Annotated in this window: 54 protein-coding genes and 1 other RNA gene (2 of these 55 only partly in view); 33 read left to right on the top strand and 22 right to left on the bottom strand. The window is 47.6% G+C overall.

What is annotated here, in order from left to right; genetic code table 11:
• Together gyrB and JR338_04745 are read right to left on the bottom strand one after the other, a co-directional pair.
• Positions 1–1,110: the 5' portion of a DNA topoisomerase (ATP-hydrolyzing) subunit B gene (gene gyrB, locus JR338_04750; GenBank protein QRN84057.1), read on the bottom strand. The gene continues 807 nt to the left of window position 1, outside the view; the window shows 1,110 of its 1,917 coding nt (coding positions 1–1,110); its start codon is at positions 1,108–1,110; its stop codon lies off the left edge, out of view.
• Between the two features lie 32 nt (positions 1,111–1,142).
• Positions 1,143–1,934: a hypothetical protein gene (locus JR338_04745; protein ID QRN84056.1), complete on the bottom strand. Its 792-nt coding sequence runs from the start codon at positions 1,932–1,934 to the stop codon at positions 1,143–1,145.
• 360 nt (positions 1,935–2,294) lie between these two features.
• Between JR338_04745 and JR338_04740 the strand changes: the two genes are divergently transcribed.
• Positions 2,295–3,116 (top strand): hypothetical protein, encoded by an 822-nt coding sequence (locus JR338_04740; GenBank protein ID QRN84055.1) that lies wholly within the window; start codon positions 2,295–2,297, stop codon positions 3,114–3,116.
• Here JR338_04740 and JR338_04735 read toward each other — a convergent pair.
• Positions 3,113–3,964: an MBL fold metallo-hydrolase gene (locus JR338_04735; protein QRN84054.1), complete on the bottom strand. Its 852-nt coding sequence runs from the start codon at positions 3,962–3,964 to the stop codon at positions 3,113–3,115. The genes JR338_04740 and JR338_04735 overlap by 4 nt on opposite strands.
• A gap of 85 nt (positions 3,965–4,049) precedes the next feature.
• Positions 4,050–6,656, bottom strand: coding sequence for a hypothetical protein (locus JR338_04730; GenBank protein QRN84053.1), 2,607 nt, complete (start codon positions 6,654–6,656; stop codon positions 4,050–4,052).
• Between the two features lie 96 nt (positions 6,657–6,752).
• On the opposite strand from JR338_04730, the gene JR338_04725 reads away from it, so the two are divergent.
• Positions 6,753–7,634 (top strand): hypothetical protein, encoded by an 882-nt coding sequence (locus tag JR338_04725; GenBank protein ID QRN84052.1) that lies wholly within the window; start codon positions 6,753–6,755, stop codon positions 7,632–7,634.
• A 60-nt stretch (positions 7,635–7,694) separates the two neighbouring features.
• Positions 7,695–8,153 carry a thioredoxin-dependent thiol peroxidase gene (gene bcp, locus JR338_04720; protein ID QRN84051.1) on the top strand — a complete coding sequence of 153 codons (459 nt, stop codon included), beginning with the start codon at positions 7,695–7,697 and terminating at the stop codon, positions 8,151–8,153.
• A 67-nt stretch (positions 8,154–8,220) separates the two neighbouring features.
• Here the strand turns inward: bcp and rsfS are convergent, their stop codons facing one another.
• On the bottom strand, positions 8,221–8,538 hold the full coding sequence (gene rsfS / locus JR338_04715) for a ribosome silencing factor (GenBank protein QRN84361.1): 318 nt from the start codon (positions 8,536–8,538) through the stop codon (positions 8,221–8,223).
• A gap of 65 nt (positions 8,539–8,603) precedes the next feature.
• The gene (gene thpR / locus JR338_04710) at positions 8,604–9,182 is read right to left on the bottom strand and encodes an RNA 2',3'-cyclic phosphodiesterase (protein ID QRN84050.1); all 579 of its coding nucleotides are present in this window, start codon (positions 9,180–9,182) and stop codon (positions 8,604–8,606) included.
• A gap of 138 nt (positions 9,183–9,320) precedes the next feature.
• On the opposite strand from thpR, the gene ssrS reads away from it, so the two are divergent.
• The 14 genes from ssrS (at position 9,321) to gndA (ending at position 20,110) form a co-directional block, all read left to right on the top strand.
• Positions 9,321–9,493: non-coding RNA, 6S RNA (gene ssrS / locus JR338_04705), on the top strand.
• A 303-nt stretch (positions 9,494–9,796) separates the two neighbouring features.
• Positions 9,797–10,453: a hypothetical protein gene (locus tag JR338_04700; protein ID QRN84049.1), complete on the top strand. Its 657-nt coding sequence runs from the start codon at positions 9,797–9,799 to the stop codon at positions 10,451–10,453.
• An 8-nt stretch (positions 10,454–10,461) separates the two neighbouring features.
• On the top strand, positions 10,462–11,748 hold the full coding sequence (locus JR338_04695) for a MiaB/RimO family radical SAM methylthiotransferase (GenBank protein QRN84048.1): 1,287 nt from the start codon (positions 10,462–10,464) through the stop codon (positions 11,746–11,748).
• Positions 11,749–11,927: 179 nt separating this feature from the next.
• Positions 11,928–12,098, top strand: coding sequence for a 50S ribosomal protein L34 (rpmH, locus tag JR338_04690; GenBank protein ID QRN84047.1), 171 nt, complete (start codon positions 11,928–11,930; stop codon positions 12,096–12,098).
• Positions 12,099–12,161: 63 nt separating this feature from the next.
• Positions 12,162–12,338, top strand: a complete 177-nt coding sequence (locus tag JR338_04685; GenBank protein QRN84046.1) for a ribonuclease P protein component — start codon at positions 12,162–12,164, stop codon at positions 12,336–12,338.
• Between the two features lie 11 nt (positions 12,339–12,349).
• A complete protein-coding gene (locus JR338_04680; GenBank protein ID QRN84360.1) occupies positions 12,350–12,511 on the top strand; it encodes a hypothetical protein in 162 nt (53 codons plus the stop codon).
• Between the two features lie 74 nt (positions 12,512–12,585).
• Positions 12,586–12,801 carry a membrane protein insertion efficiency factor YidD gene (gene yidD / locus JR338_04675; GenBank protein QRN84359.1) on the top strand — a complete coding sequence of 72 codons (216 nt, stop codon included), beginning with the start codon at positions 12,586–12,588 and terminating at the stop codon, positions 12,799–12,801.
• Between the two features lie 24 nt (positions 12,802–12,825).
• A complete protein-coding gene (locus tag JR338_04670; protein QRN84045.1) occupies positions 12,826–13,890 on the top strand; it encodes a PQQ-like beta-propeller repeat protein in 1,065 nt (354 codons plus the stop codon).
• A gap of 12 nt (positions 13,891–13,902) precedes the next feature.
• The gene (locus JR338_04665) at positions 13,903–14,823 is read left to right on the top strand and encodes a membrane protein insertase YidC (protein ID QRN84044.1); all 921 of its coding nucleotides are present in this window, start codon (positions 13,903–13,905) and stop codon (positions 14,821–14,823) included.
• Positions 14,824–14,862: 39 nt separating this feature from the next.
• Entirely contained in the window at positions 14,863–15,618 is a 756-nt protein-coding gene (locus tag JR338_04660; protein ID QRN84043.1) for a protein jag, read from the top strand.
• 103 nt (positions 15,619–15,721) lie between these two features.
• Positions 15,722–17,026 carry a thymidine phosphorylase gene (locus JR338_04655; GenBank protein ID QRN84042.1) on the top strand — a complete coding sequence of 435 codons (1,305 nt, stop codon included), beginning with the start codon at positions 15,722–15,724 and terminating at the stop codon, positions 17,024–17,026.
• 257 nt (positions 17,027–17,283) lie between these two features.
• Entirely contained in the window at positions 17,284–17,451 is a 168-nt protein-coding gene (locus JR338_04650; GenBank protein ID QRN84041.1) for an isoamylase early set domain-containing protein, read from the top strand.
• Between the two features lie 66 nt (positions 17,452–17,517).
• Positions 17,518–18,603 (top strand): 4Fe-4S binding protein, encoded by a 1,086-nt coding sequence (locus tag JR338_04645; protein ID QRN84040.1) that lies wholly within the window; start codon positions 17,518–17,520, stop codon positions 18,601–18,603.
• 94 nt (positions 18,604–18,697) lie between these two features.
• The gene (gene gndA, locus JR338_04640) at positions 18,698–20,110 is read left to right on the top strand and encodes an NADP-dependent phosphogluconate dehydrogenase (protein QRN84039.1); all 1,413 of its coding nucleotides are present in this window, start codon (positions 18,698–18,700) and stop codon (positions 20,108–20,110) included.
• A gap of 71 nt (positions 20,111–20,181) precedes the next feature.
• On the opposite strand, the gene JR338_04635 is transcribed toward gndA, so the two are convergent.
• Positions 20,182–21,594: an FAD-dependent oxidoreductase gene (locus JR338_04635; protein QRN84038.1), complete on the bottom strand. Its 1,413-nt coding sequence runs from the start codon at positions 21,592–21,594 to the stop codon at positions 20,182–20,184.
• A 235-nt stretch (positions 21,595–21,829) separates the two neighbouring features.
• Between JR338_04635 and JR338_04630 the strand changes: the two genes are divergently transcribed.
• The 4 genes from JR338_04630 to pstB all read left to right on the top strand — a co-directional run bounded on the left by JR338_04630 (position 21,830) and on the right by pstB (position 25,920).
• Complete coding sequence (locus JR338_04630; protein QRN84037.1) at positions 21,830–22,708, top strand: phosphate ABC transporter substrate-binding protein; 879 nt, start codon at positions 21,830–21,832, stop codon at positions 22,706–22,708.
• A 574-nt stretch (positions 22,709–23,282) separates the two neighbouring features.
• Positions 23,283–24,215, top strand: a complete 933-nt coding sequence (gene pstC, locus JR338_04625) for a phosphate ABC transporter permease subunit PstC (GenBank protein ID QRN84358.1) — start codon at positions 23,283–23,285, stop codon at positions 24,213–24,215.
• A 1-nt stretch (position 24,216) separates the two neighbouring features.
• Positions 24,217–25,137 carry a phosphate ABC transporter permease PstA gene (pstA, locus tag JR338_04620; GenBank protein ID QRN84036.1) on the top strand — a complete coding sequence of 307 codons (921 nt, stop codon included), beginning with the start codon at positions 24,217–24,219 and terminating at the stop codon, positions 25,135–25,137.
• 3 nt (positions 25,138–25,140) lie between these two features.
• Positions 25,141–25,920 carry a phosphate ABC transporter ATP-binding protein gene (gene pstB, locus JR338_04615; GenBank protein ID QRN84035.1) on the top strand — a complete coding sequence of 260 codons (780 nt, stop codon included), beginning with the start codon at positions 25,141–25,143 and terminating at the stop codon, positions 25,918–25,920.
• Between the two features lie 13 nt (positions 25,921–25,933).
• Here the strand turns inward: pstB and JR338_04610 are convergent, their stop codons facing one another.
• The 4 genes from JR338_04610 to JR338_04595 are packed head-to-tail and all read right to left on the bottom strand — an operon-like array spanning position 25,934 to position 28,973.
• Entirely contained in the window at positions 25,934–26,740 is an 807-nt protein-coding gene (locus tag JR338_04610; GenBank protein ID QRN84034.1) for an HAD-IIB family hydrolase, read from the bottom strand.
• Entirely contained in the window at positions 26,731–27,693 is a 963-nt protein-coding gene (locus JR338_04605; GenBank protein QRN84033.1) for a sugar phosphate isomerase/epimerase, read from the bottom strand. The genes JR338_04610 and JR338_04605 overlap by 10 nt, the downstream gene beginning before the upstream one ends.
• 12 nt (positions 27,694–27,705) lie before the next feature.
• Positions 27,706–28,590, bottom strand: a complete 885-nt coding sequence (locus JR338_04600) for an SMP-30/gluconolactonase/LRE family protein (protein ID QRN84032.1) — start codon at positions 28,588–28,590, stop codon at positions 27,706–27,708.
• Between the two features lie 5 nt (positions 28,591–28,595).
• Positions 28,596–28,973, bottom strand: coding sequence for a cupin domain-containing protein (locus JR338_04595; GenBank protein QRN84031.1), 378 nt, complete (start codon positions 28,971–28,973; stop codon positions 28,596–28,598).
• 137 nt (positions 28,974–29,110) lie between these two features.
• On the opposite strand from JR338_04595, the gene add reads away from it, so the two are divergent.
• On the top strand, positions 29,111–30,088 hold the full coding sequence (gene add, locus JR338_04590; GenBank protein QRN84357.1) for an adenosine deaminase: 978 nt from the start codon (positions 29,111–29,113) through the stop codon (positions 30,086–30,088).
• A 71-nt stretch (positions 30,089–30,159) separates the two neighbouring features.
• Positions 30,160–30,630 (top strand): hypothetical protein, encoded by a 471-nt coding sequence (locus tag JR338_04585; GenBank protein ID QRN84030.1) that lies wholly within the window; start codon positions 30,160–30,162, stop codon positions 30,628–30,630.
• 22 nt (positions 30,631–30,652) lie between these two features.
• Here the strand turns inward: JR338_04585 and JR338_04580 are convergent, their stop codons facing one another.
• Together JR338_04580 and JR338_04575 are read right to left on the bottom strand one after the other, a co-directional pair.
• Positions 30,653–31,630 carry a PD40 domain-containing protein gene (locus tag JR338_04580; GenBank protein ID QRN84029.1) on the bottom strand — a complete coding sequence of 326 codons (978 nt, stop codon included), beginning with the start codon at positions 31,628–31,630 and terminating at the stop codon, positions 30,653–30,655.
• A 285-nt stretch (positions 31,631–31,915) separates the two neighbouring features.
• Complete coding sequence (locus JR338_04575) at positions 31,916–32,359, bottom strand: hypothetical protein (GenBank protein QRN84028.1); 444 nt, start codon at positions 32,357–32,359, stop codon at positions 31,916–31,918.
• A 332-nt stretch (positions 32,360–32,691) separates the two neighbouring features.
• On the opposite strand from JR338_04575, the gene JR338_04570 reads away from it, so the two are divergent.
• From JR338_04570 to JR338_04525, 10 genes are all read left to right on the top strand, one after another.
• Positions 32,692–33,696, top strand: coding sequence for a LacI family DNA-binding transcriptional regulator (locus tag JR338_04570; protein QRN84027.1), 1,005 nt, complete (start codon positions 32,692–32,694; stop codon positions 33,694–33,696).
• 100 nt (positions 33,697–33,796) lie between these two features.
• Complete coding sequence (locus JR338_04565) at positions 33,797–35,164, top strand: extracellular solute-binding protein (protein ID QRN84026.1); 1,368 nt, start codon at positions 33,797–33,799, stop codon at positions 35,162–35,164.
• Between the two features lie 72 nt (positions 35,165–35,236).
• Positions 35,237–36,172 (top strand): sugar ABC transporter permease, encoded by a 936-nt coding sequence (locus tag JR338_04560; protein ID QRN84025.1) that lies wholly within the window; start codon positions 35,237–35,239, stop codon positions 36,170–36,172.
• On the top strand, positions 36,172–37,035 hold the full coding sequence (locus JR338_04555) for a carbohydrate ABC transporter permease (protein ID QRN84024.1): 864 nt from the start codon (positions 36,172–36,174) through the stop codon (positions 37,033–37,035). The genes JR338_04560 and JR338_04555 overlap by 1 nt, the downstream gene beginning before the upstream one ends.
• Before the next feature lie 148 nt (positions 37,036–37,183).
• The gene (locus tag JR338_04550; protein QRN84356.1) at positions 37,184–38,083 is read left to right on the top strand and encodes a glycoside hydrolase family 16 protein; all 900 of its coding nucleotides are present in this window, start codon (positions 37,184–37,186) and stop codon (positions 38,081–38,083) included.
• 60 nt (positions 38,084–38,143) lie between these two features.
• Positions 38,144–38,962: a glycoside hydrolase family 16 protein gene (locus JR338_04545; GenBank protein QRN84023.1), complete on the top strand. Its 819-nt coding sequence runs from the start codon at positions 38,144–38,146 to the stop codon at positions 38,960–38,962.
• 25 nt (positions 38,963–38,987) lie between these two features.
• The gene (locus JR338_04540) at positions 38,988–42,143 is read left to right on the top strand and encodes a cellobiose phosphorylase (GenBank protein ID QRN84022.1); all 3,156 of its coding nucleotides are present in this window, start codon (positions 38,988–38,990) and stop codon (positions 42,141–42,143) included.
• A 13-nt stretch (positions 42,144–42,156) separates the two neighbouring features.
• Positions 42,157–44,877: a cellobiose phosphorylase gene (locus JR338_04535; GenBank protein ID QRN84021.1), complete on the top strand. Its 2,721-nt coding sequence runs from the start codon at positions 42,157–42,159 to the stop codon at positions 44,875–44,877.
• Positions 44,877–47,315, top strand: coding sequence for a glycoside hydrolase family 3 C-terminal domain-containing protein (locus JR338_04530; GenBank protein QRN84020.1), 2,439 nt, complete (start codon positions 44,877–44,879; stop codon positions 47,313–47,315). Before JR338_04535 ends, JR338_04530 begins: the two co-directional genes overlap by 1 nt.
• Positions 47,316–47,320: 5 nt before the next feature.
• The gene (locus JR338_04525; GenBank protein QRN84019.1) at positions 47,321–47,743 is read left to right on the top strand and encodes a hypothetical protein; all 423 of its coding nucleotides are present in this window, start codon (positions 47,321–47,323) and stop codon (positions 47,741–47,743) included.
• 63 nt (positions 47,744–47,806) lie between these two features.
• On the opposite strand, the gene JR338_04520 is transcribed toward JR338_04525, so the two are convergent.
• The 9 genes in view from JR338_04520 to JR338_04480 are tightly spaced (at most 58 nt apart) and all read right to left on the bottom strand, a layout consistent with a single transcriptional unit that may run on beyond the window.
• Positions 47,807–48,643, bottom strand: a complete 837-nt coding sequence (locus JR338_04520) for an alpha/beta hydrolase (protein QRN84018.1) — start codon at positions 48,641–48,643, stop codon at positions 47,807–47,809.
• Positions 48,640–49,635 (bottom strand): uroporphyrinogen decarboxylase family protein, encoded by a 996-nt coding sequence (locus JR338_04515; GenBank protein ID QRN84017.1) that lies wholly within the window; start codon positions 49,633–49,635, stop codon positions 48,640–48,642. Before JR338_04515 ends, JR338_04520 begins: the two co-directional genes overlap by 4 nt.
• Positions 49,632–51,635: a glycoside hydrolase family 127 protein gene (locus JR338_04510; GenBank protein ID QRN84016.1), complete on the bottom strand. Its 2,004-nt coding sequence runs from the start codon at positions 51,633–51,635 to the stop codon at positions 49,632–49,634. The genes JR338_04515 and JR338_04510 overlap by 4 nt, the downstream gene beginning before the upstream one ends.
• Positions 51,632–52,609, bottom strand: coding sequence for a uroporphyrinogen decarboxylase family protein (locus tag JR338_04505; GenBank protein QRN84015.1), 978 nt, complete (start codon positions 52,607–52,609; stop codon positions 51,632–51,634). The genes JR338_04510 and JR338_04505 overlap by 4 nt, the downstream gene beginning before the upstream one ends.
• Before the next feature lie 19 nt (positions 52,610–52,628).
• The gene (locus JR338_04500; protein QRN84014.1) at positions 52,629–53,264 is read right to left on the bottom strand and encodes a corrinoid protein; all 636 of its coding nucleotides are present in this window, start codon (positions 53,262–53,264) and stop codon (positions 52,629–52,631) included.
• Positions 53,265–53,316: 52 nt separating this feature from the next.
• Positions 53,317–55,089: an alpha-amylase gene (locus JR338_04495; GenBank protein ID QRN84013.1), complete on the bottom strand. Its 1,773-nt coding sequence runs from the start codon at positions 55,087–55,089 to the stop codon at positions 53,317–53,319.
• Positions 55,090–55,092: 3 nt separating this feature from the next.
• Positions 55,093–56,166 (bottom strand): hypothetical protein, encoded by a 1,074-nt coding sequence (locus JR338_04490; protein QRN84012.1) that lies wholly within the window; start codon positions 56,164–56,166, stop codon positions 55,093–55,095.
• A 3-nt stretch (positions 56,167–56,169) separates the two neighbouring features.
• Entirely contained in the window at positions 56,170–57,249 is a 1,080-nt protein-coding gene (locus JR338_04485; protein QRN84011.1) for a hypothetical protein, read from the bottom strand.
• A 58-nt stretch (positions 57,250–57,307) separates the two neighbouring features.
• A protein-coding gene (locus JR338_04480) for a sugar ABC transporter permease (GenBank protein QRN84010.1) crosses the window boundary here: on the bottom strand, positions 57,308–57,671 show its end. It continues 530 nt past the right edge of the window; 364 of the gene's 894 nt are visible here — the last part of the coding sequence; the start codon falls outside the window, past its right edge; it ends in the stop codon at positions 57,308–57,310.

Here is a 57,671-nt window from a genome sequence, read left to right as displayed (position 1 = left end):
TGTGGCGGTGTTCTGCTCCAGGAAATTGCTGAAACCATCAGCGACGACCTGCTGCACATAGGTCTGAACCTCGGGGTTCATCAATTTGACTTTGGTCTGGCTCTCAAATTGGGGATCGGGATGTTTGATGCTGACAATCGCTGTCAGCCCCTCACGAGTATCCTCACCCGAGAAGTTCGAGTCCGCATCTTTTAGAAGGCTGTTCTTACGGGCGAAGTCATTGATTGAGCGGGTCAGGGCGATGCGCAACCCGGTCAGATGTGTGCCGCCATCAATGGTGTTGATGGTGTTGGCGAAAGCATAGACCGATTCGGAGTAGGCATCTGAGAACTGGACGGCCACTTCAATGCCGACATCTTCAACATCCTTTTCAAGGAAGACGACATTATGCAGTGGGTCGCGGTTTTGGTTGAGGTAACGGACAAAGGAGGAAATCCCGCCCTCAAAGTGGAAGGTGATATCTTTCGAAGTACGCACATCTTCAAGATGAATGGTCACGCCGCGGGTAACAAATGCCATCTCGCGGAAACGTTGGGCCAGAACATCAAATTTATAAGTGAAATCGCCCTTGAAGAGGGTGGTGTCATAACGGAAGGTCGTGATGGTGCCAGTTTCGTTTTTAGGCGCTTTGCCAATTTCTTTGACAGCAGCTTGGGGAATGCCTTTTTCATAGCGCTGGAAATATTCCTTGCCTTCGCGATGCACGCGGACCTCACACCATTCAGAAAGGGCGTTGACCGCTGAAACACCGACGCCATGCAAACCGCCGGAGACTTTATAGCTGCTGCCGCCGAATTTACCACCGGCGTGCAGGGTGGTCATAACAACCTCAAGGGCTGAGATTTTCTTCTCAGGGTGGAGATCCACGGGGATACCGCGGCCATTGTCTTTGACGGTGACGCTTTCATCTTCATTGATAATGACATCAATTCTGTCACAGGAGCCAGCCAGGGCCTCATCAATGGAGTTATCAACAACCTCATAGATCAGGTGGTGCAGCGCCTTGACATCCGTGCCGCCAACGTACATACCTGGACGGCGGCGGACTGCTTCCAAACCTTCGAGGACTTGAATATCATTTGCGTTGTATGAATTTGGTTGAGTTGCCAATTGACTTTCTCCGTTCGTTATTTTTCTTTATTTCATTGACGAGACGATTTCAAATTTTTATTCATGATGGTCTGCGTAAACTTTGTGGCATCGACAAAATAGTAGAAGGATGCTGCAATGACCGCAGAGACAATAAATGCATGCCCCAAAATGCCGATCAGCAGGAACCAACTGTCTGACGTGGGTGCTTTCCAGAGGATATTGAAGCCCCGGATCAGGATATAACTAGCCAGCAGGAACCACGAGGTCTGTCCCATTGAGACTTTCACAACGCTGATGCTGGTCATCATCGCCGATATCAGGTTCTGCTTATAGAGGTAGATGCTGTGGGGGGTGAAAACCAGGGGCATGATGATCCATAGCAGGATGATTGCAATCATGAACATGACAAAGTTACTGATGGCCGGGCTGAGCACCGTCACTAAGGAGATGACCAGCAGGATGGGAATGCTCATCACCAACAAAACGATGATCATGAAAATCGGCATCAGGATGACCTGCAGGAAAGACCAAAGGAATGACTTAAAAGTTCGCTTCTTTGGAGAAGGTAGAACCTCTTTGGATATATTCTGGAAATAAAAATTACCGAGAAAATAACCAATTGCCATAAAAATCAACCAGATAGCAACTATCTGGAAGTTGGAGGTCAACTCAAATACCGCGGGATTTCCCAAGGGATTGGTAAACGCACCCTCGCCGGACATTAGACTGGGAACACCAATCGGCAGGGTGCTGAGTGTGATCGCCAGATTGAATTGACTTAGGAGGTCTTGCCAGAAGGTCTGGAAGGCTTGGACGGTCTCCACATATTCAGGGGTATTCAACCCGGGAAGGTTCGAAAAACCCTGAATAAGGGGTTTAAAGTATTCATCGACGCGCCATCCAGGACCAAACCACAAAAATAGATCCAATAGAACCGGCAAAAGGATCAAATAGGGTTTGCTGGCAATTATATTAAAGCCGGATAATAATGCCTGAATGACTTTTGGTTTTTCTATCTTAATATCAGAACTTGTGTTCATACAACCATGAATTTTACCACATTCAGCCCCTAAAGGGTACCTAAAATGGGGTGAATTTACGCATTATCGACGTGATCGCTTCATTTAATTAAAGAAAATGAAAAATACTGATGATGGGGTTTCCTCTTATCCTATTCATAGCGCTCATGGTAAAATGGCGCTATGCAATTCAGAGAGTCTTTGCCCAATATCAATCGTTTGTCGATTGTGACTGCGGCCATCATGATGGCATTTGCCCTGACCCTGGTGGTGTCATTCCCGGCGTCTACCATATCGCTTAATTTGATGGGGATTGCGCTGGAATTTTCTCTCAATTACGGTTCATTGACCATCCTGCTGACCAGTCTGCTGGCGGCGGCAGGGATGGAATGGCTGTTACAATCCCATCCAGCCAATATTGTCCAGGAGAACCCTCTAGCAAATCTTCGCCATTGGCTTGTGCCGGTGTTGACGACATTTGTGATTGGCGTGACCTTGGAAAACTTTAGGGGGGAAGTGTTTTGGTGGGTGGCCTTCATCCTTGGCAGCTTGCTGTTATTGGCCGTATTCATTGCTGAATATAATGTGATGGATGTGCACAGCGTTCGCCATCCGATTGCGGCAATGGGGTTGACCGGCCTATCCTTTACGCTTTACTTTCTGATGATCATCGCCATTTATTCTGCTGATCTGCGGCTCTACGTCCGGTTGCCGTTGATTGCACTTGGCGCTGTAATGGTGATCAGCCGTTCAATTTATTTGCGATTAGGCAGTTGGCATATGCTCTGGTCGCTGGTGAGCAGCCTGGTTGTGACTGAGATCGCCGTTGGATTTCACTATCTGCCCCTGGCGCCATTGCAAATCAGCCTGGTGATCATTGGTGTGGCGTATGCATTAACGGGGGTTGTTTCAGGGATAAAAGAATCCCGAAGCGGTTGGGCTTTTTGGGCGGAACCGATCGGGATGTTAGGTATCCTGATTTTGGTTGGATTGATCTTACTTTAGCTGTATTCGGCTTCCAGCTTTTCTTTTTCAACCGTTTGATGATAAAGCGCTCGTAGGTTGCGTTTATGCAGCTCGCTGGCTAAACCGCCCAGCAAAACCCGGCTCTTCCCACAAGCTTCAATTCCGATACTGTCCAGAACCTCGAGGGGATTCTTGCGCCGCATTGCCGTCCGGACGGCTTTGCTAATCGCACGCAGGTAGGTGATGTTCTCTTTGGCTTTTTCTTCAATTTCACCCCTGAGGATGATGTCACCATGTCCCTGAATGATGTTTTCAAGGCCCATACCGGCTATAGTGTTGGTCGTCTCGATGTATTGGTCCAGGTCGCCCTCGACAATGAAGGGCACCGGCATGAAAGCGTCGCCAGTAAAGAGGATGCGGTCCTCTTCAATGAGCGCCGCAATTCCATCGGTGGAATGGCCTGGGGTGGGGAAGAGCTTAAGATGTTTCTTCCCGATCTTCATATTGAAGGAGCCCTCACGGAAAGTGATGGTTGGCGGGACGATCTTCATTTTTTTGTAGAGGGGAATGTCCTGGCTGGCAACTTCGAGTGCAGCCGGGGCACGATTCATCATCTTTTGCCGACAGATTTCATGACCGATGATCGTTGCATTGGGGAAAAAGTAATTTCCCCAGCTGTGGTCAGCGTGGTGGTGGGTATTGATGACGTAGCGTATGGGAAGATTGAGCTTCTTTTCGATGAAATCCCGAATTTCGGGGGTTTCCTGGGGCATTAATGTATCAATCACAACCGCCCATTGCGGGCCGGCAATGGCGCCAGCGGAGACCTGGGCGTAGGTATCACTTTGGAACCAATATACGTTTTCAGAGACGCGTTCGCGTTGCATAGACCTATCCTAATGACAGAAATTAATTCCAGCAAAGAATAGCACAAATTAAATTAAAAGTCAAAAATTCAGGGTTTTAGGGGTGTTATTTAACGCGGGTCTTAATCAGAATGAAGCTGATACATGCCACCAAAACCAAGCCGCTGATGGTTCCCAGTGCCAGGAAAGGCCACTGGATTTCATCTCCAGCCTGGGGTTGTTCGTTGCCCTGGGAGCCTCCCTGATTATCGGAATCCCGGTCGGTGTTGTTATCATCCTGGCTGCTTCCCGGTTCTTCGTCTGGAGAAGGAGTCGCTGTGCTGATGATGTAGCCGCCTTCGGATGGATATCCGGAATCGCCGGAAGGGTACTGAGTAGCTCCGGGTTCGTTCTCAGCAGGGTAGCCGGAAGAACCGCTCGCGGTTGCAGCACTGTAAGTGGGTTTGGTTGCACTGGTCCGGCTGGGGGTCGGTGTCGGACCATAGGTGCGCACCTGGGTCGGCCCGCCAAGCGGCGTGGCTGTCGCCCGTCGATAATAAGAGGTCGGCGACCGGTAATAGTAGGGCGTTGAGGTCCGGGTGGGATAGGGCGTCCGGGTCAACGTGGGGGTGCGGGTCAGAGTTGAGGTGGGTGTCGCTGTGGAGGTCAGGACGCTGACCGGGCCGTAGAATTCGATTGATTGTCCCTGTTTGTTGACCACTTCCAATTTATAGTAATACGTCCGGGTAAATTGAATCGACCCATCCGTGTAATAATAGATCCCGCCGATATGGGTATCACCGATTGATTCGATCAGGGGAGAAATCCGCGCATAGGTCCCGTTTTCAATATCGCTGCGCAGGACATGGAAGCCGGAAATGTTGCTCTCACTGGAGGTGTTCCAGCGGATTTTATTATCCGAGCCATCGAAGGTGACGGTGAACTGTGAGAGGTCAATGCCACCATCGTTCGGAAGACCGACGACGAATGGTGTGAAATTGAGATCGCTGATCAGGTTGGGCCGGTTGCCAACATTAGTGTCGATCTCCACCTGAATTTCATTTAAAGTGGTATTGCAGGTCGTGGTCTGGCCTGTTGCACTGCCTGCACCGGTGCCATCCGGGGTCTGGCCAGTGGTGTCCCAATATTCTGTGACGTTATAGGCCGGGTCATGCCACCAGAGGGGATAGTCTGCTGGATTACCAGAACCACAAAATTCTGATGATTCGATTTCAGCGGTGCAAGTCGCATTTTGGTCGTATTTAATGGTCAGGTTGAGCTTGCTGGGAGATTCTCCCTCGGCCAGGAAGATATCGTAGTAATTCGAGCAGGGTGTGATCGAATCTCCTAAAGTGCCGTAGAAGGGAACATTCTCAGCTGAGCCTTGACCGTGGTTGACAATCACCAGGTCATAGTTTGAACCACCGCTGTGACTGTAGGCGATTTCACCGTCAAAAGCATACTGTTTGACAGCGGTAACGGTGACCTGTTCAGCATTGACGCCAGGGATACCCACATTCGTCTTGATGGCCGCACCCAATTGTTTGCTGTTCGAGACTGAACAATCCAGGGCATTGGCGGAGGCTGTCTCGTCATCGCCCCAGAAGTTATGATCTGCATTTCCTGAACCGTTGCAGATCACCTGATAGCTGCTGGCATTGTCGATAATGTTATTAGTATAAATGGAGAGATCACCGCTGGCGCTTTCCTTATAAATGGCGTAACTGCTGTTATTTGCAATGTCATTAAAAGCAATGATGGGGCTGCCGCTGTTGTCACGGACGCGGATGCCGATATTGCCATTCATCAGCGTATTATGCCGGATGGCAACAGCGCCCGAGCTGTTGATCTCAATCAGGGTGCGATGGGAAGTTCCGCAGGTACCATCAAGGGTCAGGTTTTCAACTGCCGCGCCGACTGTAATGGAGAGCAGCGATTCGTTGCAACTGGTGCTTTCAGAGCTGATGGCGGCATCTTCAATGCCTGTGACCAGTACAGCTTTATCAATCAGAACAGCTTCACTTTTAATGTTGTATTCTCCCAGAATTTGGATGATGTCAGCGGCTGAAGCCGCATTCACGGCATCACGCAGGCCGGTCCCGAGGCCGCCATCCAGATCATCGCCGGAATTGACGAAACAGGGTGAATTGCTGCTGCAATCTGCGGCGCTATTGGCGACATAGACTGTGTTGGTGTGCGGTGCCACTGAGATTGTCGTTGATGTGTAGTCTGACGTTCCGATCCAATTTCCTAAATCGTTTCTTTCGAATACCAAAACTCGAATGTCACCAGATACTGTGGTGCTTGGGTCGATATTCAGGGCGAAATCCAATGAATCGTTGGTGTAGCCGGCTGTTAAGGTAGAGTAAGCTCCGGTGATCCACTCATAATTCGTCGGTGCAAGGGAGGTACATAATCCATCGGTTTCACCAGGTGAATAAGCCAGGTTTGAGTCCAGCCCTTCATCTGATAGCCACCCGGTGCTGAAATCCGCCCAGCCGCCAGTGGGTGCATAGACGCAGACCTGGGTGTTGGGGGTATAGGATTCAGGGGAGAGGGGGAAGCTGACGGAGAAGTTCAACCGCTGACCGGCCGCACAACCGCTGGTGGGGCAAGCGCTTGGGGATAGAAGGATGATGCCTTCAGCTCGATCTGTATTTGATAAGGCAGAGATGACAAACACAGCCGAGAGGAAGACTGCCAGAAGGGTGCCGATCCAGAAATGTTTTCGCATAGTATATACTTGGGTTGAAACTTGAAACCATTATACCATCCCGGCTACAATTATTGAGTTGAATTCAGTTTATTATCTGACGCTTCTGGAGAGTTTATGCCTGTAAAAGAGCTTCTCAAACCGATAAAGATCTACCGCTTGATTGGCCTATTGATGACCTATGTCATGGGCGCGGCCCTGGCAAACTACGTGGAAGGCATGCGTTCCTGGTTAGTTTTTTGGACTGGGGCTGCTTTCCTTAGTTGTGCGCTTTTTGGCTTTTACTATATGCAAGCATTGCAGCGGGTCAATGATGAGAAACTTAAACCGCAAGGTATGTCTCTAGCTGAGTTAAAACAAATCCGTCTCGGTTTGGCATTAATTGCTGCGACTATGCTGACCGTGGCCTTTACCATCATTGTCGGCTGGATGTTTGAAGGGCTACTTTGGCAGGGCCTGATCATTTTGCTGGTCGTGATATTTATGGTTGGGACTGTATTGATCCTCAAGGGAACTTCTGAAAAATTACAGCCGTTTCTCCCCCTCCTGGAATCCATACTGGTAGTCATTATCCCGCCTGCTCTTGGTTTCTTCCTGCAAACACAACAGATGTACCGCTTCCTGACAATGGTCGTGATGGGTTTTGTTCCATTCTATTTGGCTTTCATCCTGCTACGCCAATTAATTAGGTTTGGAGAAGACCAGCGAAAGGATATCCCCACTGCGGTGACGGCTATGGGATGGGAGGCTGCGATGGTACTCCATAACACCTTGATCCTGTTTGGGTATCTGCTGCTGGCCTTGGCAGCGCTTCTGGGTTTGCCCTGGAACACGGTTTGGCCGGCATTCCTGACTGCTCCCCTGGGCTTGTTGGAAATCTGGTTGATGGAGCGGGTGCGGCGGGGGCAGAAACCGCTCTGGCGGATCATGCAGGTTGCCATGGGGGCTGTTTTTCTGCTCCCGGCCTATTTATTGACTCTGGCTTTTTGGATACATTGAACAGAACATTGAAATTCGGCTTGCCACATTCTATACTAAAAATAAAAAAGGAGTTTTGACATGCCAGTTGCTGAAGGAACCAAAGCACCGGAATTTGAACTAAAAGATAATGAGGGCAAAGTCCATAAATTATCGGACTATCTCGGCAAGACCGTAGTTGTTTATTTTTATCCGAAAGATGACACCAAGGGCTGCACCACGGAAGCTTGCTCATTTAGGGATTCATACACTGAGTTTGAGAAAGCCGGTGTCCCCGTGTTTGGGATCAGTCCCGATTCGGAGACTTCGCACACCAAGTTCATTGATAAATATGAACTACCTTTTACCCTACTTTCGGACCCTGACCACAAGACCTGTGAGGCTTATGGGGTTTGGGGATTGAAGAAATTCATGGGCCGGGAATATGATGGCGTCTTCCGGACGACATTTGTGATTGGCCCGGATGGCAAAATTGTCAAAGTCTTTGAAAAGGTCAAACCCACCGATCACAGCCTGGAAGTGCTGGAAGCGATCAAATAGGATTGGATAACATAAAAGAAGCTGCTCAAATGGGCAGCTTCTTTAAATTTAAAAATGTGCCAAAATCCTACATCACCCTCAGGATGACATTGCCCTCCGACCAGAGATCCTCCAGCCGATAGAAATCGCGCTGATTGGGTGAAAACAGGTGGACGATGACATCGCCATAGTCCAACAGAACCCAGCCGGCATCCGGCTGTCCTTCGGGGATGGCTGTCTTATGGAACTTGGTCTTAACATCCCGGGCGACGGCATTTGCCAGGCTTTGCAGCATCCGGCTGCTGGTGCCATTGACCAGGACGAAATAATCCGTGAACGAAGCGATATCCTTGATATCGAGTACCAGTATATCTTCGCCTTTTTTCTCTTCAAGAAAATTTGCAATATCTCTTGCTAATGTGATTGCTTCCAGGTTTCACCTCTCACTACTCAGGTTTGATGTTCTCTAGATTATACTTCACTCAGGGGTGCGGTAAAGCGGGTGGTATAAATTGGGCCCTGGGGTGTTAACAGGCTCTCGATCAGGTGAACTTGTGAGACCTGGAAGGTGCCTAGTGAATCGACTTTGAAGGCTGCCAGGGTTTCACCGATATGATGCGCCACTTCACGGCTCGTCCGTTCACGGACCCGCCCCAGGGTGAGATGGGGGTTGAATGGCCGGTTTTCCTTCTCGATTTTGATGTCTTCCAGTGCGTTTTCAAGCATTCCGTGGAGTGAGATCATCGGTTTTGCGCCTTTTACGCCCAGCCAGATCGTGCGCGGCTGTTCGGCGTGGGGATACATACCCAGGCCTTCCACGGAAAGTTCAAAGCTCTTTTGGGCCGCGGTCACTTGCGTCAGTAACTCTTGCACCTGACTGATGGAGGCTTCGGGGATTTCACCTAAAAACTTGAGCGTCAGGTGAAGATTTTCTGTCTCCACCCATTTCAAGGCCTTTTCAGGCAACTGAGATTGGAAATATTGGGAAATTTGGGTGATCTTCTGGATGACTTCATCCGGCATCCTGATGGCAATGAAAATTCTGGGCATCTATTCTCTCCATCCTGCAATAAATACGTGCGTTAAGCGTACCATAACTGGCATGTGCGAAGAAAAAAAGGTCGGTTTGGCTCAATAAAATTTAACATTGGCGAGTCTTGCAAGGCCCCTGAATTATGGTATAAGTTAATTACCCTGCTGTGTTCGTGATGCAGCAAACCAGTTTTGAGCCAACACCCTTACTAATCGTCAGACCTCCATCAAACGACGCGATAGACCTGAGTCAAGGCGAAGTTGGTGGGTATGACAAACCTGCTTATGCAGGTTCAAAACTCAGCGGCACACGGCACGGCGGGGTTGTTTGTTGAATCCCATCATTTATCAATCTAAATTGTGACGAAGGAAATCCTTCTCAAGGGGTTTCTTAACCTAAATAAAAAAAGAGGTCGACGCCAGATCTGCTTAGAGTTGTCCGTTAACGGTTTGAAATATGGAAGGCTTGGCATCTTTGACCCTCGTTTTTCGGTCACCCCAACCCTGGGTGACCTTTCTTTTGTCCACAAGCCTCATTTGTGGTGTTTGCGTTCCTTTTAAGATGTACGTTATAATTCGGTCAACCCGCTTATGGGATTTTAGTGAATCTTTCTGGACCAAATGAGGTCGGGATGAAAAAACGTTTCTCCTGGAGTCTAATTATCCTTATTTTGATAGGTTTGTCTGCTTGCAGGCCTGCGTTTTTGGCTGCGGACCAATTGCCCTGGGTAGGAGATGAACCTATCCTGTTCCGAGATGACTTTTCTGGTCAGAATATCGGCTGGGGCACGCATGAGGACTCGCTCAGCTTTGCCGGCTTTGAACTGAGTGGCTACCGCCTGTGGTCCCGGATGCCGGATTTTCAGTTTTGGAGTGTGCCGGGGCTCAATTTCCAGGATACATTGATTCAGGTGAGGGCGACGAAACTTGATGGCCCGGACGATAATCTGTTTGGCGTCATCTGCCGTTACCAGGATGATGGCAATTTCTATGCCCTGATGATTGGGTCAGACGGTTATTATGGCATCTATAAACGGGTGGACGGTGCACAAACCCTGATCGACCAGGACCATTTGGATTTCAGTGCCGCAATCGCACAGGGCGAGTCCGCCAATACTATTCAGGCGGTCTGCCAGGCGGACCAGTTGGCTTTAATGGTGAATGATGTTCGCCTTATCCAGGTGCAGGATGATACATTTGCCAATGGTGATGTGGGTATTATTGTTGGCAATTTCACGGAACCTGGCGTGGACATTTTATTTGATGATTTTATTGTTGTTTCACCCTGAGGGTTTAGATGAAATTATTTCTGGACACGATTGGTTGCAGACTCAACCAAAGTGAGATTGAATCCATTGCGAATACATTTCGAGCCTTAGGTCATCAGGTCGTAGGTGACCCCGCTGAAGCGGACCTGGCGATAATCAATACCTGCGCGGTCACAGTGAAAGCCGCGGCTGATTCCCGCAAGCGTCTTCGTCATGCTGTCCGGGCCGGAGCGGGGAAGGTGATCGCTACGGGTTGTTGGGCGACGCTTTATCCTGATGAAGCCTTGGCGTTGGAAGGTGTCAGCGAGGTTTATCTCAATGACCAGAAGGATGAGATTGCGGGGGATATTCTTGGCCTCCGAGCTGAGGAAATTGCTGCTTTATCCCTGATCCGTGAACCGCTGCCGGGTGACCGGGCGCGTACCCGGGCGTTTATCAAGGTTCAGGAAGGTTGTGATAACCACTGCACATATTGCCTGACCCGTCTAGCGCGGGGCAAATCCCAATCGAGAACGGTGGCCGAAGTTCGGCGGGATATTACTGCAGCATCGGCAGGAGGCGCCAAGGAAGTGGTGCTGACCGGTGTGGAGCTGGGTGCCTGGGGAGGGGATTTCGAACCTTCCCTGACGCTTTATGACCTGATTGCCGGGGTGCTGGAGGATTCGGACCTCGGACGATTGAGATTATCTTCCATCGAGCCCTGGGATTTTGAACCGCGGATCCTTGAGCTCTGGCAAGATGAGCGCTTATGCCATCACCTGCATATCCCGCTGCAGGCAGGCAACGATCACCTTCTGCATGTCATGGGGCGGCCGATCACGACTGCGGGCTATGCCGACCTGATTGAGAAGATCCGTGTTGCCATCCCGGATGTTGCCCTGACCACGGATGTGATTGCTGGATTCCCCGGTGAGACTGTGGAAGAATTTGAAGCCACAAAGGCATTCATCCAGCAGATGGACTTTGCCGGTGGGCATGTCTTCACCTATTCACCCCGTCCTGGAACGGCAGCCTATAAGATGAAGGGCCGGCTGGAGCCCAGCCTGGCGAAGGAGAGAAATGCCAGCCTGCGGCAGGTATTCCATGCCCTGGGGGAAGCATACAGTGCATGTTTTAATGGGACGGAAGTTTCCGTGCTGTGGGAATCCAGTGAACAGGTGAAAGATGGCACCTGGCGGCTTTCAGGGCTGACCAGCAATTATCTTCGAGTGACTGCGAAATCTGACCTTGATCGCTGGAATAAGATCTCAGAGGTAAAAATCACCGGATTGGATCTGAAACGGAATGGATTGAAGGGTGAACTCCTCCCAGTATGACGAGAGGGGAATCCCTTATCTTGACGTTTTGAGGTGTTCTGATAAAATCAATACCGGTATGGGCTGGCCTCCATTTATTGTTTGACCGTCAAATGGGCATACGGTATAATTGTTGGCTAGTCTTAATGCGCGAGTGTTTAGACGTGAAGTAAATTAAAGAGAGAAAGGACTCATTCATAATGCCAAAGCGAACATATCAACCCAAGCGACGCCATCGCGTCCGGGTGCATGGTTTTAGAGCACGCATGAAGACAAAGGGCGGCCGTGAGGTTTTGAAACGACGCCGCACTAAAGGCCGGTATGAATTAGCGAAGACCGCTAACAACCACGTTAAGAAGACACGCTGGTAATCTTTACCAGGGCAGATGAAATCCTGCGAAATTATATTGAGGCTCTGCTGAACAGGAAGCCGGGTGAAACGAAATCAACGCTTAACCCGAAATGAAGATATCAAAAGGGTGCGGCAAGAAGGTAAATCCATTGCCCGCCCATCAATCGTATTAGGTTTTTTACCTAACCGTTTTGAAAACACCAGAATAGCTGTGATCGCCGGGCGGTCCGTGGGGGGGGGGCCGTCCAGCGTAATTTAGCTAAACGACGGATTAGATCCGCAATCCAAGGAATGCTTCAGGAGATAAAACCAGAACAGGATATTGTCCTGATTGCGAGAAAACCGATCTTAGAACAACCCTATCGTTCACTGGTTGATACCATCAGAAAGCTTCTTTATCAGGCTGGGCTGATGAAAGATGATCTCAGTTGACAGAATTAGCAACTCATCCTACTCATTCAAATCTTGATCCAAGATTGAAGGACCTGCCGGTCCGGTTGGATACGTTGCCTCGTTGGATTTTACTTGCGCTGATCCGTTTATATCAGAAAATCATCTCACCATCTTTACCCAAAGACACCTGCAGATTTTATCCCACCTGCTCCCATTATGGTTATCAGGCCATTTATAAATATGGCGTAATCAAGGGCGGGTGGATGGCTATTAAGAGGGTGGTGCGTTGTAATCCTTTCAATCCGGGCGGTTATGACCCGGTCCCTTGATCCGCTTGAGAAGAGAAAGAAAGAATGAAGAAAACCCATCTATTACTAATTACCCTATTTATCGGGCTGACTCTATTGATGAGTGCCTGTGCAACTGGGCCGCGTGTCACTGACGCGCCAGGCCTGGCTGTGGATGATACAGACGTTTTTGTTGCATATAGCACTTATATCTTCAGCCTCGATGGTGGAAATGGTTCGGTGAACTGGTCCTATCCTGAAAAAGGCAGCGCTGCAGTTATCTTCTATGCGCCACCATTGGTGACCGATGACGCAATTTTCATTGGCGACCTGGCGAATACCTTCCATAAGCTTGATAAGGCAAATGGTGAGGAAATTTGGTCCTACACCGACTCCCAGGGCTTTTATCTTGGTCAGGCTGCCATCTATGATGGCGTGGTTTATGCGCCTAACAACGACGGCGCCCTTTATGCCCTGGATGCGGATAATGGCTCCTTGCTTTGGTCCTTTGAAACCGGTCATTATCTTTGGTCCCAACCCCAAATTGCGAACGACACCATTTTCATCGGCTCGATGGATCATTTCGCCTATGCCATCTCCCTGGCTGGCGAAGAGATTTGGTCCCATGAATTGGCCGGTGCAGCGACAGGGGCTCCTTTGTTGAGTGAAGATGGTTCTCTGCTCTTTGTTGGTTCGCTGGGCAATCAGATGGTCGCATTGGATACAGCCACGGGTGACGTTGTCTGGACTTTAGAGACCGATCAGAGTGTCTGGGGAACTGCTGTTGTCTCCGAAGGAAAATTAGCTTTCACCGATACGGCTGGCAACATCTATATCGTTTCAGCTGAAAATGGCGAAAGTCTTTGGCACACCGAGATCTCCGGTGAGATCGTTGGCGGCGCATCCGCTATTGTTGATGGTTTCATCGTTGCCACCCAGGATGGCCAATTACAGGCTTTTGACTTTGAGGGGACACCATTGTGGCAAGACTCAGTGGATGGCGAAATCTATCAGGCGCCTGTAGCCAATAGTGATTTCCTGGTCACAGGAATGATCAAAGGTGATGATATGGTCATAGGTTACAACGTAATGACCGGCACCCAACTTTGGTCCACAACCCCCGAGAAATAAGAGGAAACCACCATGTGGCAAACCATAATTATTCAACCTTTTACAAACGTACTGCTCTTAATTAATTCACTGGTCCATAACTTTGGCCTTTCGATCATCCTTTTTACAGCTTTAATCCGCTTGCTGACCCATCCTTTGACGGTCCAGCAATTCAAGGCGACTCGGGCGATGCAATCCTTACAGGAAGACCCTCGCTATAAGAAGATGCAGGAAAAATACAAGGATGACAAGGAAAAATTTGCCCAGGAACAAGCAAAACTCTATAAAGAGCTGGGAATCAGTCCTTTTGGCTCCTGTCTGCCCACACTGATCCAGTTCCCGATCATCATTGGTCTATATCAGAGTGTGACCCGGGCGATGGCTGCTTCTCCGATGGAGTTGTTCAACCTTGAGCAGATTGTCTATCCCAAATTCATTGATACTGCGACTTTGCTGCCCTTGAATAACCAGTTCCTGTGGATGGATCTGGGTCAGCCGGAGCGCCTGACCATTTTTGGTCTCGCTGTTCCTGTTCTTGCAGTGTTGGTTGTGTTGACAACCTTCCTGCAATCCAAGTTGATCCAGCCGCCGACCACTTCTGCGAATGATCAATCCGCGATGATCAACCAATCCATGAGCTTGACCATGCCCCTCTTGATGGGCTACATGGCTTTTACATTAGCATCCGGACTTGCGCTCTATTTCCTAGCCAGCAACCTGATTGGTATCATCCAATATGCAATTTTGGGCCGGGCAAATTGGTCCAATATTTTCCCTTGGCTAAAAAAGGAAGAAGCCCCATCGGCCTCCAAGCCTAAAGCGACGATCATTGAGGATGTAAAGGCCTATGATCCGGAACCGAATTCGTCTAAGAGCAAACCCGCTGCGAAGAAAAAAGGTTCGAGTTCAAGCACCAACAAAAAGATACGGCCACCCCGGAAGCAGAAAAAATAAGTGTAATTATTCCTACCCAGAAATGGATGTGAGGGTTTTATGACAGAAGAAAGAACGAAGCTTGAAGTGATTGCCCCTTCTGTTGAAGAGGCAATCGAAAAAGGCCTGAACGATCTTGGCCTCACCGAAGATGACGTGGATGTTGAAGTTCTGGATGAAGGCAAAAAAGGTTTTCTGGGTCTGAGTGCCCGGCAGGCGAGGGTTGCGCTGATGATTAAAAATGGTCGTGCAGCCAAGATGAGCCCTAATCCGGTGGAAAAACCTTCTGTGAAACCGCAGAAAGCTGAAGCAAAACCAGCGGATGATGCAATTCCCGCTGATGAGGCTGAAGAAGTGGCGATTGCACGTGAGACGATCGGTATTATCCTCGAAAAGATGAAAGTGAATGCCGAGGTGACAGTTCGTCTTGGATCTGGTGATGAAAATCGAGTTCAACCGGTTTTGATCGATATTGAAGGCAATGACCTGAGCTTTCTGATCGGCCGTAAGGCTGAGACGATCAATGCTCTGCAGTACATCACCAGTCTGATTGTGGATCGCGAATGCGGACGCTGGGTACCCCTGCAAATTGACGTTCAGCATTACCGCCAGCGCCGCGAAGAAGAATTGCGTAAACTGGCCCGCCGGATCGCTGAACAGGTGGTCGGCACGGGACGTCGTCAGGTTTTGGAGCCGCTGCCACCCAATGAGCGCCGGATCATCCACCTGGAGTTACGGGATAATCCGAACGTCGAAACGGAAAGCATTGGTGAGGAACCCCGCCGAAAGGTCACCGTCCAACCCAAACAAGCATAAATAGGCATTTAGTGGAGAATTAAATCCGCAAGGAGAATTGGATGGTACCCCGTCTGGTTCCTTGCGGTTTTTCTATTCGGGTAAAATTAATGTGGAGGTGATTATGCGAGCAGTAAATATCATCATCAAGAAACGAGATGGCCTGCCATTAAGCAAGGCTGAAATTGAATACTTTGTTGATGGGTATACCAGTGGCGAGATTGCGGATTATCAGGCTTCGGCCTGGGCGATGGCCGTCTTGCTGCAGGGTATGTCCGCAGAAGAAACCACAAACCTGACCCTGGCGATGGCCGCCACCGGCGATACGCTGGACCTGTCCTCGGTTGTTGAGATTGCCGTGGATAAACATTCATCCGGCGGTGTGGGTGATAAGACTTCCATTGCTGTGGTTCCTATGGTGCGGGCTTGCGGGCTGCCAGTGGGTAAGATGTCCGGACGTGGTCTGGGTTTCAGCGGCGGTACCCTGGATAAGCTGGAATCCATCCCCGGTTTTCGGACCGATCTCACCAAGGATGAATTCCTGTCCCAGTTGAAATCCCTGGGTATGGTGCTGACCGGGCAAAGTGTGGACCTTGCCCCGGCAGATGGCAAACTTTATGCCCTGCGGGACGTGACCGGCACGGTGCAATCCATTCCCTTGATTGCATCCTCGATCATGAGCAAGAAGATTGCAGCGGGTGCTCAGGCGATTGTGCTGGATGTGAAGACCGGTAACGGCGCTTTTATGGAAACGCTGGAAGATGCCCGCCGGCTGGCTACCCTGATGGTCTCAATCGGTGAGTTGAGCGGCCGGAATGTGGCAGCACTGCTTTCGGATATGAACCAGCCTTTGGGTGTGGAAGTTGGGAACGCCCTGGAAATGAAGGAAGCGATCCTGACTTTGAAAGGTGAAGGCCCGGAAGACTTCGTGGAACATTGTCTGGAAGTTGCCAGTGAGATGCTCTTACTCGGGAAGCGAGCTGAGACCAAGCGGGAAGCTCGTGAGATGGCTGAAAAGGCTATTTCTTCGGGTGAGGGTCTGGATTACCTGCGCAAGTTGATTGAAGCACAGGGTGGCGATGTGAGCTATATCGATCATCCTGAAAAGCTGCCGGTTGCGCCGATCAAAGCGATTGTGGAGGCCCCGAGGTCAGGTAATGTTGCCGAAGTGCGCGCCCGGATAGTGGGCGAGACATCCGTTGTGCTGGGTGCTGGCCGGATGAAAAAGGGCGATCCGATTGACCTGGCGGTTGGGATTTCCGTACTGGTGAAAGTTGGGCAAGCCATTGAAGAAGGCCAGCCTATGTTCATCATCCATGCCCGTAAGGCGGAAGATGTGGAACCTGCCAGAAAAGCCCTGCTCAGCGCTGTTTCCATAGTGCACGCGACGGTTGAACCGCTGCCGTTATTTTATGGCTTGATTGATTAAGGTTGCAGCGGTTATCAAGTAACATTTAATCGGGTGGGTTCTTTAGCATTAAAATAAACACTACAACCTTACTCCGCCATTCTTAATTTGTTGGAGCCCTCGCTCAACAGATGAAAGAGAGGCTAACATGTTGAAGAAGAGCTACTAAAAAGGCGGAGATACATGTCGGGTTTGGTTCTGTTTACTTGCTGAGATTGATGCGGCGACAGCCTTTCTGGTCCGTAATTTTTTACGATTGAGACTGCAAAGCCAATCCCATGCAGAAGAAAAAGGAAGGCACCTTCTACACAGCGCTCACCCTGGATACCGGCAAGGCGAATCAATATCGTTATTGCCTTGACGGCGAACGCTGGGAAAATGACTGGGAGGCGGATTTCTATGTCCCAAATGACCTGGGAACGGAAAACTCAGTCGTCAAGGTTTGAACATCGGTTGAGAAATGATATTAGAACCCTTGTCAATGGACAGGGGTTCTATTTTATAATCAAGTCATGTATGTAATGGAGGTACCGATGGATGGCGACACTGTATATCAACAATTAGCTGCGAAACTGGATTCATTCCCCCAGGGATTCCCACCAACCCAAAGCGGCAAAGAATTGGAGCTTCTGGCTTTATTGTTCACCCCGGAGGAAGCGGCATTCGCCTGTCACTTATCGCTGGAACCGCAGCCATTGAGTGAGGTTGCCGAACAAGCCGGTGTTTCCACCAGTGACAGCCGACTATTGCTGAAGACAATGGGGAATAAGGGTCTGATTAAAATCAGACGAGGTGATAACGGGATTGAAGTTGGTTTACTGCCATTCGTCGTGGGTTTCTTTGAGAACCAGGTCTACCGAATGGATAAGCGTTTCGCAGATATCTATGAAGCCTATTACAAAGAGGCTTTTTCTTCCCTGCTCTCGGTTACACCGCAATTTCATCGGGTCATCCCTGTGAATGTTCAGATCAAGTCTGATGTGGAAATCCTCCCGGAGGATGATATCGTCAAATTGATTACCAACAAAAAGGCCTGGGCGGTTCTGGATTGCGTTTGCCGGACAGAACAGAGTATGTTGGGAAAAGCTTGTGGACATCCCATCAAGGTCTGCCTGGCGCTCAGTGATACACCCGGTGCGTTTGATAATGCGCCCAAGTTGGAGGCGTTGGATATGGAAGGTGCTTTGGCTGTCCTCGAAGAAGCGGCTGAGGCCGGACTGGTCCACACGATTTCCAACAATAAAGAAGACCTGTCTTATGTCTGCAACTGCTGCACTTGCGGTTGTTCACTGCTGCGCGGGATTTCAGAGGCCAATATCGCCAATGTCGTTGCCCGGTCAGCGTATTATGCGGTGATTGATCAGGATCTCTGCACGGGTTGCGGCATCTGTGAAGATTATTGCCAGTTCTCAGCCATCTCGGTTAATGAGTATTCTGAGGTGAATGCGGTAAAGTGTGTGGGATGTGGGGTATGTGCCCATCACTGCCCTGAAGAGGCAATTTCTCTGACCCTCCGAGAACCGAATGAACTGCCAGTGGTGCCTGAGTCAGAACAATCCTGGCTGGCGGAAAGGGCCAAGGCCAGGGGGTTATCCTGACCGGGGATGAAGAAGTTTTGTTTGTGAGAGATGCCAGGGGGTACCCCTATAGAGTACAATAAAAAACAAAAAGTCCATAATGGAGTTCGAAAAAATGGAAAAAGCTAAATTTGGCGTTGTCGGCATGGGTGTGATGGGCAGTAACCTGGCTTTGAATATTCAGCGCCGGGGGTTCCCGGTGGCTGTGTTCAATCGCACGGAAACTAAGACCATAGAATTTCTGGAAGGCCCGGCAAAGGACTCTGGGATTATTGGCACCTACACTTACGCAGAATTGATGGAGAAGCTCGAAAACCCGCGCCGGATCATGCTGATGGTCAAGGCAGGCCCGGCAGTGGATGCCGTGATTTCGGATCTTAAGCCTTATCTTGAGCCCGGCGACATTTTGATTGATGGCGGCAACTCCTACTTTGAAGATACCGCCCGCAGGACCCGCGAACTGAACGCTGAGGGACTGCTATTCCTCGGCACCGGTGTTTCTGGTGGTGAAGAAGGGGCGCTTAATGGCCCCAGCATCATGCCCGGTGGCGATCTGGCAGCCTGGGAAGTTGTTCAACCGATTTTTGAGGCGGCAGCAGCCAAAGCACCCGACGGCGCTCCCTGCGTAGCCTATCTTGGGCCTAAAGGCGCGGGGCATTACGTCAAGATGGTGCATAACGGGATTGAATATGGCGACATGCAATTGATCGCTGAAGCCTATGACCTGCTGCGGCGAGGTGCCAGCCTGAGCGCACTGGAGATTGGTGACCTGTTCACTGAATGGAATCAGGGCGCGCTGTCATCTTATCTGATTGAGATCACCAGCGAAATCCTCAAGCGGATCGACTCGGAAACCGGGCTGCCGCTGGTGGATGTGATCCTGGATGAAGCTCAGCAGAAAGGTACCGGCCGCTGGACCAGTCAGAACGCACTGGACCTTGGGGTGCCGATCCATACGATCAACGCGGCGGTGACCAGCCGGATCATCTCCGGGATGAAGGAAGAACGGGTGGAAGCCAGCGAATGGATCACCGGCCCGGAACCAACCTTCAAAGGTGACCGTGACCAACTGGTGAATGCGGTCAAGGAAGCGTTGTATGCCAGCAAGATTCTTTCATATGCTCAGGGCTTCCGATTGTTACAGCTGGCCTCTGAGGATTACCGTTATGGGCTGAATTTAAAGACCATTGCTGCGATCTGGCGGGCGGGCTGCATCATCCGGGCGGATATGCTGGATGATATCATGAGCGCCTTTGAGCGTGACCCGAACCTGACCAATTTACTGCTGGATGACCATTTCCGTGAGCTGGTGGTGGTGCGCCAGGGCGCGATGCGGCATGTAATTTCGACCGCTGTCAGCCTGGGCATCCCGGTCTACGCGATGAGCGCAGCGCTGGCCTATTTTGATGCTTTCCGCTCCGCAAGGCTGCCGGCCAACCTGACCCAGGCCCAGCGTGATTACTTTGGGGCACATACTTACCGCAGGGTGGATCGGGAAGGCGTGTTTCATACGGAGTGGCAGGAGTAGTAGGAAGCAATCAAATCTTATATAGAAAACGAGGATCTCAAGGATCCTCGTTTTTTGAATTTCTGAAATGGTTAGAGGAAGAAATCGACAGCTTTGTTCTCACTATAATCCAAAGCGGAGCGGATGATCTCAGCATAGGTGGGGTGGGCGTGGATGATCTTGCTGACCTCGGTCACGTCCGTGCCAAGCGCAATCATGTTCGCCAGTTCCTGACCGATCTCCGAGACCATGAAGCCGATAGCCTGGGCGGCAATGAGCCGGTTATCCCGCATCCAAAGCTTGATGAAGCCGTCGGTATGTTCTTCGATGTTGGCCCGCAGGTTAGCGCTGAATGGCACCTTGACGACCTGAACATCGCTCAGATCACTGGGGACTGTACCGATCATGAAGATTTCAGGCAGGCTGTAGACGATGGCGGGCACTACGCTGTAATCCATCAGCCGAGGGCTGCCGCTCTTGCGCATGAGGTTCTCGGCGCAGATGATCCCTTGCTGGATGCCGCAGTGCGCCAGAATGGACTTGCCGGTGGCATCGCCAACGGCCCAAACGCCGGGGACGGAGGTGGCGAGGGTGTCATCCACCTCAACACCTTTACGGCTATAGGCCAGACCCAGGTGATCGTAGAGGGATTCCTGCAGCACGGCTGTCCGGCCGATGGAGATCAGGTTCATCTCGGAACGGATTTCAACTGCTTCACCGGTATCCTGATTGGTAGCTTTCAAAACGCCATCCGCCAAACCGGTTACCTTGTGATTGGTCAGGATGCGGACGCCGTTACCTTCCATGATTCGGGTGATCTCAGAGGAAATGTCCTCATCCATCATAGCCAGCACGCGGGGGAGAAGTTCCACCACGGTGACCCGGCTGCCAAGGTTGGAGAATATGGTTGCGAATTCCATCCCGATCACACCGCCGCCCACGATCGTCAAAGTCTCAGGCAGCTCTGAAATGGTGATCAGCGCATGACTGCTGACAATAGTGGGATCGCTTTCATCTATGAAGCCAGGGATAAGGGGTTTGGAGCCGGTTGCCAGGACAACGTTATCGGTTGCCAGGGTTTCTTCGGCACCGGAGAAATTCATCTCAAAGGTGTCGTTATTCAACTTGCCAAAGCGGACTTTGACCTTGTTGGGTGAGAGGACTTCCGCCTCGCCCTGATAAATATCCGCTTTGTGGTGCTTCAGGAGTTCGGTAATGGATTCACGGGTGTTCAGGATGACATTATTGCGCCGTTCCGCCACCCGGGGAAAGTCGATTTCATAATTATCGATATTCACGCCATATTTCGCGCTGGTTTCCACTTCACGGGCGACCTTCGCTGATTCAATCATGGCTTTACTGGGCGTACATCCCCAGTTGGTGCAGATTCCACCGATGAAATCCCGTTCAACGACTGCGACTTTTCCACCTAATTCCGCAATTCTGACAGCACAGGTTTGTCCTGCGGGGCCTGCGCCAACGATTACAGCATCATATTTTTTCATTTATTTATCCTTTAATTATTTGTGTTTTTCTTCACAATATAAGACAATTATACTCCAATTAGTATGAATAATTCAAGAGGATTCAGGTGGATTTGACATTTTCTAATTCCCTTCCAGGTGGAATTAACATACAATTCACAAAGCGTTAATTGCTGGTTTGAGCACTGTTAAATCCATTCTGATAAGATTGGTATTGTCGGATAATTTCTTAATTCATTCTCATAGAGGAGAAAAAATGCGTCGTAATTTGTTCATTCTAACCGTTCTATTTATGGTTGGATCTATGGTGCTCTCTGCCTGTGTCCCAGACCTCAGTGTGGAGACAGAACAACCTACTGCCACTGAGGCAGCAGTCGTATCCGGCAGTCTTTCAGGTCAGTTGCAGCTCGCCGGCTCCACCACTGTTCAGCCTCTGGCTGAAGTTCTGGCTGAAGCCTTCTTGGCTGATAACCCGGATGTCACCATAGAGGTGCAGGGTGGTGGCTCCAGCGTTGGTGTGACCTCCGCTGGTGAAAACACCGTTGAAATTGGCATGGCTTCCCGCAATGTCAAAGACTCGGAATTCGAAACCTTCGCAGATCTCCAGGTCATCACCATTGCTTATGATGGTATTGCTATTATCACTAACCCAGATTTGAAAATTTCTTCACTCTCGGTCGAGCAGGTTCAAGCGATCTTCGCGGGCGAAATCACTAACTATTCTGAAGTTGGCGGCCCAGATGCGGAGATCGTTGTTGTTTCTCGTGAAGAAGGCTCCGGGACTCGGGCAGCTTTTGAAGAGCTGGTCATGGAAGCTAATGACAGCGAAGCTGTGATCACTGAGAATGCGATCCTCCAACAGTCCAACGGTCAGATTCGCACCACCGTTTCGACAACCCCGGACACTATTGGTTACCTGTCCTTCGGTTTCCTCGATGAAAGTGTGAATGTTGTAGCGATTGATGGTGTGGCTCCAACTGTTGCGAACGTCAAGAATAATACTTACATCATTTTCCGCCCGTTGAACATGCTCACCAATGGCGAACCCGGTGAGTTAGCTCAAGCTTTCCTGGACTACATCCTTAGCGATGCCGGTCAGGAAATTGTGGCCAAAGAATACATCACAGTCAAATAAGAACTTTAGAATTAAAATTCCGGAGAGGTCGTGAGACCTCTCCGGAGAACTTAAAAATGATTTAGTGGAAGTGCCATTATAATTGGGGAGCTTCTACACTTATTAGGAAATAAAGATGGCGAATCAGTCATTCAAGATCATTCGAAAACCGTTCTTTGTCCGTTTCATAACTAAAACCTTAGCAATCATCCTTGGCGCTGCCGCTCTTGCAGCGATAGCCTTTGCTGTATATTTATTCATCAATCCAGGCTTTATCACAATAGATGAGGACAGCCTGCTGGAGCTAACCCATATCCATTATTCCGTTGGTGCTATCATTGCCGGCATATTGGTGGGGCTGGTGGCTTGGGGAATTTGGCGGTATAAGAACTGGGCCAGGACTTTTGTTCTGACCGGTTTGATCATCTTTATCATTTATTACTTTGTCATTATTGTCTTTGCCATTTCATCCAGCGTGTTTGCAGGTGAAGCAGTAGTTCCCATCCCATCCATTCTGAAAGTCATTGGAAAAGGACTGTTTTGGTTCCTTTTATACGCCATTGTTCCTGCAGGTTTGATCTATGGGCTGATGAAAATGGGGCAGTACTTCGATGAAAGTCCCAAACAACGGGATTTCGTGGACCAGGCAGTCCGGTACATCCTGTTGGGAACGGCACTGAGCTGCATCATCATTGTGGCCTTGATATTCATTTTCACCATGACGGAAGCCTGGGGTTCGATTGAGGAGATCGGCATCGGAACGATGCTTACCGGCACGATTTGGCGGCCAGGCTCGATTATTGGTAATGACACCGCTCAATTTGGCCTCCTGCCAATGATCCTGGGCTCGATTTTGAGTACTCTTGGCTCGGTCGTGATCGGTGTGCCCTTATCCATCGGTACGGCGGTTCTGTTGGCCGAGGTGGCTCCCAAGGTGGTTCGGGAGACCGTCCGCCCAGCCATAGAATTGCTGGCTGGGATCCCATCGGTGGTCTATGGCTTGTTTGGGATGGTCGTTCTGGCCCCATTGATCCGTAATATTGACGTGACTCGCAATACCGGGTTTGGCCTTTTGAACGCTTCCATCATCCTGGCTGTGATGATTATTCCAACTGTGACAAATATCGCAGAGGACGCAATCCGAGCCGTCCCCCGTGAATACAAAGAAGGCTCGTTAGCCCTGGGCGGCACTCACTGGCAGACTATTGTGAAAGTCATCCTGCCCGCGGCGCGTTCAGGGATTATCGCTGCAGTCATTCTCGGTATTGGCCGTGCCCTGGGTGAGACGATGGCGATGATCATGGTGATTGGCAACTCAATTGCCATGCCGTCCCCGCTGAATGATAATCCCCTGACCCTCTTCCTCAATACAGCCCGGACCCTGACCGGAAATATCGCCGTGGAGATCAACTACGCTGCCGGGGCTCACCGCTCTGCGCTGTTCTTCACAGGCGTGCTTCTCTTCATCATGATTATGCTGGTCAACAGCACGGCTCGTTTCATGCTGCGTTCCAGACAGGAGTCCTGATATGACCACCGATGTTGAATCGATTGTCAGCATATCAAAAAACAAACGGAATCTAAAACGGCAGAATGTCTACCAAAAGATAGGCTATGTTGTCGTATGGCTTTGCGGATTATTAGCTGTGGCGGCTGTTTTCTGGATCATCGGTTACGTTCTCATGCAAGGGCTGCCGATCATCAATCTGGAATTTTTGACCACACGACCGGCTGGCGGCGTATCCGGTGAGGGTGGCATGTCCACCACAATCGTGACCACGCTCTATCTGGTGGTGCTGACGATTGCCATAGCAACCCCTTTGGGCGTTGGTGCGGCGGTTTACCTGGTGGAATATGCCGGGGATGCCTCCCGTGAAAGTAAGATCATCGCCTTTTTAGTCAAAGCCGCCCGAACCGGTGTCGAAATCCTGGCTGGTGTGCCTTCAATCATTTTCGGCTTGTTTGGTTTTGCCATGTTTGTCAGTTATATGAAATTGGGCTTCTCACTGCTCTCGGCCTCACTTTCGGGTGCGGCCCTGGTGTTACCGACCATCATCCGAACGAGCGAAGAAGCGCTTTTGACGGTTCCCCGCTCCTATCGGGAAGGCAGCCTTTCACTTGGCGCAACCAAGTGGTACACCATCTTCAATGTGGTGCTGCCATCGGCGCTGCCCGGCATTGTGACCGGGATCGTGCTCAGTGTGGGCCGGATCATCGCTGAGACGGCTGTTTTTTGGGTGACCCTGGGTGGGAGCTACAACCTGCCTAAGTCGGTTATGAATTCCGGCCGCTCGATGGCGCTGCATGTCTACATGCTGGCCTCAGAGACCCGTGCTTTTGATAAAGCCATGGCTACAGCATCCATTTTGATCATCACCATCATCGTACTAAATCTGGCCATCAATATTGTCTCCCGCCGCCTGACAGCAAGGGTGACAGGTAAAAAGTGATCCATGACTGAAACCAACATCAAAGATAAGTTCACCGTAGAAAATCTGGAAGTCTTTTATGATGATTTCAGGGCGATCAAGAACGTGTCCCTGGCGATCCATGAGAACGCGATCACATCAATCATTGGGCCATCCGGCTGCGGGAAGTCGACTTTCTTGCGGATCTTCAACCGGATGAATGATTTGATCCCTAACGTCACCATCAAAGGTGATATCCAAAAAGAAGGCCAGCAACTCCGTTCAATTGACATTGTTGACTTGCGCAAATCGGTGGGGATGATCTTCCAGCGGCCGAACCCGTTTCCAAAAACCATTTTTGATAACATCGCCTATGGCCCGCGGGCACATGGCTTGAAGTCCACCCAGCAGTTGGAAGAAATTGTTGAAAAGAGTTTGCGACAGGCCGTGTTGTGGGATGAGGTCAAAGACACATTGCATAAATCGGCACTGGCCCTATCCGGCGGTCAGCAGCAAAGGCTCTGTATAGCTCGGGCTTTGGCCGTGCATCCGGATGTTTTGTTGATGGATGAGCCCGCCTCGGCGCTAGACCCGATTTCCACTTTGAGGATTGAGGATCTGATCCAGGAGCTGAAACAGGACCTGACGATCATTATCGTCACCCATAACATGCAACAGGCAGCCCGTGCCTCAGATTACACTGCTTTTTTCAATATGGATGAGGACAGAGCGGGATACCTGGTTGAGTATGGGGAGACAGCCAGAGTGTTCACCTACCCGGAAAAGAAACTGACCGAAGATTATATCTCCGGCCGTTTCGGGTAGTTATTGATCCAAATCACTCGTATTTGTATATGTAATCTACCATAGGGGCGATAATACCGGTCATGGACCGGTTTATCACCGTATCTGCATGGCTTCTTATCGCTTCTCTTGCAGTATCCGGCACAAAAAACCGCTTTGCCAGAGATTTCATCACCAGATCGTTCTCTCCATCACCGGCGGAAAACAGGGGTAAATGATCCAATCCCATTTTCTCCAGTAATTTCCTGACCGTATTGACCTTATTGATGCCAAGCCCGGTGACTTCTAATATTCGGCTGATCGAGGTGGTCATTTCAGCCGGCCAATCACGAGTTTGTGCTCGTAATTTCTCAACGGAATCAGAATTATTGAAAACCACCATAACTTTATTGATCTGAGATGGCACTTCGTCCGCTGAGCACCTGTCAGCTCTCTCGTAAATTTGGCTATTTGATGTCGAATTGACGATAAGGATTTTGTTAGGTTGAAAAAAGTAGAATAGACCATCGGTGAACGATTTGGTCAGTTCGATGAATCCTTTCAGCAACTCAGGATCCAAGTAATGCGTGATAATTGTTTTTTCGCCCGGAAGTTGCCCAACAGCACCATTTAAAGTCACAATGCCTAAGGGAAAAGGCTCTTCGACTAAAACATTGTTGTTATGGAGGATTTCCTTGACCGAATTTAGGCTGCGGCCAGTGGCAATAATCGGGACAATGCCTTCCGGGATGTTGTTTAGATATTCTATATCTTGATGATGGAGTTGACTGTTGTTGTCAATCAGTGTGTCATCAAAATCCATGCTGATTACGGCTTTAAGTTTCGACGAGGTCACGCCCAATACATATCTCCTGGGTTTTCTTTGATGATGGCTTCATTGAGGATCGTTAGGGCTTTGGAGAGGCCTTCTTCCACAGACATCATTGGATCTTCATGCTCAATTGAAACCACGTAATTGTACCCGAAGAGCTGTAATGTGCTTACGAAATCTTTCCAGAATTTTAGGTCATGGCCGTAACCGATGGTGCGGAAGGTCCATGACCTATCCGCGATCTGGTCATAGGGTTTGTTATCGTTGCAGCCATTGACTGCGATGTTATAGTTGTCCACGTAGCAGTCCTTGCCGTGGACGTGGTGGATGGCATCACCTAGTTTGCGGATTGCGGCAATCGGATCAACACCATTCCAGAAGAGATGGCTGGGGTCAAAATTTGCACCCATCGCAGGACCGGTCTCGGCCCGCATCCGCAGCATGGATTCGACGTTGTAGATCAGCATGCCGGGGTGAATCTCGATACCAATTTTAACACCGTGGTTACGGGCAAATGTTTCTGCGTCTCGCCAATAGGGGATCGCGACCTCGTCCCATTGATATTTGAGGATTTCAAGGAAATGTGGCGGCCAGGGGCAGGTGACCCAGTTGGGAGCGCTGTCACCTTTGCGGCCTGCTGGTAGTCCTGAAAAGGTGTTGACCACCGGGATGTCCATCATCTCCGCCACCCGAACAGTCTTGCGGAACACCTCATCTGCGTTCTTTGCCACTTGAGGGTCGGGATGGAGCGGGTTGCCATGGCAGCTCAGTGCGCTGATGATCATGTCCCGGTCCGCCAGCTCCTGTTGGTAATAAGCCCGTTCACTTTCATCCTCCAGCATCCGGTCAAGGTTGATATGCGGGCTGGGGGCATAGCCGCCGGTACCGAGTTCAACCGCCGTGATCCCCATTGGGTTGACTTTGTCGAGGACCTCTGTGAAGGTCAGGTCTTGAAAAAGTGCTGTGAGGACGCCGATACGCATATCAAACTCCTTTTATTTCAAATGGGTGAAGAAATTGGCTGGCTGACCCTGGGTGGTGGTTTTCAGGGTAAAAACGCCACCTGCGAGGGGTTGGGTTTCATGTTCATCAGGGGAAAGGTCGGTCCAGGCGGTGGTGATGAAAAGCTGATCCAGATTGGGGCCGCCAAAGCAGCAGGACGTGACCAGTTGAGCGGGTAAGCTGACGGTTTGGAGGACTTCGCCTGCAGGTGAATAGCGCACGACCCGCCAACCGTTCCATTGGGCTGACCAGACACAACCTTCTGCATCTACGCAAAGGCCATCCGGGACAATGGCCCGGTCGTCTTTGGGGAGCTGGATGAAGGGCCGCTGGTTGTGAATCTCACTTGTTGCGAGGTCGTAGTCAAAAGCATAGATCGTGTAGCGGAGTGAATCGGTGTAGTACATAGTCTTGCGGTCCGGGCTCCAACCGAGGCCATTGGAGATACCGATCTCACGCAGCAAGGTATGTCTGGAGCCATCAGGATCAAGCCGGTAGAGGGCAGCCTGGCTGTGGGCCGGATCGAGCGTACCAGCCCAGAAGCGGCCGGCCGGATCGACCTTGCCGTCGTTCATCCGGATGTCAGGCTGATCGGAGAATGGATGCCAGAGAGCCTTATAAGTCTTGGGGCTGCCATTCCAGGTAGCAAATCCTTCACCGGTAGCGAGGATCAGTCCATCATCTTTGACGAAGCCAAAAGCACCGATGGGCGTGGGGAAACTATCCTTCGTATAGTCATTTAGTGCTAAGTTGGATTTATAGAGGTTATTATTCTCAATATCAACCCAGTAGAGACGATGCTCTGTGGGGTGCCAGAGCGGGCCTTCACCCAGGCGGCAGCGGGAGTCGAAGAGTAGTTCAGTTTGCAAAGAGGGCATCCGGTCTAATCCTGGCGCTTGATCACACAGATGAATCCCAGTGATTCATCGCCGATGTTGACGAGTTGGTGGATATCCATACCGGATATGAAGATCGAATCCAGAGGCCCCAGTTCATAGAAATCGTCATTGATCTGTACCCGGGCCTTACCGTTCAGGATCACAATACCGTGTTCATGGGGGTGCTGGTCATAAAAGGACTTTTCGCCAACAGGGACATTGAAATAACGGATGATGAAGTTCGGTGCGCCGTCATTTGGTCCAACAAGGACATGCTTCATCACGTTATGGACTTCTTCAGTGTTGATGGCGAGGGGATCAATCCCATCCCATGCGTATTCGTCCTGGTGAGTGTTGCCGGTAAAGCGGTGAACTGCGCTCATTGAAACTCCTTTACTATTTGAGTGACCGGTTAAATTATAACCTTTCTGAAAACCATTTTATTTATGAATACTCAAAATTAGACTATAATTTTTCCAACATTTTATCCGGTTGAAATGAAAGGATCCTCACCATGTCCATGATCCATGACGACCTCCCCCTGATTGACCTGCACCGACATTTGGATGGCAATGTGCGCCTGGCGACCATCCTTGACCTCGCCCGGCAGCATGATCTGCCCCTGCCGGCTGATACCCTTGAAGAACTGCGCCCACATATTCAGGTCAGTGAACCTGAAACGGATATCATGGCCTATTTCACCCGGTTCAACTGGATGATCTCTGTGCTGGCGGATTATGACGCTTGCCGGCGGGTGGCTTATGAAAATGTGCTGGATGCGGCGGCTGAGGGATTGGATTACATCGAACTGCGCTTCAGCCCCTGGTTCATGGCGGAACCGCACCAGCTTGACCCGGCCGGTGTGGTGGAGGCGGTGGTAGAAGGCGTGCGGCAGGGGAATGTTGAGACGCCCCAAACCAAGGTGGTTCTCCTCGGCATCATCAGCCGGACCTATGGACCTGAGACTGGGATGAAGGAACTGGAAGCGCTGCTGACTCAAAAGGATCACATCGTGGGGTTGGACCTGGCGGGGGATGAGGTGCGCTTCCCGGCGGAGATGTTTATCGAGCATTTCCAAATGGCCCGCGATGCGGGATGGGGTATCACTGTCCATGCGGGTGAATCCGCTGGGCCGCAATCCGTATGGCAAGCGATTGAAGATTTGGGCGCGTCACGGATCGGTCATGCCCTGACGATTGGGGAGGACCCTGAACTGGTGGAGATGATGCTGGAGAAGCGGATTGGGATTGAGGCGAACCTGACCAGTAATGTCGATACCAGCAGCGTGCCATCTTATGCAGCCCATCCCCTCAAAGGATGGTTGGATTTGGACCTGCTGGCGACGTTGAACACTGATGACCCCGGGATCAGCCCTGTGACGCTGCGGGAAGAATTTGAGGTTGCAGCGCCCAAAGCCGGACTGACCGAGGCGGATACTCGCAAGGCACAGGAGAACGCGGTTGAAATAGCCTTTGCGTTTGGCTCAGAGAAAGAATAATTAATAGAAATTCTGAACCAGATAAGACCATTATTAGCACCAAGGTTCAGACGGATATGTGTGGTAATAGGTTGAATTCTGAGGAGAACCAGACCATTAGTCAAGAAAATTGGGATCTTTGGTATCAGGACCGGTTTGAACTGGGCAGCCCCCGGCAGATTGAGCTCTCGGGGCAGGGACTGGCGAACGGGCTGGTAGAGCTCTGGGCGCGGCACTTACATGAGACCGTACAACCAACCGGGCTGACCGGCTTCGCGAAGTTTGATATGTGGTGGAAGGATGCGTTCTGGCCTGTGTTGATTTTTGGGGATGAAGAGGGGCAAGTGAAAATTCGCCAGTGGGTTTATGACGAGAGGGTGGCAGGCCCAAATTACCTGGACACTGCTGATCGGTCTCTACTCCAGATGATTGCTGAAACGCACGCCCAATTATTGAGAAACGATTTGGAAAGTGATGCGATCGTCTCAATAGCTTCTGAAACCGAATCAAAAACTGATTTTATGGCGGCGCTTAATCAGATGCGTGAGGGGTTAGAGAGTTAGGGATTACCTTCGTATAGTGTGGTTAAGGCCGGAGTTCTTCAATAAAGGACGTATCTCGCCAACCGAAAGATGATGGGCTGCTGAGATAGATCACAAACGCGCCATCGGGCGTTACTATCGGGCTGATGCAGTAGGGGACGTTATTGACCTGGACAGGTTCGGTCCAGCCTGTATCAGTAGCGTAGGAAATATACATCAATGCGTTTTCATCCTGGCTGGTGTAGCGTGAATAGATCAGATAGCTGCCATCGGGGGCGATGTTGGGCGTGATCTCCATCGCTTCACTGTTGACCGTCGGATCCAGGGGTACCGGGTCCGCATAAGTGCCATCAATGTATCGGGAAACGTAGATATCCATGTTGCCCTGCTCACCTGCAGAGAAATAAAGCGTGTATGCTTCGTCGACTGAGATGGTCCAGTGTAAGGAGAGGGCGTTGATCGATTGCGGCAGGGGCTGCGGTTCGCTCCAGCCGTCACCGTCTTTTACCATCATCCAGATATTCTCTTTCCCAGTGCCTGAGAGGCCGGGAATTGGGTCGGGGGAGATGAAGAAGAAAAGCTGCCCATCCGGTGAGATAAAGGGATCTCGGTATTGGTGGAGTGTGTCCGAGAATTGTACAGTGACAGGTTCTGACCAGGTCTCATCCTCAAAATGACTGGTATAGATTGTGGCGGAACCATAGGAGCCGGCCCACCACATGGTTTGCATATCGGGTGAAAAGACCGGTGCGGAATGGAAGGAACCGCTGAAGAATTCAGCGCCAAAAGGCTGGGGGTCAGCGCCGGGCAGGACATAGTCAACATAGTAATAGGGGGCCTGGTTGGGGAGGATCCCTTGGGTAGATGTTGGCGGAAGTTCAGTGGGCGCGGTGGTTGGTTCCGGGCTGGGAGAAATGGTTATTGGGTCGGTGGGGGTGAGGTTGACATCAGGAGTAGGTTGACTAGATGTGCAACCAACCAGAATAAGGCAGAATAGGCAGATTCCAAGAACCTTCTTCATTTTCACTCCTTTGTATGTGTAAATCCAACTCCTTTAAGGATACATTGAATTTCTAGATTTGAAGTAGTGATGAAAAGGTTAACTTTGGATGATTGGCGTGATACCAATGAAAGTCTATTCCCGCCTGGGACTGGTTATATGCTCATATTTGTTTGATCTGAACAGTTCTTGCATAGGAGAATTACGCGTACTAAAGACACCCTCGGATATGATTGTGACTGGCGGTGAAGAAGTGATACTGTATCCGGAGAAGGATATGTTAGGTAGATTCCTTAATTTCTAACCTTATCTATTTTGAACGATCCAATTAATTTCTATTTTCTCATCAGGAACAACTGATACGTAGGGAGCGATTTTTGAATCCTCAACCATAACTGATATCCCATAAGTATTTGATACGATAAAACCATTGGCAAGTTTCTGGTGGGTGTCGCATGACCACATTTCGCCAGCCGAATGAAAACCATCTGACCAAAAAATCTGATCGATACCACAATCGCCTTCCCCTTTATCATTCAGAAAAACAGAAAGGGGACCTACTCGAACATTTTCCCAATCATTAGGGTTAGTGGATAATTCTTCTGGGAAACCATACATAAGAAAATATTCTCCAGCCGGCACTTCGGTGATGCAAAAGAACCCATCGTTATCCGTAATAGTTGTTGGTTCAGTTTGGAGTGTGCAGTATTCTCGATCCGTCCGTGATATGGCACATAAATTGTTTGGCATATTAATGTGCACTGCGGCGAGATTTCAAACCTAAAAGGCCTTCAAGGGGCTAAAGGGTATCCGTGGTAATTTGGTGGGATCTGTTTTCTGATAGGTATCAATTCCACGTCTATTATTTTAATGAAATAAGCTAAACAACGGAATTATGTTGATAGTCGGAATAAATCGCTGGTGTAATTAACCGAGAACCAAAAATATGTAGATCCTAGATTAATCGCCTATTGACAAATCATTAATAAATAGTTTACAATAGGTTATGAGAGCGCTCTCATAAATAAATTGTTTCGGATATTTTTTTTATTATTCCTGAGAGCGCTCTCATAGAGGAAAAGATGGCAATCACCCTTGAAGAAATCGCAAAACTAAGTAACGTATCCCGTGCTACTGTTTCCCGGGTCATAAATGGTGAATCGAATGTCCGGGAAGAAACGCGCCAGAGAGTATTAGATGTAATTGAGAGTGTCAATTTCCAACCAAATCTGGCAGCACGTTCTCTGGCAGCAGGTCGAACGAACGTTATTGGATTGGTGATACCTGCTGGCATTGCTGCTATCTTTTCTGATCCATGGTTTCCACAAGTTGTGAATGGTATTTCAATGGCGTGCAATTCAAAGGGGTATAGTGTGATGCTGTGGTTGGCAGAGCCGGAATATGAACGCCAGATGATCACCAGAATATTGCACAGTGGGCTACTGGATGGTGTAATCGTTTCATCAATGTCAATCAACGATCCAATTATAAAAGCACTCCATTTAAGTAAGATGCCGTTTGTTTTGATTGGTCGACACCCTACTCTTGATATTGTTCACGTTGATGTTGACAATTATACAGGTGGCTATGATGCCACCAAACATTTGATCTCTTTGGGGAATAAAAAAATTGCCACGATTTCGGGGCCCCAGAATTTGATAGCTGGTTATGATCGTTTTCAGGGTTACAAGCAAGCCCTTGAAGATAATGGACTTTCGGTTGATTCTGAATTGGTAATTGAGGGTGATTTTTCAGAGGTGAGTGGTTATGAAGGGGGGCTGGAGTTAATAAAACATCATCCTGATGCCATATTCGTCTCAAATGACACGATGGCTCTGGGCACCCTAAGGGCTATGCGCGAGATGAAGATCAATGTGCCGGATGATATTGCAATTGTGGGTTTTGACGATATTCCAAACGCCATTTCCAGTCCAATTCCCCTTACTACTGTAAGGCAGCCTAGTCAGAAGATGGGTAGAGCGGCTGTCAATGCTTTGCTGGATTTGATTAATAATAAATCAAATCACCAGAACAAAATCTTTTCTACTGAATTGATTATTCGGGAATCTTGTGGTGCAACAAAGTAGAAACCACGAAAGGAGGTGGTTACACAAATAGTTATATTCAATAACGTTTTTGGACAAATTGTTCAGAACGGACTTCTAAATTCGATATAGGAGAATAAGAATGAAAAAGATTTATTTTGCCTTAGTATTAGTCCTGGCCTTAAGCATGGTGCTTGCTGCTTGTGCTGGTGGTGCTCAAACACCTCAGACTGTCAGCGACACGACTGGTCAGGAAACGACAGGTGGTGGGGAAACTGTAGTTGAAGAGAAGGAACCGGTTACTCTCAGTGTCCTCATCCACCAGCACCCACCTCTGGTTGAATACATGGAAGCGTTCAACGCAAAGTTTGAAGAAGCCTACCCTTATGTTACCGTTGATATGTCTGTTGTTAATGCCAATGACCTGGCAACAGTTACGCAGACTCGGTTAACTGCCAATGATATTGACGTCATTGATATGGCTGGATTCGCGAATGCTTCCCAACCTTACATGGTTGATGTCGTTCCTCCAAACTGGCAGACCTTAATTGAGGCTGGTTTATTGATGGACCTGACAGGACAGCCGTTCCTTGATAGTTACCAACAAGCGGCAATTGATACCGGTTCCTTCGACGGTAAAGTATACCAGATTCCCGTTGGCACCACGATTTACAGTGGTGTCTTCTATAACAAAGCGCTCTTTGCTGAATATGGCGTGGAAGTCCCAACGACCTGGGATGAACTGGTTACCGCCTGCGATACATTTGCTGCTGCCGATATCCCCTGCATGACATCTGGTGGCGCAGATGGATGGCCCATTTTTGTGGGTGCCTATGGTTTGATTGGTTCCATTTTCCCAGATCAATATGCACTGGTTGAAGGTCTATGGGATGGCACAATTAAGTGGAATGATGCCAAGGCTCTTGAAATGTGGTCCAAGATGCAAGTTTACGCCCGCGACTTCCTGGAAACCGGCGCCAGTGGACTTTCTCATGACGGCGCTCCTGGACGTTTTGCTTCAGGTGCAGTTGCAATGTTGCCGATGGGCACCTGGAATGCCGCAATGATCCAGGCTGTTGATCCTGAGATGGATTGGGGTTACTTCCCATTCCCTGGCAGCGATAACCCAGAGGATAATCAGTATTGGTTCGGCAAATATGATATGGGATGGGCTGCTGCAGCGAATTCTGAAAATTCGGAAGAAGCTTTAGCATACCTGGCCATGTTGTCGGATCCGGAAAATTATCAGGAATTCATTGATACGGTTGAATTCATTCCTACTCAGGTGGGCGTGACTCTCGATAGCCGGATTGGTGAGGAAATTGCTAAATATGCTGATAATTTCCGAATTGGTTATGAACAGATTTGGATTGCTCCAACCGGTACCGGTCAATGGGCAAATCCTTGGGCGTCCTATTTCCAACCATTCAACGAGTGGGACGATCCGCAGGCCTTAGCTGATCAAGCACAAGCAGATCTGCAGGCTGGGCTGGATGCTGTAGGGAAATAACGACTAATTGTAAAAATCGGCTTCCCGCCATTTGGCGGGAAGCCGAAAAGTTATTCTTGGAGGTTCAGAACAATGAAATACGTTTTCGGGAGAGGAAAAGCCGTTTGGATCCCTGTGATGCTGTTGATTCCAGGAATGTTTTTCTATTTTGCAGTTTCTCTTGGGCCTTCAATTGCAACAAGCTACTGGTCTTTCACAGATGCAACAGGGATTGTGGGTATACCTGTAAATTGGATCGGTTTTGAAAATTACAGAGAATTCCTGTTTTTAGGGACCGCATCCCGAGATAACTTGAGTGCACTTCTTAGGACTCTCAAGTTCAGTTTCTTAGTCTCAACAATCCAATTTACCGTTGGACTGTTCATTGCCCTGCTGCTAAATCAGAATCTAAAAGGAACAAAATTCTTTAGAACGCTGTTCTTTTATCCAGTGATCTTGGGTGTAACCATTCAGGGTTTGATTTGGAAATTATTCCTCTACCCAATGGGCGGGCCAATGACAAAAATCCTGGGTTTGTTTGGTATGCAATCTGAGTTATTAGGTGGCTTGCCAAATCAGGCTTTCATGTGGGTTGTGTTTGTTCAGATCTGGGCAAATATGGGGATAACGATGGTTATCTTCCTTTCAGGTTTACAAACGATTCCCAGTGAATTGTTGGAAGCTGCAAAAATGGATGGTGCAAATCCCTGGCAAGTTTTTCGAAATGTAATTTGGCCTTTGTTGACTCCAAGTATTAATACCAATCTATTATTAAATATTATCGGGTCGTTACAGGCCTGGCAATTGTTCTTTTTGTTATTGGGTTATCGAAATGGTACCCAGGTTTTGGGATACTTGGTTTTCGCCCAAGGTTTCGGTCAGTCTTCAGGAAGCATGACTTTAGGGTTCCGGCAAGGGTTCGCAGCTGCAGCCTCCATTGTTCTGTTCATCCTGGTTTTGATTATTGGTTTGGGAACGCAATACTTCCTGAATCGGCGTGAAAAACGAATCTTAGGAGGTGAAATCTAATGAATAACAATCGAGTGTCTGTCCTTTCCGAACCTAAACAGCGTTTTTCGAGGCGAATCAAATGGGGAAGAGTGCTCTCATACATTATTCTGATTGCATTTGCATTAGTTTATATTGGACCTATTCTAATGCTTGTCAATACGGCATTTAACACACTGCCCCAGTTCATGGTTGATCCTACAATTCCTGTAAAGGAACCAGTGTTTCAGAATTTTATTGACGCTTGGGAAAAGGCGAACTTCCCGAAGTATATTACCAATTCAGTAATCTATACCGGTGTTGCGACGACCATATTTGTGCTCAGTGCGATTTTTGTCGCCTTTCCCTTAGCTCGCGGTTATGTAAAAGGTTCAAAATTCCTGCTGAGTTTGTTTGTGATCGCCCTGTTCCTGCCTTCCGCTATGATCCCTCAATTTCAATTGATCTTAAGGCTGGGATTATACAATACTCGGATAGGTTATATTTTGTTGTTCCTCGTCAATCCGATCGGGATTGTTATTCTTGTGAACTACATTAAAACCATACCAAGAGAACTTGATGAAGCAGCGGCAATGGACGGATGCGGATATTTCCGCTTTGTCGTGAAGGTAATTCTTCCATTGATTAGACCTGCTATTGCGACAGTGATTGTTTTGCATGCAATTGGTATATGGAATGAACTGATCCAGCCAACGATTTATCTTACAAATAAAAACTATTACCCAATCACAAGAGGGCTGGTGGTGTTCCAGGGTGTTTATGGATATAACTGGCCAACATTGGCTGCAGCAGTTTTGATTTTGACAATTCCGATGGTTATTTTGTTCCTAATTTTACAGCGTTATATAATCTCTGGCCTAACCCAGGGTGCTGTAAAAGGTTAATAGATTACTATCGATTAGCTAGGTTTCAATTAGTATGTGATTATTTCTATGGCTACTTCAGCATAGAACTGGATTCTATGCTTACGGTTATTTACTCCTGAAAAAGGAAATTGTTATGTTGAAAAAATTAATTCCGTTATTCCTACTGATGGTTATATTGTTTACGGGATGTCAGAATCCGACTGAGCCAGTTGCCCCCAGTACCCCAACATTGATGCCGACAGCAACGGCGACGCTTGCCCCGACTTCTATACCAACTTCAACACCAATTGTGCCTCCGGAGCCAATGGGGATAGACGAATATGAGGGGTATGAGTTGGTCTGGCATGATGAATTTGATGGTGATGAAATTAACCGTGACAACTGGACCTTTGATATGGGTGGCTATGGTTTTGGAAATGGTGAAGCTCAATATTACACCGACCGTCCTGAAAACGCCCGAGTTGAAAACGGTTTATTGGTTATTGAAGCCCGCTTCGAAAAATTTGAAAATTCTTATTACACGTCTGCGAAACTTTGGAGTAAGGATTTGCAGGAATTTCAATATGGCCGAATTGAAGCTCGCACAAAGGTGCCTTCTGGAGCAGGTCTATGGCCGGCCTTTTGGATGCTTGGTGCAGACTTTGACCCCCATGTTGACGAGAATAACACATTCACGAGCAATTGGCCGTTTTGCGGCGAGATTGACATTATGGAATATATTGGGCGAGAGCCAAAGCTTATCTTGGGCACAGCTCATGGCCCCGGTTATTCAGGCGCGCTTGGCCTGGGTAAGTGGAATCCTCAGGAGTTCTTGATTGCAGATGAATTTCACACCTATGCCATTGAATGGACTTTTGAAGGGATAACTTGGTTCTTCGATGATGAACCGTACTTCACCCTAAATCGTGAAGATGTCGGAGATCGTGAATGGGTTTTCGATCATGATTTCTTTTTAATTTTGAACCTCGCGGTTGGAGGTAATTTCCCTGGGCCAATAGCCATGGATACTCAATTCCCAGCGAATTATTATGTTGATTATGTTCGTGTTTACCAGCAGGTTCCATAATCAACTGCCAGCCTGGCCATTAGTAGAGTACTTGTTCTGGATCGAGGCATGATAGGTTAAATGAAGCCGACCGGAGATCTTGCAAGCATATATGGTTTTACGGAAATAGCCTTTGCTGATGACTTCAGTTCAGACAGGCTGGATGGGGCCAGATGGAATATTCAGGTCTCCAAAAAACAGAAGAATTTTGAAGAGCAGACATATATCAACTCTGATGAGACGATCTATATTCTTCAGAAGGATGGGGCATTGGATTTTGATGGCCATGCGCTTGCCATCCATCCAAGATATCGGCCCGGCTATCCTTCAGCTGAAGGAAAAGTGTTTGACTTTACGTCGGGTAGGGTGGATACAGTTGGGAAGTTCGATTTCACCTATGGTTTGATATCTGCCCGGATGAGACTTCCCGTGGGTCAAGGTTTGTGGCCGGCTTTTTGGTTATTGGGCGACGATCGATGGCCAGACTGCGGTGAAATTGACATTATGGAGAATGTTGGTGATCCTACCTGGTTTAGCTCAGGCGTCCACGGCCCAGGATATTCAGGAGATGCTGGCCTGATTAATTCTTATTATTTATCGGAATTGGAGGATCTGACAAGTTGGCATGTTTATTCGGCGGCCTGGAGTCCTAATATGATAGATTTCTTCGTTGACGATATTCTGGTCAACCGATTAACGAAGCCGATGATAAATTATTTTGGCCATTGGGCTTTTGACAATCGGAAACACATCATAATTAATTTTGCCATAGGTGGAAATTACCCCTTTAAGATTAATGGAAACAAAGTGCCGTATTTCGGCCTGCCGCAGAAAACTGTTGATGAGATCAAAAAAGATCGTGTCAGGGTTTTAGTGGATTGGATCAAAGTCTATCAATGATTCAGCATATGAAGAGGAAATCAGAGTGAGTATTCAGAATAAGCCACTATTTGATGACCGGGGGAGGGTAATCATCCAAGCATATGATCAGAAGCGACCCTTCTCCAGTTTTCTTGCTGGAATAGGCGGCTTGTTTGGAATACCTATTTGGGCTTTTTACAATAATCGGGCGCAGGCGATTTCTTCATTTGGGATCGAGAGTAAAGACCATCCTATTCTTGAGTTTCAACCTGCTAATAAGGCTTATGCACTAACTGCTTCAACGGGTTTCAGGACTTTTTTAAGGACCGATCAGTGGACCTATGAACCTTTTTCCCCTTGGGTAAATGATATTTGCCAGCGGGATATGCATATTGGTATGAATGAGTTGGAAGTCATTGAAAGGAATCCAGCCAGGGGGTTGGAAACCAGTGTTTTGTACTTTAATATCGTTAATGAATGTTTCGCCGCATTGGCGAGAAAGCTGACAATACGGAATATTGGAAAACAACCACTTCAGGTTGAAGTGCTGGACGGTTTACCGGCAGTGATCCCCTATGGTGTGAACAACGATATGCTGAAATCCATCAGCAGAACAATTGAAGCCTGGATGCGGGTATCAAATGTTGAAAATCGCAGTCCCTTCTTCACCCTGAAAATGACTGCAGAAGATACGAGTGAGATAAACACAATTGAGGGTGGTAATTTTGCACTAGGTTTCTCTGGTGGGAGGCTTCTTCCATCCTTTGTTGATCCTGTCGTTCTTTTTGGAAATGATACGAATTTTACTTTTCCAAGTCAGTGGAAGGATGGTTTCAATGAGCTAAACCTGTCTCATCAAGTCTGCGAAGGAAGAACGCCTTGTTGTTTTTTCAACCATGATATGAGTATAGGCTCAGAGGCAGAGTCTTCCATGGCGAGTGTTTATGGCTATGCTCAGGATTTTAGTGAATTAGAAAGAATGAGTCCTGAAATACTCAAGGTTGGTTTCCTTGAGAAAAAACGGGATGAAGCTCAAGAGTTAGTCAATGATCTGGCTGAGCCTGCCAAAGTTCAAACTGGCAATCCAGTGTTTGATGTCTATGCTCAGCAGACGTTTCTTGACAATATCCTTCGGGGAGGATGGCCTGAGATTGTTGGGGATAATGCGATTTATCATGTATATTCCCGAAAACATGGCGACCCCGAGCGGGATTACAACTATTTTTATCTCGCTCCTGAGAATTATTCCCAGGGAAATGGCAACTTCCGAGATGTCTGTCAAAATCGACGAGACGAAGTTTTCTTCAATCCACTAACCGGCGATTTCAATATTCGTTTATTCATGAGCCTTATCCAACTAGATGGTTACAATCCATTGGTCGTCAAAGGAACAAAATTTTCAGTAACGCCTAACGTTCGCCGCAATATTCTAGATCACGTGGAAAAGCATGAAGCGTTTGAAAAAAAACTTTCCAGTGCCTTTTCTCCTGGCGAACTAATTCGGGTTGCCAAAGCGTGCGAACTGGAGATAAGCGCAAAGGAACTTGTTGACTTGGTCATTTCTCGGGCTGAACAACATATCCAGGCCGAACATGGAGAGGGTTTTTGGGTCGATCATTGGACTTATATTTTGGATCTTATCGAATCCTATTTGGCAATCTTTCCAGATAAAAAAGAGGAACTGCTTTTCGATTCAGAGCCCTTACCCTTCTTTGATAATCCACATTTTGTGAATTCAAGAGATTCGAAATACATTCTGTTAAATGGCAAGCCGCGTCAGCAGCATGCCATTGGATTCAGCGAAGAAAAGCAGTCAAAGATTAATGCTCGCGAGGATCAACGCGACTGGGCTCGGACTGAATTTGGGGCTGGAGAAGTTTTTAGAGTATCCCTTATCTCCAAGTTGGTGATACTGGCGGTCAATAAATTTTCAACTCTTGATCCATATGGGATGGGAATTGAAATGGAGGCAGGGCGTCCAGGCTGGTGCGATGCATTAAATGGACTGCCAGGTATATTTGGCTCTTCACTTCCCGAGACGTTTGAATTAATTCGTTTGATAGACTTCGTATATCAATCGTCAATCAAATTTCCACATTCGGTAGAATTGCCTGTCGAAGTTGATGAGTTGTTACAGGCTATCTTGATCCAGTTACAGGATTATAAAACTGAATTTGGCTATTGGGATGCTGTTTCAGCAGCGCGTGAAGCTTATCGCAAAAAAACACAGATGGGGGTTTCTGGTAACTTGTTTGAATATTCAGCGGCTGATCTGCAGGCTATTTTGATAACGTTTAGGCGGAAATTGTCTCGTGGAATTAACAAAGCGATTGAGGAAAATGGCGGTATACCCCCGACATATTTCTATTATGATCTTGTGGATTATGAACCAACTGGCAATAAAGATGATCAGGGTAATGAGACCATTTCGCCGAGAGAATTCAAACAAAATACGCTTCCACTTTATCTGGAAGGTCCAGTTAGATATATGAAGCTCTTGGAAGAGAAATCTGAGGCGAAAGAAATTTACTCACGGGTCAGACAAAGTGCGCTGTATGATCGTAAGTTGAAAATGTATCGATTAAACGATTCTCTTATCAATGAGACCTTCGAAATAGGAAGGGCGAAAGCCTTCTCTCCTGGGTGGTTAGAAAATGAATCCATCTGGCTTCATATGTCTTTCAAGTATCTATTGGAATTATTGAAGGCTGGACTTTATGATGAGTTTTTCAAAGAAATGCTTTCTAATATGCCTCCATATATGGATAGTTCGATCTATGGCAGGAGTCTAACTGAAAACTCGTCCTTCCTTGTCTCAAGTGCTCATCCAGACCCCTCAATCCATGGGGCTGGTTTTGTGGCGAGGCTTTCTGGTTCAACAGCCGAATTTTTATCGATGATGCTCTTATTCCTTGTTGGTCCCAACCCCTTTATTGTTGATGAGCAGAAAGATCTGATCCTGGCATTTAAACCTGCACTCCCAGGTGATTTTTTTGATGAAGAAGGTACGCTATCTTTCAAATTCCTGGGACAATGCGATGTCACATATATTAATCCGAAGCGGAAAGACACTTATTCTTCTGAGACTCAGATTGAAAAAATCATCCTTTACCTTCCTGGAGGATTCAAGTTTGCATTGGACGATGGCGTTATCCCTGCCCCTTATTCAAAGATGGTTCGGGATGGGGAGATTAATAAGATCAAAGTTTTTATTCGTTGAAAGAGAATGATTTATGATTAAAGGTTGGCATTATATAGATCACGAGGGTACATTTGTTCTTGAAAACCCTCAGCACATGAGTTATTTGTATTTTCCTCTTCTCAATGAGAAAGGTTTGGTTTCATCAATCTCACCTTTATTGAATGGGGATATTAAAACAAGTCAGAACTCCTTCTTGACTGTGCCTGTTTCAATTGAAGATCTTCATAATAACCGTTCGGCAAGAAACTTTTGGTTAAAAATTAATGATCAAGATATTTGGTCGGTGACGGGGAACAGCGCAAAACAAATGGCCAACAGGCTTACAGTGGATGAAGATGAAGTGAGCTTGACAGCCGGCATATTATGGCACCGAATTACGAGATCAAATACCGGTTTAGGTCTTCGAGCTGAAATCACGAATTTTGTCGCGAAAGAGGACAACGTTGAGTTGATGAAGGTGAGATTAATTAATATTGGTAAAAACTCACTTTCACTCAAGCCAACAGCAGCTATCCCGATTTTTGGGCGCTCAGCAGACAATTTACGAGATCACCGACATGTAACCTCTTTACTCCAAAGGGTGAAATGTGTGGAAAATGGGGTGGTGGTTCAGCCAACGATGACCTTCGATGAAAGGGGACATAAACCGAACTCAATCTCCTATGGTGTCCTAGGCGTTGAAGGAGATGGAATGTCTCCAATCGGTTTTTATCCGGATATTGAGTCATTCATTGGTGAGGGGGGAGCCCTGGATTGGCCCAGCGCAATTGTTGGAACCAATCACAAACCTGTTCCTGCGGGTACAACAGTTTCCGGATATGAAGCACTTGGCGGAATCCAGTTTCGCCCTATTCAATTACAGCCAAAAGAAGAGATTTCATATATTTTATTGATGTTTATTGAAGCAGAACAAATCGATACCCAACGTCTTACTGATAAATATGGATCAATCGAAAAATTTGATGAAGCACTTAAGCGTAATAATGAAAATTGGCATGCTAGAATATCGACTCTGAGTTTTTCAACCAATGATAGCCAATTCGATAACTGGCTGAGATGGGTGACCCTGCAGCCAATTCTCAGACAACAAATGGGTAATTCATTTTTACCCTATCATGATTATGGCAGAGGCGGCAGAGGGTGGCGGGATTTATGGCAGGACGTAAATGCTTCGTTATTGATGGGGCAGAAACAACTGGCAGAAACTTTATGGGGTTATTTTGCTGGCGTCCGGATGGACGGTTCGAATGCGACCATTATTGGGACATATTCCGGAGAGTTTACGGCAGATCGCAATAATATTTCCAGGGTTTGGATGGATCATGGCTCATGGCCATTATCAACGGTGAATTTCTATATTAATCAAACAGGCAACCTGGAATTTTTACTTAGAGAGCAGTTGTACTTTAAGGATAGCCTGTCCCATCGCGCAAAACAAAAGGATAATCAATGGTCTGAGGACCTTGGCAATGTTGTGAGAAGTCGGGATGGGGAAATTTATCATGGCTCAATTCTTGAGCATATCCTGATTCAGCATTTGACCGCGTTTTATCACGTTGGCGATCACAACTGTATTTTATTAGAAGATGCAGATTGGAATGATGCCCTTGATATGGCCAATCAGAAGGGTGAAAGTGTTGCTTTTTCTGCATACTATGCGGGTAACCTTAAAATCCTTGGGGATTTATGTGAAGCACTAAGCCAAAAAGGGTTCAAATCGGTTGAGCTGGCAGAAGAGTTGACACGGTTAGTGGAACCCTTTATGGACCCTGTTGATTATGAATCACCTATTCAAAAAAGAGAAAAGCTCCAAAGTTATTTTGACCAGGTAGGTCATAATGTCTCAGGCAAAAAAGTGAAGATGGCAACATTAGATTTATCTCAGGATTTAAATAAGAAAGCGGAATGGTTGATCAACCATTTGAGAAACAATGAATGGATCAACAACGCTGATGGCACAGGTTGGTTTAATAGCTATTATAACAATAGCGGCATTCGACTTGACGGAGTGCATGGTGGTCAAGTCCGAATGATGTTGACCGGTCAAGTGTTTATGATAATGTGCGGTATTGCCACTAACGAGCAGATGAAGAAAATCGTTCAATCAGCAGATAAATATTTATTTGATGAATCCATTGGTGGATATCGCTTGAATACAGATTTTCTTGATAATATTGAGGAGTTTGGCCGGGTCTCTGGTTTTGCATTTGGGCACAAAGAAAATGGTTCCATGTTCAGCCATATGGCTATGATGTATGCTTATGGACTTTACAAGCGGGGCTTGGCAGAAGAGGGTTGGAAAGTCCTGAAGAATGTCTATGATTATTGTAATGACTTCTCGAAGTCGAAAATCTATCCGGGGGTTCCAGAGTATATTAATCCAAGAGGGCGAGGAATGTATCCTTACCTGACAGGTTCAGCAAGTTGGTTATTGTTGACTTTATTAACAGAAAGCTACGGCGTCAGAGGTGTTCTTGGCGATTTACTCATCGAGCCTAAGTTAATGGCGGAGCAATTTAATCAGGCTGGGATCGTAAGCGTTCAAACATCCTTTGCCGGGAAGGCACTCAAAATCACATATATAAATCCAAAGCGTCTTTCATACGGGCAATATACCTTGGATAGAGTGGATGTGAATGGAGAGACTTTCTGTGATAATTGCGAAGAAAACGCTTTTCATTTCAAAAGAGACTACCTGGACAATTTATCAGACCACAGTAACATTACAATCTATTTGACAGAAAAACACTAATGCTGGATATTGGACAACTTATTGAGCAATTAAGTTTTGAAGAGAAAATTAGCTTTTTGGCTGGTCAGGATTTATGGCATACAGTTGGCCTAGATCAATTGGCGATATCGTCTATTCGGGTATCAGATGGGCCAAACGGCGTGCGGGGGGCTTTTGGGAATATTGAATCTACATCTGCCTGTACTCCCGTAGGCATTGCTCTTGGTGCGACATGGAATCCAGACCTTGCTCGTGATATTGGTATGTTGCTTGGAGAAGAAGCCAAGACTAAGGACGTCCAGCTTGTGCTGGGGCCAACTGTGAATATCCACAGATCCCCTTTGGCCGGCCGTAATTTTGAATGTTATTCCGAGGATCCCTTCCTGAGTGGCGAGATGGCGGCGGCATATATCACTGGGATTCAAAGTGTGGGCGTTGGCGCTTGTATTAAACATTTCGTTTGTAATGATCAGGAAACAGATCGGTTTAATGTCAGCGTCAATATTGATCGGCGAACCCTTCATGAGATCTATTTAGAGCCATTTCGTAAGGCGATAAAAGCGGCATCGCCATGGGCAGTGATGACCGCCTATAACAGGGTGAATGGTGTACATGCATCTGAAAACCATTACCTGTTGAATTCAGTTTTGAGAACGGAATGGGGTTATGATGGTTTGATTCTATCAGATTGGTTTGGCACATATTCTGGGAGGATCATAGATGGCGAGCTTGATTTGGAAATGCCCGGCCCGTCACGTTGGATGCAAACGGAACAGGTTCAAGCTGCAATTGAAGCTGGACGAATCGATATTGAACATATCAATTCTAAAGTTAAGAGGATTTTGAGCTTGGCTCAACGTTCAGGAATATTGGCGCATTCAGATGTTCATGCTGAGAGAAGTGTGGATAGCTTGGATCATCGGAAAATAATCCGGCAGGCAGGACAGGAAGCGATCGTGCTGCTGAAAAATGATTCTGTTCTCCCCATTGATCTGAATAGAATCCATTCAATTGCGGTGATTGGTGAAAACGCATATTATCCTCAAATTCTTGGCGGTGGGAGTTCTTCTGTCGCGCCACATTATATAGTTTCTCCATTAGAGGGAATTCGTATTAGAGTTGGTGAACAAACCCAGGTAGACTATGCCCCTGGATGTTTTATTCATAAGAGCCTCCCGAACCCTGCAATTGATACCCTAATAACAAGAGAAGGTGCCGAAGGGTTGTCTATGGCGTTTTTCGATAACGCTGAATTGGCTGGAACGCCTGCCTATCAATTAACCACCAAAAGGGTTCACTTTGGCTGGTTTGATCGTTCGGTTCCAAAAGTTAGTCAGGATAGATTTTCGGTCCGATTATCCGGTTATTTTGTGCCGAAGGTGAGTGGGAAGCACATTTTTGGGCTAAATTTGGTGGGTTGGGGGAGGCTGGAAATTGCTCACAAGGAAATAATTAATACCTGGGATCTATCTAGTCCTGAGGGCGAATGGACGAAGGAAGTTGATCTACAGGCTGGCGAAAAATACCCCATAAAGATTGAATACAAGTGGCAGGGGGATACCAAGTGGCGCATGTTATCTTTTGGCCATTTGCCGCCTCATTCGAACGATTTATTGGGTGAGGCTATTGAGATTGCGGCCAAGGCTGATCTGGCAATTGTGGTTGCCGGGCTGACGAATGAATGGGAAGCTGAAGGGTTTGACCGGCCAAATATGAGATTACCTGGTGACCAGGATGACCTGATTGATAAAATTGCGAGTGTGAATCCGCGGACGGTTGTTGTTCTAAATTGCGGTTCTCCAGTTGAGATGCCTTGGTTGGATCATGTGGCTGGTGTGTTGCAGATGTGGTACGACGGTCAGGAGCAGGGAAATGCTTTAGCGGATATTCTCTTTGGGGATGTATCACCTTCTGGCAAGCTGCCAATCACATTTCCTAGTAAATGTGAGGATAACCCCAGCTTTGGCAATTTCCCAGGTAAGAATGGTAAAGTCATTTATCAAGAAGGGCTTGAGGTGGGTTATAGGTATTACGGATCAATGGGAATTACTCCTTTGTTTCACTTTGGCTATGGGCTAAGTTATACCAGTTTTGATTTGTTTGATTTGAAAATTGAGTATCCGCAAATTGGACGAGGAGAGTTGTCCGTCAGTGTGAAGGTGAAAAATTCGGGAGAATATCCCGGAAAAGAAGTCGTTCAACTTTATGTTCGGGAACTCTCTCAAGATAGCATGTCATCCATGAAACAATTGCGTGCTTTTCGTAAGGTTTTAGTTGCGCCTCAGGAAACTGTTCCGCTCGAATTTAAATTGGATGCTGAAGCATTCTGGCATTACGATGTCAATGCGGAAGGCTGGACCGTAGATTCGGGTACGTATGCGATAATTATCGGCACTTCAAGCGTTGATGAGAGACTTGTCAATAAAATCACGATTTCCGACGACTTATTTTCAGTCTAGGTTTAATGGAGAGCACTATGTTGAGAATTGAGACTTATGAAGGTGAGGGATACCGCCCACTGGTTGATTTTGGAAATTGGCGGGTGGCCTATTTGAGATTTATTGATGAGTTGATTCCTGAAAATATCACACAAATGGAAAAGCATCTTGAGACTGATGAAGTATTCGTCTTGCTAAATGGTGAGGCTGTCTTATTTATTGGTGAGGGTGAAAATCTGTTGGGGCGAGTTTCTTGTTTGAAAATGGAACCACATAAGGTATATGTGGTCGAGAAAGCCACTTGGCATACCTGTGTTTTGGATTTAGATGCAACAATACTTTTGGTCGAAAATCAGGATACTGGTCTGGCTAACACGGAGTATATCGATATCGATGTTTCGACTAAGAAGTACATTGTTGAAAATTCAAAAACACTTATCTCTGGATAACGGAAACAAAAGCTCAAAACTATTGATCGGAATAAGATAGACACGGGTTTGACACATCAATTTTTATAATAAAAATTCCAGTGGAATGTATAAACGCTTCTTCCAAGAATATTCATCATGCGCTGCACCTTCAAATTTGTAAGTCAACCAATCTTTTCCTCTTGAATAACCTGCATTTTCAAGGTGTTCATCCATCCGCTGTTGATAGGGTTCGTAACCCTCATCGAGTGTGAGCGTACCGTAATCAAAATAGAATCTGTGCTTGCCTGGTGTAGGTAAGTTTTCCCCAAGAGAATCAACCAGAGGGCTCATTCCAGCCAACCAGTGGGTGGAGATGCACGCAGCGCCGCCAAAAACGAGTGGGTAGGTTTCTAAAGCGTAAAGAGAAACCAGCGCACCCATGCTCGATCCCATAATAAATGTATGCTGTCGATCATTCAGTGAGGGATAGGTACTATCAATGAATGGTTTAAGTTCATCAACCAGGAAATTTAAGTAATGATCAGAAATGGGATCTCCACTCGAATATTCTCGAAAGTGAGTGCGAATGATTGATGATTGTTCCATTGGTTTCTGGGGCATATATTCTTCCCAGCGATCCGCAGTGTTCCATATCCCAACCACAATTACAGGGGGAATGCGATTGGCATCGATCAAGGAGGAGATGACTTCGTCTACGCTCCAATCAACCCCACCAAAAGCAAGTGATGGATCAAAGAGGTTTTGACCATCATGCATATAAATTACGGGCAAACCGTCCTTGGAATTTGCATAGCCGTTTGGAAACCAAACATCTACATTTCGTGGAGAAATGTGTTGGGAAGGGAAATTCTCATATCTATAAAGTGTTCCGAGAATATCACCCTGAGTGGAATAAGGTAGGGTTCGCGTGAGTTTCATTTTAACGCCAGAGCAACAGCCTGAAGGTTTTCCATTGGAGTGTCGCGTGGCACTTCACAACCTGCGGCGATCATTGTATTTGGATTGGACACGGCCAGGCAATCCTGAACGGCTGAGTTAATTTTTTCAGGAGTACTCTGTAATAAAACCGCAACTGGATCGAAATTTCCACAAACAGCACACTTGGCTCCGCAGGTTGCTACAGCTTTTGAGAAGTCGACCATCCAATCCACATCCAGAATATCCGTTCCTGTTTGGATAGTGAGATCAAGAATGGATGTGATGTTACCGCATATATGCAATTTAGCTTTCGCACCAGCCTCGTGAATCGCTGAAATGATCCTTTGCTCGTAAGGCAATGCGAATTGTTTGTATAAACGTGGGCCGATCAAAGAGGCAGCTGCGTCGCCGATACCAATGAAATCCGCTCCTGCTGCCACCTGTGCCTGAGCAAATAAGATAGCCTGCTCCGTACATATTTCCAGCATGTCATTGATTAACTCAGGTTCCTGGATCAGGTCGGTCATAACCGCTGACATGTCATGTAAATCGCAAACTTCCGCGAATCCACCTTCAACCCAACCCAAGATTGGGATTTGCCCATCGGCTTTTTTATGGAAAAGTCGGATTGCTTCAAGACGGTCGGCCATCCGTTTGCTCGATTCGGGTGATTTGACCTTGAGTTTTTTCAGATCGCTCCTTGATTGAATAAAAGCTTCGCTTGCGTAAGGAACACCATCATAGGGGAAGATTACATTCGCGCCAAATCCATGAGCTTCACGCATAGGATCTGAGATTGCACTCAACATGTCGATTTTGAAATCTTCACAACAGCGCAGGTTTCCATCTACTAATAAACGGTAATCACTGACATATCGGTCATAGGTGACGCCGATGTATTTAGCCGCAAAGGTCATCAAGATACACAGGTTGGGAACCCGATCCACTGGACGCCCAGCAAGACGGGCAAATACACGTTCATAGGAATTCACTGAGTTTTCTCCCTTTCTCTACCTGGGAGATAAACCCAGGGGAAAGTAGTCCGTCGAAGGATTGTGCTGCCAATAGGCACAAGAGACACAATTTCGGGTTGGGCCGCCTGAGTTAACATCGTGGCTCTAAGGCATACAGGTGGATATTCCCACACATATTCTCCTTCATGAATTGGTCGTTTGAAAAGAGAAATGTTTTTCCCGGGCGATCCATCCTTCTCAAGCTGCAAGGTATAGTCCCAATTAAAATTCATAGCAGGCGTATAATCGGTGTCGTAAAAACCGTTGAGGGGATAGGTGAACGTGTGGCTGGATTGTTCTGGAATGCGTAAGCAATATAGTAGTGGACCATAGCTTATGGCTGCGGAATGGTCCACAGCGAATTGGATTTCAGGCTGCCATTCCATATAAAGGGTGATTTCATCGCCATTTTGCCATTGTCGATCCACCACCAAAAATCCACTCTCGTTTACCGTCTCAATCTCAGTCTGATATTCTTCGTTGTTTATGATCAATTTACTTTGTGATGCCCAACGCGGCACCCTGAATTTTATTGTTAGTCGAATCGAGTCAATTACACTGATCTTAAAGCGAACGATATTCTCAAAAGGATAATTTGTGGACTCAGTGATCGTAATTGGCTGATTACCCTCTACGATTCGTAACTCACAGGGGCCATAAAGCATTGCCACCAGGGCATTGTCTTCTGTGTCCCGCATCCAAGAATGGAGAAGGTGGGTTGGTATCACTTTGCCGGAATTTGGCGCACAACAAACAGCGGCATCAGTGTGAGTTGGAGAATAATCCCATCTTTCGCCCACTTTTAGGGTCGCTGCAAAAAGATTGTCTGCGGTTAAGTATTGAATGGATTTTCCATCGGGATTCCTTGCAGCCATAGCCGCATTGAAGACTAACCATTCCTGCATATCGGCATATTGAGGATCACCTGTTATGGCAAGAGCAGCTAAAAATGTATTCGCTAACTCAGTAGTGGCGCAGTATTCATAACCTGCGGTTGGCAGTGGCAAAGAAGCGGAGAGATTTTCAAAAGAAACCTCATCCATTGAAATATCAAGAGGATGGACTCCAATAAATTCGTCCGACTTGCAAGAACCGGACAAAGTTAGATTATCCCGAAGTTTTCGGATTCCGTTTTGAAATGCTTGGGAATAGATCTCTTTCCCGGTGGCATTATACAACAGGAGTGGAATCCGCAACTGCTCGCATGTATGGGGACCGTGTCCAACGAAGGGTACCGCGGGGTCCAGTAAATTAGGTAAGCGACAATCTTCTCCTGGGAAGTCTGATTCATGTGTTGAATAAGCTATGTAAAGATCTTCACAGAACTCGATCACATCCTGTCGACCAGTGAGATCATGTAGCATCAAGAGAGGTTCGATGATCATTAACCCGTGAGATTTGCTGCCGTCTTTTTCGGGCACATCATAGAATGAAATGGGTGAACCACTCAATTTTGAGGCAGATAAAATTCGGTTTGCCAGGGAATCGGCAACTTCGAGGTATCTATTTTCCCCTGTCGCTTTGTATCCGGCTAGAAGAATCAGCAATACTCTTGACTGAGTCCAAAATTCTCCAGTTCGCGAGCATGCAAAACTGAAACGATGCTCAGGTTGGTAAATGCCAAGGTATCCATCCGCTTCTTGGGAGGCGGCCATATGGTCAAGGTAAGCTTTCGCTTTAGCCATTAACTTTTTATCAGTAAGAAGGTAACTTAAGCGGATAAAAGCCTCAGCCCAGTTTCCTTCGGATTCACCATTCCACCATGAAGCCCAAGAGCCATCATGTTCGTTTGGAACCTTTTTCGTAAAAAAGATCTCGCTCGAGCATTCCTCGCATAATAGGTTGAGGTTTCCTGTAATCCCATCTGCGTCTCGGCGACAGAATTCTTCTATCCAGCCTTTTGGCTGGAAACAATTGGGTGATAATGAGTGGTAGTGTTGCCGTTTATGAGTCATCTCTTTTACCTGCAATTTTTTCAACTTGCCCGTCCTGCCTCCATGAAGGCAGCAATATTTTCTAAAGGGGTCTCCAAGGGTATGTCACAGCCTGTGCTAAGAATGAAATTGGGATAATCTGCCAACTCTGTGCACAAATCACAGACTGCCTTCTTAACATCTTCAGGATTACCGTTTACCATAACCCTGACCGGGTCGATATTACCAATAAGAGCCATGTCAGTTGGCATTTGCTTAATTGCCTGTAGCATATTGACCGGTGTGTCCAAACTAAGGCCCTGGACTTCGGTTTCACACATAGCTGGGATCAGGCGGGTTGTATTCCCACATATATGGAGGATAGTGTCCCTATCAAGCTGCTTAGCTATCCGGTCGATAAAGACTCCGGAGAAGTCTTTGAAGCTTGACGGAGAAAGGAAAGTGGCGGTCGGTTCCAATATGGCAATCACTTCTGCACCAGCCTGGACGAGTTCAAGCGCGTAGCGTGTAATAACTTCTTCGGCTAGTTCCAGCGTAGCGTAAACCAATTCAGGATTTTCAATGGTGGCAATGGCAATTTCGGATGCCCCAATTAATAAACCAGCCAAGGTGAAAGGTCCCGTTACATAACCGCCCCTTACACAGGAGGTAATATTTTGGGACATCATACTCATCGTCTTAATATACGATCGTAGTCTGGCGTCCCAAAGAGGGTCGAGAACGCGATAATGTTCCAAATCACTTATTTGTCGCACCGGATGAAATTCGATCGAGGGAGATTCGTTATGTGGGTAACGAATCTGAAGCCCCAACGCTCCAGCTTCGACGGACAGATCCATCATTGAAAAAATGATATCCGGATGGAATTTGTTGACCAAGGCACTGATGGATCGATAGTGCAACTCTGCATTAAAGCCATTTTGTCGAAGCGATGAATTGGTCAGAATCGCGCCGGGATATCCCATTAACGGAGCGACGAGGCGTCTGGATGAGCCACGGAACATTTCGGATATTTTCATTATCAATTCCTTCGATTAATTAGGCTAAAAGCGAGTTCGCAAGGGCCACTGCTCGGCTGGCGTCGGGAGAATAACCATCAGCCCCGATTTCACGAGCATAAGCCTCGGTCAGAGGGGCTCCTCCCACAATAATCTTTACATGGTCTCGCAGCCCGGCATCCTGGATTGCCTTGATCGTTGACTCCATTGAAGGCATGGTTGTGGTGAGTAAGGCTGAAAGGGCGAGGATTTCTGGGCCTTCAGAACGAACTGCATTAACAAAAACCTCAGGCGCAACGTCTGCGCCCAGGTCTGTTATTTCATAACCGGCTCCTTCAAGCATCATAGAAACCAGATTTTTACCGATATCGTGCAAGTCGCCTTTGACTGTGCCAATCACAACTTTCCCCCGGGATTTAACCCCGTTTTGTTTTAACTTCGGCCGCAACAGGCTCAAGCCAGCCTGCATGGCCCTGGCTGAGATTAGCATTTCCGGAACGAAATAGTCACCAATTTCAAAACGATGCCCCACTTCAGACATGGCTTTAACCATACCTTCATTTAATATTACGGCTGGGTCAATGCCATCTTTAAAAGCAGCTTCGATGCCTGAGGTGACACCACCCCGATCTCCTTCTAATATGGCGTTAAAAATAATTTCAAGTGTGTGTGCCATGGTTCTCCTGTATCGTAAAGTATAGAAGTTTATTTTGTTGTACCTATGTCTGTTAACTTAGTACTGCCCCTGTCAAAGGGGGAAGATGGATTTCCGTGGTTTCAGCATGTTGGATTAATGCTGTCCCAGGGCTGGTAGTGAATACTTGTTTATTCCAATTGTTTGCTAATACCAGAGTCTGCTCGCGCGGAGTTATGTTCAAAGCTACAACAATTTTCTGGTTTTCATTGATGCAACGGTAAGCTATGATCTCGGGATTGTTCTCCAGTAGAGTCCAGGTTCCGGAAATGCACGCCAAATTGGCTTTTCGGAATTGAATTAACCCCGTATAAAATTCTAATAGGTCAATATCCTTTGCGTCCGGCATGGGTAAACGGGCTTCTTCAAGGACACCAAAGCGTGTGTCTTCCTGGGTAACACTTTTTCGCTGTGATAATCCGATTTCTGTTCCGTAATATATGATTGGGGCACCGCTCAATGTAAATTGACAGAGAGCAGCCAGTTTTAACTTCCGTTTCTCTCCGCCAGCAGCCCACAGAAATCGATCCATATCGTGGTTATCAAGGAATGAAGGCCGGCTAAAAGGGTCAGGGAAAAAGGCTTGATGATGAGTCAGGAATGTTGTGAAATCGTTGGCCTTCCAATTGCAATAAGCGAATGTCTGTCTCAGCGCCTCCATCAATTTAAAATCCAGGACACCATCCAACAACCCATTAAAAGATAACTGCACATCCAAAGAGTCGACCACTTCTCCAAACACCCAGGCATCCGGATGGCGATTCTGAACTACTTGACTCAGTTCAGCCCAAAAGTCCGGTGACGGACCAATGGCGTAGTCAAGGCGATAGCCATCCACACCAAAATCCAGCCAGTAAAGAATAGCGTTCAGAATATAATCTCGAGTATCCTTATTCCTGAGGTTGAAACAGGGCATTGACCGTACACCAAAAAAGGTTTTAAAGTCATTAGGATATGTGTTGAAAGTGAACCAGTCTCTGTAGGGACTATATGAGTCACTAATCGCTGATTGGAAACTTGGGTGGTGGTCAGAACAATGGTTTGGGACAAAATCCAAAATCACTCGCAGGTTGCGGGCATGTGCCTGGTCCAAAAGCTCTTTAAACTCTTTAAGGCTTCCCAACCTGTTTTCAATTTCGTAATAGTTTACAGCATCATAGCCATGATAGGATGGACTGGTGAAGATGGGGCTGAGGTAAAGAACATTGACGCCAAGGGCCACAAGGTAATCCAACTGGTTTGTAATCCCTTTTAACGAGCCGCCCATAAATCCATCCAGTGGGCCATCCGGATCGATTGCGAAACCATCCACTGAGGCAAATCGATCAATAAAAATGTGGTAAATGATGGCTTCCTGGGTCCAGGATGGGGGAGTGTGATCTGATGTAAGGTAGCCATACATCAAACCATTATCCGCAAAGACTTCTCCATGTTTCTCGGAGTATGTGCTAATCCGATATCGAACAACCGTGCCGGCTTCTTGGCCGGGTATGACAACCTGAAATAATCGCTCTTGGTGTTTTGTCTCAGGATTCCAGGCTGTGTTTTCAGAAAGCATTGTGAGAGCTGTTCCCTGTGCCGGCTTTCCGGTTTGTCCCGAAGGATCACTACCATCTGTGGTGTAATAGACCCAGGCCGCATCGTAATGTTGATCCGCATTTACTTTCAAGGTTAACTGAACCGGTTCGCCAGGTTTTGGGGCAAGCGGCATTCGCGCAGAGCGGTGGATGATGCCGTTACTAGTTACTTGTGCCCCTGGCGTGGCGTTTTGCGTGGCTGTATTCCCGAAAACAAAATCATCGTTCATAACTTAATCTGCCTTAATCCTTGAGTGTTCACGTACATAATGTACGATGTCATTCGCTGTTGTAACATCAGGAGCGCTCGTCTGTAAAATCAACTTTCCCGGCACGGATTGGGAAATTGCGACAGCTCTTCCAACTTCTTCGGGACGGCAATATATTTGCAGGGCGGCATCGCCAGCTTCCCTTAGCAGTCCTTCAAGATGATCGAAAGGACGGGGCTGATTCGGGTCTTCAGAAACTTGTAAAATTCGAAGATTTTGCAGGCTTCCAATCTGCTTTTGGAGGTGTAGCCCTTTTGAATGGTTGTGGATCAGAGCACCGTCAAAGTGATCAATCACTTGCTGGGTCCAGGGGGCAGCCCAATTTGGGTAATACTCTGCCCTGCACAGATCTGCGATATCTTCTGACATCATCAGGGCATGGCCCGGAACCCAGCTACCCCATAGGGGAGCGCCTCCCAGGAGGTCTCCACAAATTGGCCAGAGTTGATCTTCAAGCCAGATGACCGCGTGTGTACAGAAATCCAATAAACGTTCAACCTGTTCCGGAGCGTCGGAAAAATCAAAGAATAGTTGATTGCCGCGTAAGGCATTCGCCATGTCCAACGGAGAATAATGATAGAAAGTGGGTAAGCCGACCTGCCCACCCAGGTCCTCGGCGAAGACCTCCGCTGTATGGCGAAGGAGGCGGAACCAGGGGTTCTCTGAGGACACTGACAACGATTCGATGTCTTTCCAATCACGGATGACCGGTTCGGACCAACTCGTATCTTCTCCCATTATTGGCCTGCCGGCGATATATGCACTCTGTGCAGCGATACCGTGATGGATATAAATATCCGGCACATAATCATCCAACACGCCAAGCCTACCTTTTAGAAAGCAGATGCGATTATTGATATAGGCTTGCAGATAACGGGCGTTCTCAGCGAGATCAGGGAATTGATAATCACGCAAGTCATATGGAACGCTCCCCGCGGGAGGAACAAAAACATGCACAAGGATAGAACCGGGCTCCTTGGCTTGATAAAGTTGTTGGTAGCGATCTACAACTACATCCAGATCGGGACGGTATTTCATTTCTTATCCACGCTGTGGTTTATTATGGGAACGAACCCATTTAATCAGATCCTGACCTTCAGCAATTTCTACATCCATCACTGCAAAGATGATGTTGTACTCACTGGTGATCTCATCGTACAACTCTCTTACTTCTTCATGCGTGAAGTGAACATTTAAGGGAATGTTGTGAGAACGGGGAAGCAACCAGTCAAGTCGTGTAACGGTGCGAGGGGTGTTTGGATCTTCGGCAATCTGGATGCCAAGCAGATTTCGTAGTTGGCTTATTTCCGGGATCACCTGGACTCCCAGTGAATGCGTGTGAATTTGGCCATAACCGAAAGCGTCGATCACCTGCTGGGTATACGGACGGGCAAATTGAGCATATAACCGCGGTGAGATCATGCAGGCGATATCTTCTGACATGCAGATGGTTCCCGGGTTGAGCCAGGCTCCTGCAATATTCCCACCCCAATATAGACCATGGATCGCACGGATACGGCTGGCTTGCCAAATGATTGCTTGCGCGCAGAATGCCATCAAACGATGGACCTTTTCCGGTTCGTCCATGAAATCCGTAAAGAGTTTTTCTCCTCGAAGAGCATGAGCCATATCCAAAGGCGAATAGTAACCTCGGACAAGGGGAATGGGGGAGGAGGCAGTCTTGGTCATCAGATGAGTCATGGCACGATCCATCATCTGCACCCAATAATTGTCTTCACTCAAGTGCAGATTGTCGATATCATCCAGGGATTCAAGTATAGGTGCCGCCCATGAAGTATCTTTTGTAAAAACCACATCTCCAGCGATAAAACCGCTATAATCACCTATCCCGAAGTTTGGGCCAAAGGATGGGATCAGATCATCAGGTAACTCGCGAGTTACTTCCAGCCAACTGCGAAAATTTCTCAGACAAAGATCAAGATAGTCTTCCATGTCATTGTCAAAATCAATCGTATTTAACGGGGGAACCGGTTCTCCCTGTTGCATTGTGGGGATGGTGTAAATAATTGCATGGCCGGGCCCTGTGGCGGCATAAAGATCCATATATCGTTGGATCACTTCCTCCAGATTTGGTTTGTAATAATGGATTTCGTTGAACATGCAATCTCCTTAATGGCTGGTAATCAACAATATAAAAGATTTGATCATGATTTATCAGTTAGCCTTTTAAAGCCCCGCGAGTTAATCCTGTTATCAGATAACGTTGCAAGACAAAGAAAATAATCATGACTGGCAGTGAAGCGACTATGGAGGCAGCCGCAAAGCCTGTCCAATTTTGAGCGTAATTACCGTTAATGAAGAATCGCAGACCCAGGGCGATCGGACGTAGATTCGGGCTGGAAAGTACAACACTGGCAATTAAATATTCCTGGTAGAAACCAATAAAGCTGAATAAGAAAACAACAGCCAGCATGGGAGAGGCCAAGGGCAGGATTATTCGGGTAAACACCTGCCAGTGTGAAGCCCCATCAATGTAAGCGGATTCATCAATTTCCTTTGGAAGGGAGTCAATAAAGCCTTTA

The sequence above is a fragment of the Chloroflexota bacterium genome, from assembly GCA_016887485.1.
Taxonomy (GTDB): Bacteria; Chloroflexota; Anaerolineae; order Anaerolineales; family Anaerolineaceae; genus Brevifilum.
This window is presented reverse-complemented; position numbering and strand designations above follow the sequence as displayed.

Excerpts from the sequence above, each read along its gene's own strand:
- JR338_04740 (QRN84055.1), top strand. The coding sequence starts at position 2,295 with ATGCAATTCAGAGAGTCTTTGCCCAATATCAATCGTTTGTCGATTGTG.
- JR338_04735 (QRN84054.1), bottom strand. The coding sequence starts at position 3,964 with ATGCAACGCGAACGCGTCTCTGAAAACGTATATTGGTTCCAAAGTGAT.
- JR338_04730 (QRN84053.1), bottom strand. The coding sequence starts at position 6,656 with ATGCGAAAACATTTCTGGATCGGCACCCTTCTGGCAGTCTTCCTCTCG.
- JR338_04725 (QRN84052.1), top strand. The coding sequence starts at position 6,753 with ATGCCTGTAAAAGAGCTTCTCAAACCGATAAAGATCTACCGCTTGATT.
- bcp (QRN84051.1), top strand. The coding sequence starts at position 7,695 with ATGCCAGTTGCTGAAGGAACCAAAGCACCGGAATTTGAACTAAAAGAT.
- thpR (QRN84050.1), bottom strand. The coding sequence starts at position 9,182 with ATGCCCAGAATTTTCATTGCCATCAGGATGCCGGATGAAGTCATCCAG.
- JR338_04700 (QRN84049.1), top strand. The coding sequence starts at position 9,797 with ATGAAAAAACGTTTCTCCTGGAGTCTAATTATCCTTATTTTGATAGGT.
- JR338_04695 (QRN84048.1), top strand. The coding sequence starts at position 10,462 with ATGAAATTATTTCTGGACACGATTGGTTGCAGACTCAACCAAAGTGAG.
- rpmH (QRN84047.1), top strand. The coding sequence starts at position 11,928 with ATGCCAAAGCGAACATATCAACCCAAGCGACGCCATCGCGTCCGGGTG.
- JR338_04670 (QRN84045.1), top strand. The coding sequence starts at position 12,826 with ATGAAGAAAACCCATCTATTACTAATTACCCTATTTATCGGGCTGACT.
- JR338_04665 (QRN84044.1), top strand. The coding sequence starts at position 13,903 with ATGTGGCAAACCATAATTATTCAACCTTTTACAAACGTACTGCTCTTA.
- JR338_04660 (QRN84043.1), top strand. The coding sequence starts at position 14,863 with ATGACAGAAGAAAGAACGAAGCTTGAAGTGATTGCCCCTTCTGTTGAA.
- JR338_04655 (QRN84042.1), top strand. The coding sequence starts at position 15,722 with ATGCGAGCAGTAAATATCATCATCAAGAAACGAGATGGCCTGCCATTA.
- JR338_04650 (QRN84041.1), top strand. The coding sequence starts at position 17,284 with ATGCAGAAGAAAAAGGAAGGCACCTTCTACACAGCGCTCACCCTGGAT.
- JR338_04645 (QRN84040.1), top strand. The coding sequence starts at position 17,518 with ATGTATGTAATGGAGGTACCGATGGATGGCGACACTGTATATCAACAA.
- gndA (QRN84039.1), top strand. The coding sequence starts at position 18,698 with ATGGAAAAAGCTAAATTTGGCGTTGTCGGCATGGGTGTGATGGGCAGT.
- JR338_04635 (QRN84038.1), bottom strand. The coding sequence starts at position 21,594 with ATGAAAAAATATGATGCTGTAATCGTTGGCGCAGGCCCCGCAGGACAA.
- JR338_04630 (QRN84037.1), top strand. The coding sequence starts at position 21,830 with ATGCGTCGTAATTTGTTCATTCTAACCGTTCTATTTATGGTTGGATCT.
- pstC (QRN84358.1), top strand. The coding sequence starts at position 23,283 with ATGGGGCAGTACTTCGATGAAAGTCCCAAACAACGGGATTTCGTGGAC.
- pstA (QRN84036.1), top strand. The coding sequence starts at position 24,217 with ATGACCACCGATGTTGAATCGATTGTCAGCATATCAAAAAACAAACGG.
- pstB (QRN84035.1), top strand. The coding sequence starts at position 25,141 with ATGACTGAAACCAACATCAAAGATAAGTTCACCGTAGAAAATCTGGAA.
- JR338_04605 (QRN84033.1), bottom strand. The coding sequence starts at position 27,693 with ATGCGTATCGGCGTCCTCACAGCACTTTTTCAAGACCTGACCTTCACA.
- JR338_04600 (QRN84032.1), bottom strand. The coding sequence starts at position 28,590 with ATGCCCTCTTTGCAAACTGAACTACTCTTCGACTCCCGCTGCCGCCTG.
- JR338_04595 (QRN84031.1), bottom strand. The coding sequence starts at position 28,973 with ATGAGCGCAGTTCACCGCTTTACCGGCAACACTCACCAGGACGAATAC.
- add (QRN84357.1), top strand. The coding sequence starts at position 29,111 with ATGATCCATGACGACCTCCCCCTGATTGACCTGCACCGACATTTGGAT.
- JR338_04580 (QRN84029.1), bottom strand. The coding sequence starts at position 31,630 with ATGAAGAAGGTTCTTGGAATCTGCCTATTCTGCCTTATTCTGGTTGGT.
- JR338_04575 (QRN84028.1), bottom strand. The coding sequence starts at position 32,359 with ATGCCAAACAATTTATGTGCCATATCACGGACGGATCGAGAATACTGC.
- JR338_04570 (QRN84027.1), top strand. The coding sequence starts at position 32,692 with ATGGCAATCACCCTTGAAGAAATCGCAAAACTAAGTAACGTATCCCGT.
- JR338_04565 (QRN84026.1), top strand. The coding sequence starts at position 33,797 with ATGAAAAAGATTTATTTTGCCTTAGTATTAGTCCTGGCCTTAAGCATG.
- JR338_04560 (QRN84025.1), top strand. The coding sequence starts at position 35,237 with ATGAAATACGTTTTCGGGAGAGGAAAAGCCGTTTGGATCCCTGTGATG.
- JR338_04555 (QRN84024.1), top strand. The coding sequence starts at position 36,172 with ATGAATAACAATCGAGTGTCTGTCCTTTCCGAACCTAAACAGCGTTTT.
- JR338_04550 (QRN84356.1), top strand. The coding sequence starts at position 37,184 with ATGGTTATATTGTTTACGGGATGTCAGAATCCGACTGAGCCAGTTGCC.
- JR338_04545 (QRN84023.1), top strand. The coding sequence starts at position 38,144 with ATGAAGCCGACCGGAGATCTTGCAAGCATATATGGTTTTACGGAAATA.
- JR338_04535 (QRN84021.1), top strand. The coding sequence starts at position 42,157 with ATGATTAAAGGTTGGCATTATATAGATCACGAGGGTACATTTGTTCTT.
- JR338_04530 (QRN84020.1), top strand. The coding sequence starts at position 44,877 with ATGCTGGATATTGGACAACTTATTGAGCAATTAAGTTTTGAAGAGAAA.
- JR338_04525 (QRN84019.1), top strand. The coding sequence starts at position 47,321 with ATGGAGAGCACTATGTTGAGAATTGAGACTTATGAAGGTGAGGGATAC.
- JR338_04520 (QRN84018.1), bottom strand. The coding sequence starts at position 48,643 with ATGAAACTCACGCGAACCCTACCTTATTCCACTCAGGGTGATATTCTC.
- JR338_04505 (QRN84015.1), bottom strand. The coding sequence starts at position 52,609 with ATGAAAATATCCGAAATGTTCCGTGGCTCATCCAGACGCCTCGTCGCT.
- JR338_04500 (QRN84014.1), bottom strand. The coding sequence starts at position 53,264 with ATGGCACACACACTTGAAATTATTTTTAACGCCATATTAGAAGGAGAT.
- JR338_04495 (QRN84013.1), bottom strand. The coding sequence starts at position 55,089 with ATGAACGATGATTTTGTTTTCGGGAATACAGCCACGCAAAACGCCACG.
- JR338_04490 (QRN84012.1), bottom strand. The coding sequence starts at position 56,166 with ATGAAATACCGTCCCGATCTGGATGTAGTTGTAGATCGCTACCAACAA.
- JR338_04485 (QRN84011.1), bottom strand. The coding sequence starts at position 57,249 with ATGTTCAACGAAATCCATTATTACAAACCAAATCTGGAGGAAGTGATC.